The 55875-nt window shown below is 62.4% G+C and carries 58 protein-coding genes and 1 tRNA gene (2 of these 59 running past the window's edge); 34 read left to right on the top strand and 25 right to left on the bottom strand.

The features are described from left to right. Positions 1-708: the start of a magnesium-translocating P-type ATPase gene (gene mgtA / locus FJ957_RS23615; RefSeq protein WP_246685946.1), read on the bottom strand. Its footprint begins 1809 nt before the window's first position; the window shows 708 of its 2517 coding nt (coding positions 1-708); its start codon is at positions 706-708; its stop codon lies off the left edge, out of view. Positions 709-829: 121 nt separating this feature from the next. Next, positions 830-1639: a universal stress protein gene (locus tag FJ957_RS23610; RefSeq protein WP_140835225.1), complete on the bottom strand. Its 810-nt coding sequence runs from the start codon at positions 1637-1639 to the stop codon at positions 830-832. 263 nt (positions 1640-1902) lie between these two features. On the opposite strand from FJ957_RS23610, the gene FJ957_RS23605 reads away from it, so the two are divergent. From FJ957_RS23605 to arcC, 10 genes are all read left to right on the top strand, one after another. Then, on the top strand, positions 1903-3390 hold the full coding sequence (locus FJ957_RS23605) for a PAS domain-containing sensor histidine kinase (protein WP_246685945.1): 1488 nt from the start codon (positions 1903-1905) through the stop codon (positions 3388-3390). Then, positions 3380-3991 carry a response regulator FixJ gene (gene fixJ, locus FJ957_RS23600; RefSeq protein ID WP_140835224.1) on the top strand — a complete coding sequence of 204 codons (612 nt, stop codon included), beginning with the start codon at positions 3380-3382 and terminating at the stop codon, positions 3989-3991. Before FJ957_RS23605 ends, fixJ begins: the two co-directional genes overlap by 11 nt. Positions 3992-4439: 448 nt before the next feature. Next, positions 4440-5717 carry a 5-aminolevulinate synthase gene (gene hemA, locus FJ957_RS23590; protein WP_140835223.1) on the top strand — a complete coding sequence of 426 codons (1278 nt, stop codon included), beginning with the start codon at positions 4440-4442 and terminating at the stop codon, positions 5715-5717. An 86-nt stretch (positions 5718-5803) separates the two neighbouring features. Continuing rightward, complete coding sequence (locus FJ957_RS23585; RefSeq protein WP_140835222.1) at positions 5804-6232, top strand: DUF2267 domain-containing protein; 429 nt, start codon at positions 5804-5806, stop codon at positions 6230-6232. Between the two features lie 3 nt (positions 6233-6235). After that, the gene (locus tag FJ957_RS23580) at positions 6236-6949 is read left to right on the top strand and encodes a phosphoribosyltransferase (protein WP_140835221.1); all 714 of its coding nucleotides are present in this window, start codon (positions 6236-6238) and stop codon (positions 6947-6949) included. Between the two features lie 11 nt (positions 6950-6960). After that, positions 6961-7410, top strand: a complete 450-nt coding sequence (locus tag FJ957_RS23575; RefSeq protein WP_140835220.1) for a pyridoxamine 5'-phosphate oxidase family protein — start codon at positions 6961-6963, stop codon at positions 7408-7410. Between the two features lie 270 nt (positions 7411-7680). Continuing rightward, entirely contained in the window at positions 7681-9147 is a 1467-nt protein-coding gene (arcD, locus tag FJ957_RS23570; protein ID WP_140835219.1) for an arginine-ornithine antiporter, read from the top strand. A 10-nt stretch (positions 9148-9157) separates the two neighbouring features. Continuing rightward, positions 9158-10372 carry an arginine deiminase gene (locus tag FJ957_RS23565; protein ID WP_140835218.1) on the top strand — a complete coding sequence of 405 codons (1215 nt, stop codon included), beginning with the start codon at positions 9158-9160 and terminating at the stop codon, positions 10370-10372. An 11-nt stretch (positions 10373-10383) separates the two neighbouring features. Further along, positions 10384-11385 carry an ornithine carbamoyltransferase gene (gene argF, locus FJ957_RS23560; protein WP_140835217.1) on the top strand — a complete coding sequence of 334 codons (1002 nt, stop codon included), beginning with the start codon at positions 10384-10386 and terminating at the stop codon, positions 11383-11385. A gap of 1 nt (position 11386) precedes the next feature. After that, the gene (gene arcC / locus FJ957_RS23555) at positions 11387-12289 is read left to right on the top strand and encodes a carbamate kinase (RefSeq protein ID WP_140835216.1); all 903 of its coding nucleotides are present in this window, start codon (positions 11387-11389) and stop codon (positions 12287-12289) included. A 12-nt stretch (positions 12290-12301) separates the two neighbouring features. Here the strand turns inward: arcC and FJ957_RS23550 are convergent, their stop codons facing one another. Further along, complete coding sequence (locus tag FJ957_RS23550) at positions 12302-12811, bottom strand: hydrolase (RefSeq protein WP_140835215.1); 510 nt, start codon at positions 12809-12811, stop codon at positions 12302-12304. Positions 12812-13021: 210 nt separating this feature from the next. Here FJ957_RS23550 and FJ957_RS23545 point away from each other — a divergent pair, with 210 nt between their 5' ends. Continuing rightward, positions 13022-13213 carry a hypothetical protein gene (locus FJ957_RS23545; protein WP_140835214.1) on the top strand — a complete coding sequence of 64 codons (192 nt, stop codon included), beginning with the start codon at positions 13022-13024 and terminating at the stop codon, positions 13211-13213. A 70-nt stretch (positions 13214-13283) separates the two neighbouring features. Here FJ957_RS23545 and FJ957_RS23540 read toward each other — a convergent pair whose 3' ends face one another. After that, positions 13284-13664, bottom strand: a complete 381-nt coding sequence (locus FJ957_RS23540) for a cytochrome c (RefSeq protein WP_140835213.1) — start codon at positions 13662-13664, stop codon at positions 13284-13286. 96 nt (positions 13665-13760) lie between these two features. Next, a complete protein-coding gene (locus FJ957_RS23535) occupies positions 13761-14171 on the bottom strand; it encodes a phasin family protein (RefSeq protein WP_140835212.1) in 411 nt (136 codons plus the stop codon). Between the two features lie 384 nt (positions 14172-14555). On the opposite strand from FJ957_RS23535, the gene FJ957_RS23530 reads away from it, so the two are divergent. Continuing rightward, positions 14556-15089 carry a flavin reductase family protein gene (locus FJ957_RS23530; RefSeq protein WP_140835211.1) on the top strand — a complete coding sequence of 178 codons (534 nt, stop codon included), beginning with the start codon at positions 14556-14558 and terminating at the stop codon, positions 15087-15089. Between the two features lie 93 nt (positions 15090-15182). After that, complete coding sequence (locus FJ957_RS23525; protein ID WP_140835210.1) at positions 15183-16010, top strand: universal stress protein; 828 nt, start codon at positions 15183-15185, stop codon at positions 16008-16010. Between the two features lie 361 nt (positions 16011-16371). On the opposite strand, the gene FJ957_RS31915 is transcribed toward FJ957_RS23525, so the two are convergent. Beyond that, positions 16372-16536 carry a hypothetical protein gene (locus FJ957_RS31915; protein WP_181180683.1) on the bottom strand — a complete coding sequence of 55 codons (165 nt, stop codon included), beginning with the start codon at positions 16534-16536 and terminating at the stop codon, positions 16372-16374. A gap of 87 nt (positions 16537-16623) precedes the next feature. On the opposite strand from FJ957_RS31915, the gene FJ957_RS23520 reads away from it, so the two are divergent. Continuing rightward, a protein-coding gene (locus FJ957_RS23520) for an IS5 family transposase (RefSeq protein WP_140835209.1) occupies positions 16624-17375 on the top strand; the annotation gives its coding sequence in 2 pieces (ribosomal slippage) (positions 16624-16954 and positions 16954-17375; 753 coding nt in all). 715 nt (positions 17376-18090) lie between these two features. Here the strand turns inward: FJ957_RS23520 and FJ957_RS31910 are convergent. The 5 genes from FJ957_RS31910 to FJ957_RS23495 all read right to left on the bottom strand — a co-directional run bounded on the left by FJ957_RS31910 (position 18091) and on the right by FJ957_RS23495 (position 22639). Beyond that, positions 18091-18363: a hypothetical protein gene (locus tag FJ957_RS31910; protein WP_181180682.1), complete on the bottom strand. Its 273-nt coding sequence runs from the start codon at positions 18361-18363 to the stop codon at positions 18091-18093. 236 nt (positions 18364-18599) lie between these two features. Further along, complete coding sequence (locus FJ957_RS23510) at positions 18600-20996, bottom strand: primase-helicase family protein (protein ID WP_140835208.1); 2397 nt, start codon at positions 20994-20996, stop codon at positions 18600-18602. Further along, positions 20990-21355: a hypothetical protein gene (locus tag FJ957_RS23505; protein ID WP_140835207.1), complete on the bottom strand. Its 366-nt coding sequence runs from the start codon at positions 21353-21355 to the stop codon at positions 20990-20992. Before FJ957_RS23505 ends, FJ957_RS23510 begins: the two co-directional genes overlap by 7 nt. A 229-nt stretch (positions 21356-21584) precedes the next feature. Beyond that, entirely contained in the window at positions 21585-22085 is a 501-nt protein-coding gene (locus FJ957_RS23500; RefSeq protein ID WP_140835206.1) for a helix-turn-helix domain-containing protein, read from the bottom strand. Between the two features lie 332 nt (positions 22086-22417). Next, positions 22418-22639, bottom strand: coding sequence for a DUF6471 domain-containing protein (locus FJ957_RS23495; protein ID WP_140835205.1), 222 nt, complete (start codon positions 22637-22639; stop codon positions 22418-22420). A 125-nt stretch (positions 22640-22764) separates the two neighbouring features. Here FJ957_RS23495 and FJ957_RS23490 point away from each other — a divergent pair, with 125 nt between their 5' ends. The 3 genes from FJ957_RS23490 (at position 22765) to FJ957_RS23475 (ending at position 25677) form a co-directional block, all read left to right on the top strand. Beyond that, positions 22765-22983: a hypothetical protein gene (locus FJ957_RS23490; RefSeq protein WP_140835204.1), complete on the top strand. Its 219-nt coding sequence runs from the start codon at positions 22765-22767 to the stop codon at positions 22981-22983. Positions 22984-23149: 166 nt separating this feature from the next. Then, positions 23150-23731 (top strand): hypothetical protein, encoded by a 582-nt coding sequence (locus FJ957_RS23485; RefSeq protein ID WP_140835203.1) that lies wholly within the window; start codon positions 23150-23152, stop codon positions 23729-23731. 848 nt (positions 23732-24579) lie between these two features. Next, positions 24580-25677, top strand: coding sequence for a site-specific integrase (locus FJ957_RS23475; RefSeq protein WP_181180681.1), 1098 nt, complete (start codon positions 24580-24582; stop codon positions 25675-25677). Positions 25678-25683: 6 nt separating this feature from the next. Here FJ957_RS23475 and FJ957_RS23470 read toward each other — a convergent pair. Then, positions 25684-25768 (bottom strand) — tRNA-Leu (locus FJ957_RS23470). A 333-nt stretch (positions 25769-26101) separates the two neighbouring features. Here FJ957_RS23470 and FJ957_RS23465 point away from each other — a divergent pair. Together FJ957_RS23465 and FJ957_RS23460 are read left to right on the top strand one after the other, a co-directional pair. Beyond that, the gene (locus FJ957_RS23465; protein WP_140835200.1) at positions 26102-26689 is read left to right on the top strand and encodes a YqaA family protein; all 588 of its coding nucleotides are present in this window, start codon (positions 26102-26104) and stop codon (positions 26687-26689) included. A 24-nt stretch (positions 26690-26713) separates the two neighbouring features. Beyond that, positions 26714-27232: a disulfide bond formation protein B gene (locus FJ957_RS23460; protein ID WP_140835199.1), complete on the top strand. Its 519-nt coding sequence runs from the start codon at positions 26714-26716 to the stop codon at positions 27230-27232. A gap of 162 nt (positions 27233-27394) precedes the next feature. Here FJ957_RS23460 and FJ957_RS23455 read toward each other — a convergent pair whose 3' ends face one another. Continuing rightward, positions 27395-27952 carry an HNH endonuclease gene (locus tag FJ957_RS23455; RefSeq protein WP_027167440.1) on the bottom strand — a complete coding sequence of 186 codons (558 nt, stop codon included), beginning with the start codon at positions 27950-27952 and terminating at the stop codon, positions 27395-27397. A 111-nt stretch (positions 27953-28063) separates the two neighbouring features. After that, positions 28064-28723: a DNA-3-methyladenine glycosylase gene (locus FJ957_RS23450; RefSeq protein ID WP_140835198.1), complete on the bottom strand. Its 660-nt coding sequence runs from the start codon at positions 28721-28723 to the stop codon at positions 28064-28066. 91 nt (positions 28724-28814) lie between these two features. Between FJ957_RS23450 and gluQRS the strand changes: the two genes are divergently transcribed. Next, a complete protein-coding gene (gene gluQRS, locus FJ957_RS23445; RefSeq protein WP_140835197.1) occupies positions 28815-29687 on the top strand; it encodes a tRNA glutamyl-Q(34) synthetase GluQRS in 873 nt (290 codons plus the stop codon). Here the strand turns inward: gluQRS and FJ957_RS23440 are convergent. Beyond that, positions 29684-29971, bottom strand: a complete 288-nt coding sequence (locus tag FJ957_RS23440; RefSeq protein ID WP_140658855.1) for a hypothetical protein — start codon at positions 29969-29971, stop codon at positions 29684-29686. The genes gluQRS and FJ957_RS23440 overlap by 4 nt on opposite strands. A gap of 153 nt (positions 29972-30124) precedes the next feature. Between FJ957_RS23440 and FJ957_RS23435 the strand changes: the two genes are divergently transcribed. Beyond that, complete coding sequence (locus FJ957_RS23435) at positions 30125-31021, top strand: DMT family transporter (RefSeq protein WP_140835196.1); 897 nt, start codon at positions 30125-30127, stop codon at positions 31019-31021. A gap of 97 nt (positions 31022-31118) precedes the next feature. On the opposite strand, the gene FJ957_RS23430 is transcribed toward FJ957_RS23435, so the two are convergent. After that, entirely contained in the window at positions 31119-31970 is an 852-nt protein-coding gene (locus FJ957_RS23430; RefSeq protein WP_140835195.1) for a YihY/virulence factor BrkB family protein, read from the bottom strand. 58 nt (positions 31971-32028) lie between these two features. Between FJ957_RS23430 and FJ957_RS23425 the strand changes: the two genes are divergently transcribed. From FJ957_RS23425 to FJ957_RS23395, 7 genes are all read left to right on the top strand, one after another. Beyond that, positions 32029-32895 (top strand): SDR family oxidoreductase, encoded by an 867-nt coding sequence (locus FJ957_RS23425; RefSeq protein ID WP_140835194.1) that lies wholly within the window; start codon positions 32029-32031, stop codon positions 32893-32895. Between the two features lie 25 nt (positions 32896-32920). Next, positions 32921-33112 (top strand): twin transmembrane helix small protein, encoded by a 192-nt coding sequence (locus FJ957_RS23420; RefSeq protein ID WP_140679842.1) that lies wholly within the window; start codon positions 32921-32923, stop codon positions 33110-33112. Positions 33113-33132: 20 nt separating this feature from the next. Beyond that, a complete protein-coding gene (locus FJ957_RS23415; protein WP_140835193.1) occupies positions 33133-33714 on the top strand; it encodes a cob(I)yrinic acid a,c-diamide adenosyltransferase in 582 nt (193 codons plus the stop codon). Between the two features lie 21 nt (positions 33715-33735). Continuing rightward, the gene (locus tag FJ957_RS23410) at positions 33736-34539 is read left to right on the top strand and encodes a rhomboid family intramembrane serine protease (RefSeq protein WP_140835192.1); all 804 of its coding nucleotides are present in this window, start codon (positions 33736-33738) and stop codon (positions 34537-34539) included. A 162-nt stretch (positions 34540-34701) separates the two neighbouring features. Continuing rightward, complete coding sequence (locus tag FJ957_RS23405; RefSeq protein ID WP_140658799.1) at positions 34702-35451, top strand: electron transfer flavoprotein subunit beta/FixA family protein; 750 nt, start codon at positions 34702-34704, stop codon at positions 35449-35451. Positions 35452-35474: 23 nt separating this feature from the next. Beyond that, on the top strand, positions 35475-36404 hold the full coding sequence (locus FJ957_RS23400) for an electron transfer flavoprotein subunit alpha/FixB family protein (RefSeq protein WP_140835191.1): 930 nt from the start codon (positions 35475-35477) through the stop codon (positions 36402-36404). Between the two features lie 202 nt (positions 36405-36606). Further along, a complete protein-coding gene (locus tag FJ957_RS23395) occupies positions 36607-37485 on the top strand; it encodes a 3-hydroxybutyryl-CoA dehydrogenase (RefSeq protein ID WP_140835190.1) in 879 nt (292 codons plus the stop codon). A gap of 30 nt (positions 37486-37515) precedes the next feature. Here the strand turns inward: FJ957_RS23395 and FJ957_RS23390 are convergent, their stop codons facing one another. From FJ957_RS23390 to FJ957_RS23380, 3 genes are all read right to left on the bottom strand, one after another. Beyond that, positions 37516-39492: a PAS domain S-box protein gene (locus FJ957_RS23390; protein WP_246685941.1), complete on the bottom strand. Its 1977-nt coding sequence runs from the start codon at positions 39490-39492 to the stop codon at positions 37516-37518. 166 nt (positions 39493-39658) lie between these two features. Next, positions 39659-40297 carry an NrsF family protein gene (locus FJ957_RS23385; protein ID WP_140835188.1) on the bottom strand — a complete coding sequence of 213 codons (639 nt, stop codon included), beginning with the start codon at positions 40295-40297 and terminating at the stop codon, positions 39659-39661. 1 nt (position 40298) lies between these two features. After that, complete coding sequence (locus FJ957_RS23380; protein WP_140835187.1) at positions 40299-40835, bottom strand: sigma-70 family RNA polymerase sigma factor; 537 nt, start codon at positions 40833-40835, stop codon at positions 40299-40301. A gap of 204 nt (positions 40836-41039) precedes the next feature. Here FJ957_RS23380 and FJ957_RS23375 point away from each other — a divergent pair, with 204 nt between their 5' ends. The 3 genes from FJ957_RS23375 (at position 41040) to FJ957_RS23365 (ending at position 44869) form a co-directional block, all read left to right on the top strand. Beyond that, positions 41040-42041, top strand: coding sequence for an iron ABC transporter substrate-binding protein (locus FJ957_RS23375; protein WP_140835186.1), 1002 nt, complete (start codon positions 41040-41042; stop codon positions 42039-42041). A 192-nt stretch (positions 42042-42233) separates the two neighbouring features. Beyond that, on the top strand, positions 42234-43790 hold the full coding sequence (locus FJ957_RS23370) for an iron ABC transporter permease (protein ID WP_246685944.1): 1557 nt from the start codon (positions 42234-42236) through the stop codon (positions 43788-43790). Further along, positions 43787-44869, top strand: a complete 1083-nt coding sequence (locus FJ957_RS23365; RefSeq protein ID WP_140835184.1) for an ABC transporter ATP-binding protein — start codon at positions 43787-43789, stop codon at positions 44867-44869. The genes FJ957_RS23370 and FJ957_RS23365 overlap by 4 nt, the downstream gene beginning before the upstream one ends. A 132-nt stretch (positions 44870-45001) precedes the next feature. Here the strand turns inward: FJ957_RS23365 and FJ957_RS23360 are convergent, their stop codons facing one another. The 5 genes from FJ957_RS23360 to FJ957_RS23340 form a co-directional block, all read right to left on the bottom strand. After that, positions 45002-45793 carry a phosphodiesterase gene (locus FJ957_RS23360; protein WP_140835183.1) on the bottom strand — a complete coding sequence of 264 codons (792 nt, stop codon included), beginning with the start codon at positions 45791-45793 and terminating at the stop codon, positions 45002-45004. A gap of 22 nt (positions 45794-45815) precedes the next feature. After that, positions 45816-46919 (bottom strand): sn-glycerol-3-phosphate ABC transporter ATP-binding protein UgpC, encoded by a 1104-nt coding sequence (ugpC, locus tag FJ957_RS23355; RefSeq protein ID WP_140835182.1) that lies wholly within the window; start codon positions 46917-46919, stop codon positions 45816-45818. 10 nt (positions 46920-46929) lie between these two features. Continuing rightward, complete coding sequence (locus FJ957_RS23350) at positions 46930-47844, bottom strand: ABC transporter permease subunit (protein WP_140835181.1); 915 nt, start codon at positions 47842-47844, stop codon at positions 46930-46932. Between the two features lie 7 nt (positions 47845-47851). Further along, a complete protein-coding gene (locus FJ957_RS23345; protein ID WP_140658787.1) occupies positions 47852-48736 on the bottom strand; it encodes an ABC transporter permease subunit in 885 nt (294 codons plus the stop codon). Between the two features lie 167 nt (positions 48737-48903). Next, positions 48904-50256 carry an extracellular solute-binding protein gene (locus FJ957_RS23340; protein WP_140835180.1) on the bottom strand — a complete coding sequence of 451 codons (1353 nt, stop codon included), beginning with the start codon at positions 50254-50256 and terminating at the stop codon, positions 48904-48906. A 252-nt stretch (positions 50257-50508) separates the two neighbouring features. On the opposite strand from FJ957_RS23340, the gene FJ957_RS23335 reads away from it, so the two are divergent. Further along, positions 50509-51549, top strand: coding sequence for an endonuclease/exonuclease/phosphatase family protein (locus tag FJ957_RS23335; protein ID WP_140835179.1), 1041 nt, complete (start codon positions 50509-50511; stop codon positions 51547-51549). A gap of 162 nt (positions 51550-51711) precedes the next feature. After that, on the top strand, positions 51712-54165 hold the full coding sequence (locus tag FJ957_RS23330) for an EAL domain-containing protein (protein WP_140835178.1): 2454 nt from the start codon (positions 51712-51714) through the stop codon (positions 54163-54165). 5 nt (positions 54166-54170) lie between these two features. On the opposite strand, the gene FJ957_RS23325 is transcribed toward FJ957_RS23330, so the two are convergent. Beyond that, a complete protein-coding gene (locus FJ957_RS23325) occupies positions 54171-54854 on the bottom strand; it encodes a TlpA disulfide reductase family protein (protein WP_140835177.1) in 684 nt (227 codons plus the stop codon). A 33-nt stretch (positions 54855-54887) separates the two neighbouring features. Here FJ957_RS23325 and argH point away from each other — a divergent pair, with 33 nt between their 5' ends. Beyond that, positions 54888-55875: the 5' portion of an argininosuccinate lyase gene (argH, locus tag FJ957_RS23320; protein ID WP_140835176.1), read on the top strand. The gene runs 413 nt beyond the window's last position; 988 of the gene's 1401 nt are visible here — the first part of the coding sequence; the start codon lies at positions 54888-54890; its stop codon lies off the right edge, out of view.

Below are 55875 nucleotides of genomic sequence, written 5' to 3'. Positions count from 1 at the left end.
GGTCATCAGATATCCAAACATCCTGATGCCGCGAGCAAACTCGGTCTCGGGTATCCGTCGCTCCAATGCTTCGGCGATCGACGCGAATTCGGTGTGCGCTCCCGTAGCGACGGCCAGCACCTTTGCCGTTCCACTGCGAACCGACGTGCCGGTGAATACGGCATTGCTTCGCTGCGCGATGCCGGCCTCGGGCGGCGAGCGACCGGCGGACTTCACGACGGGAAAAGTCTCGCCGGTCAGAACAGACTCGCTGACGTTGAAATCCCGCGACTCCAGGATGACGCCATCGACTGGGATGAGATTGCCAGCTGACAGGCAGACGACGTCGCCTGGAACGATCTCCTCGACATTGACGGCGCGTTCGAAGCTGTCTCGAAGCACAGTCGCCTTGCGGGAGATTCGGTTCTGCAAAGCCTCCATCGCTCGCGAAGCGCCATACTCCTGAGTGAAGCTGAGAACGCAGCTGGCAAGCACGATCACGCCGATGATTGCAGCTTCATGCCTCTCCCCGACGAATGCAGAAACGGCGGCGGCAAAGACCAGGATGAGGACCAACGGGCTGCGAAACTGGCGCGCGAATACGCTCAGCGCCGATCCGCCGGATCGAGGCGCCAGTGCATTGCGACCGAAACTAGCAAGCCGGATTGCCGCGTCGACACTGAGCAAGCCGGAAGTGGAGGTCTGCAGTTGGTCCACCAACTCCGCCATTTCGAGCGACCAGTATGCTGGTTCGACATCGCCGCAAAAGCGGCTGACCGGTCGCTTCCCGCCTGGAACGCTTTCCAGTCGGTTCGAGCTATCTGCCGTACTGGTCGCCATGGTCGTGCAGTCAGTTCGAAAACAGGCGGCTGATGCTATTCTCGCCAATCAGCGAGCGTGTGATGCCGCCAAATGCCCATTCCCTGAGCCGGCTGTGTCCGTAGGCCCCCGAAACGATCAGATCGGCGTGGGCCGAGCGAGCAAACGCAACGAGCCCTTCGCCGTCCGCAGCGTCGGCGATCACTTCGGTTCGTGCCATGATGCCATGCTGCTCCAGAAACACCGCCACATCGGCGAGGCTGTCTCGAACATCCTCACCCGAGGCAGTCTCCATTGTAGCGACGACAACCTCTTTGGCCTTGGCAAGGAAGGGCAAGGAGTCGGACAGAGCTCTTCGAGCTTCCCGGCTGTCCTTCCAAGCGACCAGGACGGTTTTCCCGACCAGGTGTTCGGCATTGCCCGCGGCAACCAGCACAGGGCGACCGGCCCCCAGCACCAGGCTTCCTATATCGAGTGCACGAAAGACATCGTCGTTGCCATCGCCGGTCACGATGAGATCAGCTGAACGGGCTACCAGTCCCACGGCGCGAGTCGGACCGCAGATATATTGTTTCCATTCGCTGCTGATGGATTGCGGGACAAGCCTCTCGAAACTGTCGCGCAGTTCGGCAAGACGCTTCTCGATCTCCTGCCGTTTGACCTGCATGACCTCGCCCTCATAAACTAGGCCTTCGCTCGTGGCCACCAAAGGCGGAACATCCGCGGCAGCGAAGCCGATGAGATGAGCGTCGAAGCGATGCGCCATTTCTGCTGCAAGCTTCACGATTGGCGCGGGATCCGCATCGACGGCCAAGTTGACGACAATCGTTTTGTAGGACATGCGGCACCTTCAGGAGATGATGATCGATTGATGAGTGCCATTCCGCGAAGTGCACGACCTTGATGCTGATCAAACTCTGGTGGCTCTATGTTTGCGAATGCCTGCGTGAGTGCTAAACCAGTGACCGCCAGTGTTCCTTCAGAAGCAGATTGGATGTGACCCAGAAGAGCCCAGCTTCCGCGGGAGCCATCGCCGAAGCAGCCGCTTCGCTTGACGGCTTGTCGCGAAGTGATGATTTGCCGGAACATGAGTTGCTTGCATTGATGTTCGAGCAAGCACCGGGTTTCATGACATTGCTGAGAGAGCCCGGGCACGTGTTTGAACTGGCGAATGCCGCCTATCAGCGAATGGTCGGCCAGCGAAATGTCATTGGCAGATCGGTGCGTGAAGCCTTTCCCGACCTCGAAGGCCAAGGCTTCTTCGAATTGCTGGACCGCGTTTACGAGACCGGCGAACCCTATGTGGGCCGAAGCGTCAAGGTCGTATACCGCAACGTCGAGACGGGCGGCGCGGAAGAACGCATCCTAGACTTCGTCTATCAGCCCATTAGAGCAAAGGACGGCCAGATCACCGCGATATTCGTTCAAGGCACGGACGTCAGCGAGCTGTCCTTCGCCAACGCCGCGCTGCAACTGCGTGAGGATCACCTGCGTTCGATCCTGGCGACTGTACCCGATGCCATGGTCGTTATCGACGAACAGGGTCTGATGCAGTCCTTCAGCACTGCTGCCGAAATGCTGTTCGGTTATAAATCCAGCGAAGTTATCGGTCGAAATGTCAGTTTGCTGATGCCCAATCCCTATCGAGAGGAACATGACGCTTATCTGCACAGATACCTTTCCACCGGAGAACGCCGCATCATAGGACTTGGACGCACCGTGACCGGGATGCGCAAGGATGGCTCGACCTTTCCCATGGAACTGGCCGTCGGCGAAATGCATCCGGGAACGGGCCGTTTCTTCACGGGCTTCTGTCGCGACCTGACCGAACGCCATAGGACGGAAGCGAGGATGCAAGAGCAGCAGCAGGAGCTGCTCCACATGGCAAGGTTCACCGCGCTCGGCGAAATGGCTTCGACATTGGCGCATGAGATCAACCAACCGCTGACAGCCATCACAAACTATCTTAAAGGCAGCCGTCGTCTGCTCGAGAAAAGCAATGACGAGAACGCGACTATGTTGCGAGAGGCCGTCGAAAAGGCCGCCGAGCAAGCCTTGCGCGCGGGCGACGTCATTCGTCGCCTCAGGGACTTCGTTGCCAGGGGCGAAAGCGAGCGCCAGGTCGAACACCTGCCAACGCTCATCGAGGATGCCTCCTCGCTCGCTCTGGTTGGCGCGAGGGAGGCCGATGTCCGCGTCACATACGATCTCGACCCAGCGGCCGAGCTCGTTCTGACCGACCGAATTCAGATCGAGCAGGTGCTGCTCAATCTTATGAGAAACGCCGTGGAGGCCATGCAGGGCGCGCCGCGCCGGGAGTTGCGGGTCTCTACCGCCTCTCGACATGACGGGATGGCAGAGGTCAGCGTGGTCGATACTGGGCCTGGGCTGGCACCGGAGGTTTCAGCCCAGCTTTTCCAGCCCTTCGTGACAACGAAGAAGCAGGGAATGGGAGTGGGACTGTCTATTTGTCGCACTATCGTCGAGTCGCACGGTGGTCATATCTGGGCGGAGTCGATGCCCGAGGGTGGAACGGCCTTCCGGTTCACTTTGCGCGCGGTAGAAAAAGAAGAGGTCGCCAGTGGCCAGTGATGTCGTCCATGTGGTCGACGATGATGTCGATGTCCGCAAATCGCTGGGCTTTCTCCTCGCGACAGCCGATTTTGCCGTGCGCCTCTACGAGTCGGCGACCGCATTTCTGGCGACAGAGCCGAAGGAGCTCGAGGGTTGCATCGTCACGGATGTGCGTATGCCTGGCATCGACGGCATCGAGTTCTTGCGGCAATTGAGATCCCGCGGTTTGAACGTGCCGGTGATTGTCATGACCGGTCACGCCGATGTCGCGCTGGCCGTCCAAGCGATGAAGGAAGGCGCTGCCGACTTCATCGAAAAGCCGTTCGACGACCAGGTTCTCATTGATTCGCTGCGTTCGGCGCTGGATCACCGCAGCCAGCCTGTCGCGGCCCACCCACAATCAAACGAAATCCGGAAGAACCTTGCCACTCTTTCGGAACGTGAGCGCCAAGTGCTTGACGGGCTCGTCTCTGGTCTGCCGAACAAGACGATTGCCTACGATCTCGGGATCAGCCCGCGCACGGTTGAAATCCATCGTGCGAATGTCATGAGCAAGATGGGAGCGGGCAGTCTCTCACATCTGGTACGCATGGCACTGATCGCCGAGCCCAAACATTAAGCGCCGCTTCTGTTTGCACGCGCGCCCTTGGCCGACGTCAGGACAGGTCTCGCAGCAAGCTCGCCCGCCGCTCCTTTGGATTCCAGTCCCGCCAGTGGGTCGGCCTGATGTCGACACGAACGCGGGTAACGACATCCATCCACCCATCCCGACCCTTTTCGCAAGGAAAAACAAGCGCGTGCAGACCTTCCTCGTCCAGAACGGCTAGTTCGAGGCTACGGCCAAAGGGGGCGCTTGCTATTGGATTCCACATCCGCTTACCGTGGATCGAGATGCCGGCGAACGCTTTGATTTGAATCAGGTTTTCGAAAGGATGGCCAACAAGGCTCGTTTGACTTCGGCACGCGAATTGACCTAGCTCAAAGTCGAGACCGGCAAACTGAGTATGGTGACCCAACAGGACAGGCCTGCCGCGACCGGCGGCGGGTGTCCGGCAAAGGAGCTCACCATGAATTACCAGCGGTTCTTCGAAGATGCGATCGACCAGCTCCACGCCGAGCGTCGCTACCGCGTTTTCGCCGACCTCGAGCGCATGGTGGGCAAGTTCCCGCGCGCCATCTGGCGTTCCAACGGCCGCGCCCAGGAAATCACCGTCTGGTGCTCCAACGACTATCTTGGCATGGGCCAGAACGAGGATGTGATCACCGCCTTCCAGGCCGCGGCCGGCAAGATGGGCTCGGGCGCCGGCGGCACCCGCAACATTTCCGGAACATCCAACCCGCTGGTCGAGCTGGAGCATGAGCTCGCCGACCTGCACGACAAGGAAGCAGCACTCGTCTTCACCTCCGGCTTCGTCTCCAACGAAGCCTCGATCTCGACCATCGCCAGGCTTTTGCCCAACTGCCTGATCATCTCGGATGAGCTGAACCATGCCTCGATGATCGAGGGCGTGCGCCGCTCGGGCGCGGAAAAGAAGATCTTCCGCCATAACGACGTCGCGCATCTGGAAAGCCTGCTGCAGGCCGCGGGGCGCGAACGCGCCAAGCTGATCGTCTTCGAGAGCGTCTATTCGATGGACGGCGACATCGCGCCGATCAGGCAGATCGTCGAGCTCGCCGAACGCTACAACGCCATGACCTATATCGACGAGGTCCATGCGGTGGGCATGTACGGGCCGCGCGGCGGCGGCATCACCGAGCGCGAAGGGCTGGCCGACCGCATCGACATCATCGAGGGCACCTTGGCCAAGGCCTTCGGAACGCTGGGCGGCTACATCACCGGCACAAGTGCCGTCATCGACGCCGTGCGCTCCTATGCGCCGGGCTTCATCTTCACCACCGCGTTGCCGCCGGCGATCGCGGCCGCGGCGACCACCTCGATCCGTCACCTCAAGCGCTCGCAGGCCGAGCGCGACGCGCAGCAGCGCCAGGCTGCCAGGACCAAGCAGGTGCTTGCCGCCGCGGGCCTGCCGGTGATGGAATCGGCCACCCATATCGTGCCGGTGCTGGTCGGCGACCCCGAGCTTTGCAAGATGGCGAGCGACCGCCTGCTCGGCGTGCACGGCATCTACATCCAGCCGATCAACTATCCAACGGTGCCGCGCGGCACCGAGCGGCTGCGCATCACGCCGACGCCGTTCCATTCGGACGCGCTGATCGCCGAATTGCAGGACGCGCTGGTCGAGACCTGGGATGCGCTGGGCATTCCCTATGCCTCAAGCGGTCGTCCCGCCGTCGCCAAGACCGACCGGATCATTCCGCTGCTCACGGCGGCGGCGGGCGGCTGAAATCGAGGACGTCGAACTTTGATCCGACGCAATGCGCGGGGCTTCCAAAGGAGGAAAAAAGGAAACCACGTTCAGGGATACCAGCCATGACACACTCTGTTTCGCACACCTCAATCACGCATGCTGCCGATCAAGCGCAGCAATGGGTAAACGAGCTTGCCAAGGACCTGGATTGGAACGAACAAAGTGCGTTCCGGCTGTTGAAGGCAGTCCTGCACACTTTGCGCGACTGGCTCTCGCCACAGGAAACGGCGGATCTGTCGGCACAATTGCCCACCTTGATCCGAGGAATCTATTTCGAGGGGTGGAACCCACCCGACCCCGTGTGCGAGCGCAAGAAGCGCGACTTCGTCATCAGCGTCAGGAAGAGCTTCGGTTACGAGCCGGAGATCGACGTCGATAAGGCTATTGCAGTTGTGTTCCGACTGCTCGACCGTCACATTTCCCACGGCGAAATCGTCCAGGTCCGGAACTCGATGAAGAACTCGCTGCGTCAACTCTGGCCGGAGGGATGACCGATGTTTCGCGATCGGCAGGAGGCAGGGCAGAAGCTCGGAGCCTCGTTGGAGGCGCTTCAGCTGAAGGATCCAATTGTGCTCGCCTTACCACGCGGTGGTGTTCCTGTCGCAGCCGAGATTGCCAAGACACTGAAGGCGCCTTTAGACCTGGTCATCGTTCGAAAGGTCGGAGCACCTGGCAATCCGGAACTTGCCGTCGCCGCCATCGTGGACGGAAACCCGCCGGACGTCGTTCTTAACCGGGAGATCGTGGAAGTCTACGCTCTCGGTGACAGCGCACTACGAGTTTTGATCGCGCAGGAACGGCCCGAATTGGAGCAGCGTCGCGCAATATATCGCGGGAAGGAGCCGCCCCTCTCGGTGGCTGGCAAAACGGTGATTGTTGTCGACGACGGAGCTGCGACCGGAACGACGATGAAGGTGGCCATCCGGGCGTTGAAGCGACGTTCCCCACAAAGGATCATCGTCGCGCTGCCGGTCGCGCCGCCGGAGACGATGGACGAGCTCGCGCAGGAAGCGGATCTGACGATCTGTCTCAACCAGCCTGCTCGTTTCCGGGCGCTCAGCTATTATTATGGCAGCTTTCCACAGCTCTCCGACAGCGAGGTGCTCGATATGATGGCGCTGGCTCACGAGGATCGCCGCAATGCTGTCGACAAAACACGCTCCGGCACAAACGCCGCAAGCAAATTGCGGCATGGGGCCGGCACCTAGGAGTTTCGGCGATGCAGATCCGCACCCTTTCCACCTTGGAATGCACGAAGCTGTTGATGGCCAATCGAGTCGGCCGCCTGGCATGTGCGAGAGACGGGCAACCTTATGTCGTGCCGCTCTACTATGCCTATGCGGACAATCGCCTCTATGCGTTTTCGATGGTGGGCAAGAAGATCGACTGGATGCGCATAAATCCGCTTGTGTCGGTGCAGGTCGACGAACACAGCACCACCCGAGGTTGGAAAAGCGTGGTCGTCGGCGGCCGTTATGAGGAACTTCCCGATCGAACCGAACACAAGGTGCAGCTTGATCACGCATGGTCGTTGCTGAGCAAGCATGCCGACTGGTGGGAACCAGGCGCGCTCAAGCCGATCGCATCCACAGACGCGGAGCACATTCCTCATGTATTCTTCAGCATCTTCATCGCGGAAGTTTCTGGTCGCGAGTTGTTCGAGAACTAACCCTTAAGTAGAGGGCGTGCGTATGCTGCGCCAAGCCAACTGCCGGTCGAAGTGACTGGCCGCATATGCAGCCGACTTGAGGCTCCGCCATGGCCTCGCACATAGCTGGCGAGAGCGCGATGCGCCGAACCGCAGCCGCACTGCTATAGCCTCGTACGAACTTGTCTGCGCTGAACAGTCACTTGCAACGAACTGGATTTGACCAGGGTCAAGGCCCCCGACCTCTTTTCCTGTTGAATGCCCCCATCACTCCAAAGGTGGGAGGGCCCTATGGCCACAACAGACCTCAATGTCCCTATTCGGGAAGCGGCCACCGCAGCATCGACGAAATTAAGGCTGGGATCGCTTACGGCACTCGTCATCGGCTCGATGGTAGGCTCGGGCGTGTTCAGCCTGCCCCAGAATATGGCGGCCGGCGCTGGTCCACTTGCTGTCCTGATTGGCTGGACGATCACGGCCGTCGGCATGCTCGCACTGGTATTCGTCTACCAATCGCTGGCAGTGCGCCGGCCTGAACTCGATGCCGGCCCCTACGCTTATGCCAAAGCCGGCTTCGGCCCCTTCATCGGCTTCAACAGCGCCTGGGGCTATTGGATCAGCGCATGGGTCGGCAATGTGTCCTACGCCGTAATCGTCTTCAGCGCGTTGTCCTATTTCTTCCCCGCCTTCGGCGATGGGAATACCTGGCAGGCGGTGCTCGGCGCCTCGATCCTTTTGTGGATCATTCATTTCCTCGTTCTTGGTGGCATTCGCCAGGCTGCAATCGTCAACACCATCGTGACCGTGGCCAAGATCGCTCCGGTGGTGCTCTTTGTTGGCGTTGTAGCGATCGCCTTCAAGCTCAAAGTCTGGTCGCTCGACTTCACAGGGCTCGGCAACGCTTCTCTCGGTTCGATCGCCGCTCAGGTGAAGAGCACGATGTTGGTGACGCTGTGGGTCTTCATCGGCATCGAGGGTGCTAGCGTCTTCTCGGCGCGCGCGGAGCGCCGCAAGGACATCGCGACCGCGACGGTACTCGGCTTCTTCACGTGCCTCGCGCTTTATGCGCTGGTATCGCTACTTTCGCTCGGTATTCTGAGCCAACCCGACCTGGCCGCCCTGAAGAACCCATCCATGGCAGGCGTGCTGGAGGCAGTTGTCGGACCTTGGGGCGCGATGCTCATCAATCTTGCGCTCGTCGTCTCGGTGGTCGGCGCCTTCCTGAGTTGGACCCTGCTTGCCGCTGAGATTCCACACGTCGCCGGCAAGGACGGGACCATGCCGAAGTTCTTCGGTCACGAGAGCGAACGCGGCGTCCCCTCGACCTCGCTGCTCATCACCAACCTGCTTGTCCAGACCTTCCTGGTGATCACGCTCTTTGCCCATAGCACCTACCAGGCGCTTTTCTACATCGCCTCGGCGGCAATTCTCGTGCCCTACATCTTCTCAGGAGCTTTCGCCGCCAAGTTAGCACTCACCGGAGAAAGCTATCAGAGCGGCGAAGGCAGAACGGGACCGCTCGTTGCCGGCATCGTAGCGACGATCTACGGACTGTGGCTCGTTTATGCGGCCGGACCTGCGTACCTGTTCATGTGCGCGATCCTTTATGCACCGGGCATCATCTTCTACGTCTGGGCCCGCCGCGAGGCCGATCAACGCGCCTTCCGCCCGGTGGAGGCTGTCATCGCGGTCGCGCTCGTCGCAGTCGCAATCCTCGCCGTCTACGAGATGTGGACCGGCGCCGTCAGCGCACTTTGAGAGCTATCCCATGTCAAATCTGGGGGTTCACTCGGAAGTCGGTCGCCTGCGAGAGGTGATGGTCCACAGGCCGGATCTCAGCCTGCGCAGGTTGACGCCGGACAACTGCAAGTCGATGCTGTTCGACGACGTGTTGTGGGTAAAGCGGGCGCGCCAGGAACACGACGTCTTCGTCGATGCACTACGTGAGCGCGGCGTGGTGGTGCATTCGTTCGGCGAGCTCCTCGCCGAGACCATGGGGATCGGCAAGGCCCGCGACTGGCTCCTCGATCGCCGGGTGCACGCCGGCGTGGTTGGCCTTGACATGGTCGACGAGATGCGAGGCTGGCTGAACGAGATGTCGGCCGGCCTGCTGGCAACCTGTCTCGTTGGCGGCATCGCCCGCGCGGAGCTGCCGTTCGATCCCAAGGGTTTAACTGGAAGGACGCTCGCGCCCCAGGACTTCGTCCTGCCGCCATTGCCCAACCAGCTCTTCACCCGCGACAGCTCCTGCTGGATCTACCGCTCCGTCTCCGTGAATGCCATGTACTGGCCTGCCAGGCGACCGGAAGCGGCCAATGTCGAAGCGGTCTATCGCTTCCACCCGCATTTCCGTGACAGCGGCATTCCGCTCGTGTCGCCGCAGGCAGGAACAGGTATCAGCCTGGAAGGCGGCGATGTCATGCCCGTTGGCGAGGGCGTCGCTCTGGTCGGGATGGGCGAGCGCACCACGCCGCAAGCAGTGGGTGATCTCGCCCGCAGCCTGTTCGCGGCCGGCGAAGCCACGCATGTGATCGCGGCGCTGATGCCGCGCGACCGCTCCTTCATGCATCTCGACACCGTCTTCACCTTCTGCGACCGGGACCTTGCCACCATGTACCCGCCCGTCGTCGACAGGCTGCGCACCTTCTCGATCCGGCCCGGAGACGGCGATGCGGCAGTCGAGGTCAGGGAAGAGAACACCCCCTTCACAAAGGTCGTGGCGGAGGCTCTCGGCTTGAAGTCGCTGCGGATCATCGCCACGGGCGGCGACCGCTACGAGGCCGAGCGCGAGCAATGGGACGACGGCAACAACGTCGTCGCGGTCGAGCCGGGGGTCGTCATCGGCTACGACCGCAACGTCTACACCAACACGCTCCTGCGGCGCGCGGGTATCGAGGTGATCACCGTCGAGGGCGCCGAACTCAGCCGCGGCCGCGGCGGCGGTCATTGCATGACCTGCCCCGTCGCACGCGACCCCATCTGAAAGGACACCCAATGTCGATCAACCTGCATGGCCGTTCAGTGCTTTCACTGGATGACCTTTCGGCCGGAGAAATCCGCTTCCTTCTGAAGTTGGCCGCCGATCTTAAGGCCGGCAAGCAGGCGGGTCATGAGATACCGCGCCTGGTTCGCAAGAACATCGCCCTCATCTTCGAAAAAGATTCGACACGCACACGGACCGGCTTCGAGGTGGCCGCCTATGATCAGGGCGCCCACGTCACCTATTTCGGTCCGTCCGGCAGCCACATCGGGCACAAGGAATCCATGAAGGACACCGCGCGCGTGCTGGGGCGGATGTATGACGCAATCGAGTATCGCGGCTTTGCCCAGCACCAGGCCGAAATGCTGGCGGCGCACGCCGGCGTGCCCGTCTACAACGGCCTGACGGATGAAGCACACCCGACCCAGATCCTCGCCGATTTCATGACGATGCGCGAGTTCACGCACAAGCATCTGTCGGATATGACCGTCGCATTCGTCGGCGAGGGACGCGACAATGTAGCCCAGTCGCTGGCGTTGGGGGCCGCCAAGGTCGGCATGGACATGCGCATCACCTCGCCGAAGGAGTTGTGGCCGGACCAGGAATTCTGCAACCATGTCAAGGGACTCGCGGATCGCAGCGGGGGCCGCTTCCGGCTCGATGAAGACGTGAAGGGCTGCGTCCAGGATGCCGACTTCATCTACACCGACGTCTGGATGTCGATGGGCGAGGACAAGTCCGACTGGCCGGAGCGCATCCGTCTCCTGACGCCCTATCGGGTGACCAAGGAAGTGATGGCGGCCAGCGGCAATCCGCATGTGAAGTTCATGCACTGCCTGCCAGCATTCCACGACACCGACACCGAAGTCGGCGCCTATATCGCGCGCGAATTCGGCATCGACTGCATGGAGGTGACCGACGACGTGTTCGAGTCCGGCGCCTCGATCGTCTTTGACCAGGCGGAGAACCGCATGCACACGATCAAGGCGCTGCTCGTCGCCACGATCGGCAACTGACATGCTGATCGTGACGGCCCTCGGCGGGAACGCGCTGTTGCGGCGCGGCGAACCCATGACCGCCGAAAACCAACGCAACAATGTCAAGCGCGCCGCGTCCGCTCTGGCCGCGCTGATTGGCGAGGGCCATTCGCTCGTAATCACGCATGGCAACGGCCCGCAGGTCGGTCTGCTGGCGCTTCAGGCCGCCGCAATGAATGGCAGCGCATTTCCGCTAGATGTGCTCGGCGCCGAAAGTGCCGGGATGATCGGCTACGTGATCGAGCAGGAGCTTCGCAACCTCATCGGCTCGAGGCTGTTCGCGACATTGCTGACCCAGGTGAAGGTCGACCCGCTCGACCCGGCCTTCGCACAGCCGACGAAACCGATAGGCCCGGTCTATGTTGAAGAGACCGCTCGGCAATTGGCAGCAAAGAGAAATTGGACAATCGCGCCCGACGGTGACAAGTGGCGCCGTGTCGTCGCCTCGCCTCGACCCGTCGAGATACTGGAGGCATCCGTCATTTCACTTCTTGTCGATCGCAACGTGGTCGTTATCTGCGGTGGCGGAGGCGGTGTCCCGGTTGTCGCGCGTGAGGACGGCAGTCTTATTGGCGTCGAAGCCGTCATCGACAAGGACCTCGCGAGCTCGCTGCTGGCGCGCCAGTTGAAAGCCGACATGCTCTTGATGCTCACGGATGTCGACGCAGTCTATGTGGGCTACGGCACGCCGGATGCCCGCGCGCTGCGCAATGTCGGAGCAAGGGAGCTTTCGGGCAAGGATTTCCCCGCCGGCTCGATGGGCCCCAAGATCAGTGCCGCGACCGAATTCGTCCAAGCGACGGGCAATCCCGCTGCGATCGGCCGGCTAGAGGACGCGACGGAGATCGTCGAGCGTCGTAAGGGCACCTGGTTCGAGCCCTAGCCTTGGCCGATTTCAGGAGATTTTCGCCACGCCGACAATGTAGTTCTTGCCATAGGCCGCAGCGCATTTTGGGCAGGTCGTATAAAAGAAATACACATCGCTCGCATCGGGATTGCGCTGGTGCGCGAGCTCAAGCATTTCCTCATGCCAACCTCTTGCCTGCTCGAATGCCCCTTCGAAAACCTTGGTGACGAAGTCGCCCGTCAGTGCAGTCGTTTCCTCTTCGGGCACGGCCTTCGAAACCGAAAAAAGATGCTCGCTCGTCCAAGGCGAGAGATCGCGGCTTAGAACGATGAACTGACCTTCGGCAGAAGCGCCGGCGTCGTCGATATGCTCGCTGACGCGGGCAAAGACGCTGCCCATGTTCACCGGAACATGCATGATGCTGTGGGTTGTCGCCCTGACGAACGGCTTGTCGGTGAAATGCAATTCCTGATTGTCCCAGCCGACCGGGTTGAATTTTGGACAGCAACCCGTGGTGTTCACGCTGGCATCGTAGTGCGGTGTTTCGTTGGTGCGCATAGTGGTCTCCCGATGCGCGACAGCAGATCAGCCGAGCGCCCGAACGTCATTGATCACGATCAACGCCGCCTGATCAGCAATTGATGCGCATCAATGCCAGTCTGCGCCGGCCCGGCTAAATAGATCGACTATGTCGATATGGTCAGCGCGAAAGACGCTGAAGGGGCAGATGGCGATTGGCAGATCGCGCTAGCAGGAGAGGAGTTCAGGATGGCAAAGAGAACCGAAAGGATCGAGATTGGCATGGACCTCGCCGCAAGATGTCGCGTTACCGACACTTGGCAGGATGATTTCGGGGACCAATGGGTCAAGGTGGTCATCGAGGGCCATGACGTTCCGGTGACGTTGAAGGCGGCCCACTTCTATCCCTTTGACGATCACGACGTTGCGCATACATCCTGAGGAATCCTTGAGAACATGCGGCTCGGATTGCCAAGGCTAGTTTTCGGATTCAGTCGACGCGGCAGCTAAATCAACGGTCAAGCGTCCGGATGTAGGCGACAATCGCTCCGATCTGCTGGGGATCGGCGACAAACTCCGGCATGTCCGGGTGGCCAGTCGAGATCCCTTCCGCCAGCGCCTCCTCCAAGTCTTCGATCGGGTAGCGCAGATGCAGTGTTCGAAAAGGAGGTGCGTCCGGATGTGCGCTTTCACCAGTCGAGCCGGTTGCGTGGCAGCGTGCGCAGTTTGCCTCCACAAGCCTTCGGCCATGGGAAACCTGGAGATTGTCGTTTGCCCAGGTTGCCGGCGTGCCTGCGAGCATGGGCGCAACGATAATAATCTTCAACAGCGTTTTGCGTTTCATACTCGTAGCATACGGCATCAAGATCTGCAGCGCCTTGACTTGGCTCAAACGCCAATGAGCTCTTACTCCACGATACGCAGACGACTGATCGCAACCTCAGTTCGTCCAGCTATCGATTTCGCCTTCTTGTTTGATTGGAACACTTCAGGGCGCCAGGGTTGCCGCGGCCATATCATCGACCGCTGTATACGCCTCTTTGCGAACTTGGCCGGCCGTCTCCGTCGCGAGCTTGGCACCGATGCACGCGAACTCGCCCACCTCGTTCGCATAGTCGGACGCGGCATTCTGCCAAAAATTGGCGAACACGTCGAAGCTATCGGCGAATTCACCGCTATCCTTCAGCGTTTCGATCAGCTTCAGATCGTCCCAAAATCGCCGGCCAAGAAAGGACGCAGCTTCAATCTGGCAGCGGAACAGCCCTTGGATGGAATGCAGCTGCAGCGCGGTGGTCGCCTCCAACAGCTTCTGCCCTGCCCTGACAAAGGGGAACAACTCCGGCGCGCGGAATTCTCCTGCATTCCAAAACATGATGGCCTCCTCGATCTCAGCTTTCACTGCCTCATCTCTGGCCGGCGCGGCCTTGAACGGCGGCCGAAGCGATGGCTCACCGCATCGAGCTTGCGTCTCTTGGAAGACGCCGTTTCGAAGTAAATGCCGACCCCGGCGATCCAAGCGAGGCAATGCAGGATGCCCCGAAAGAGAATGCCTCCAGCGGACATGAACTGATCCTCGTGTGGCTCTGATCGAAACATCGCAAGGTCGATTCCGGCACGCATTGATCCCGATCAATCGACCGCCAGGCGCAAACCTGCATCGACCTCCGGATTCCCCTTCTCGCCAGCCGCTTCCCGACTTTGACATTGATCAAGGCGAGGAAGGGCATTGCCGGGCACGACATCGGCGAAGCAATTGTCTTGCAGAAAGCGGAATGAGGACGCGATGAAGGAACTGCCGCTTGCCGAAGTCTATCGGCTGATCGAGCCTGGTCCCGTTGTCCTCCTGACAACAAGGTCAAAGCAGGGTCGCGCGAACGTCATGACCATGTCCTGGCACATGATGATGGGGATCGCGCCGCCGACCATGGCCCGCGTCGTATCGAGCGACGACTTCTCCTTCTTCGCCTTGCGTCACACGAAGGAATGCGTAGTCGCGATCCCTGCCATTGGCCTTGCGGAAAAGGTCGTCAAGATCGGAAACTGCTCCGGGCGCGACACCGACAAGTTCGCGACAGCCTGGTTGACGCCTCTTCCCGCCGAGCGCGTTTCGGCTCCCCTGATCGCCGAGTGCTACGCCAATCTCGAATGCCGGGTCATCGATACACGCCTGGTGAACAGATATAACCTGTTCGTCCTCGAGGTCCTGAAAGCCTGGATCGACCCGGTTCAACCGAAACCGAAGACGATCCATCACATCGGAAATGGCACCTTCGTCGTGGACGGCGAGTCGGTCCATTTCGAATCCCGCATCCCCTGATGCCGCTGTAGCCATTTTGATCGACATCAAGGTGGGAACGTTCCTGCAAATCTAGCTTCGGTGCACCAAACCTCACAAACCGGAAGCACCCCGATGAGCTACAGATCCATTCTTTTGAACCTTGGCATTGACGGTTCAATCGAACCCCTGACACGGATCGGCATCGATCTTGCCAAACGTTTCGATGCAAAGCTGATTGGCTTCTGCGCCGCGGACGCACCGCTGCCGGTGACGATGGCGCCCGAGGGCGCGGCGATCGCGGCCGAGATCTGGGAGCAGTCTAAGGATGAAATTCGGCAGAGGCTTGGAAGCATCAGGAGCGAATTCGAGAGTCTCGTCGCCGGAGCGGTAAAGACGGATTGGCGAGGCACGATCGAGAATCCGGATCACGCCGTAGCCAGGAGTTCTCGTCTCGCCGACCTCGTCGTCACGACAGCCTCGCAGGGGGCATCCACGGGCGACTCTTACCGCACGGCCGATCCAGGCTCCCTGGTGCTGCGTGCCGGCCGGCCGATCCTGGTCGTTGCCCACGGTGCGGCGGATTTGCCAGCTCGCAAGATCGTGGTGGCCTGGAAGGACACTCGTGAAGCGAGACGGGCTGTCGCAGACGCTTTGCCGCTCATGGCGATGGCAAGCGAGGTCACCATCGTGGCGATCGATCATAATCCGGATGATTGGCTCAGTGATAGTGTCAACGACGCCGTAAGCTTCCTGGCAGACCACGATATCAAAGCACGAACGGAAGTCATCAAGACGGAGGATGATGACGGCAACCGCCTCATAGATTTCCTCGCCTCGGTCAGGGCGGAGTTGGTCGTGTCAGGCGCCTACGGACACAGCCGCGTGCGGGAATGGGTGTTCGGCGGCGTGACACGTTCTCTGTTGGATGAGGCCTGGCTCCATCGGCTGATGTCGAGTTGATGCCGAAGCGAGTAACTTCCAGGACGTTGTTAATTTGCTTGCTGTCAAACCGCCACTAACCTAGGCATTTCGATGCCCGGCGCGAATGCACTATTCTCATTGCAGTGGATCTTGAACCAAGCGCTCAATCCACCGGCAGGGCAGCTACCCGCTTCTAGAACCCTCTTACCCCCTGAGCCAACTCCGGGGCCCTAGATCAGATGATGCGCTCGCGCCGAACGCCCTGACTTATCCACGCCTCGCGTTGCCGCCCCATGCAGTTGCGCCTACGCCAAAAGAGGATCGAGGTGGAGGGCCGCCAGTTGGAACCTCAGTTCCAGCCCTGGCGGCTTCAACCTTACCGCTTAGTGAGGTTTGCCCCCTAGTTGACGCGGTTCGGTTGATCCATCTTGTTCAAATACCGGATGTCACGACCGCGCTCCCCCACCGGCTGCTTTGAGATCATCTCCCGCACATCCTTGGTGAATTCTTGGAGGTCCCTTTCGAACCTTCCATCATCATCTTCATCACCCATCTCGTCGTGCATTTTGAATTCACTCCACACCTTGCTGCGGTCTAAGGCTTGTTGAGATTCAGGATTCCCATCTTGGCTTGGTCGTGATTCAAGCTTTTGATGGAACGATTCGTATTGACGGACGCCCAGTGGGCGAGGATGGAACCGCACTGTCTGGGTAAGGCGATAGACCCTGGACGAAGTGGAGGTGACAATCGCCTGTTTGTTGAAGCAGTTCTCTGGATCGTGCGCACTGGAAGCCCATGGCGCGATCTGCCTGCCTTCTTCGGTAAGTGGAACAGCGTCTTCACGCGATACCGCGGTTGGGTCAAAGCCGATGTTTTCATTCGGCTTTTCGAGGCCTGCTCCGATGCCCCGGATATGGAGTACGCCATGGTCGACGCTACCATAGTCAAGGTCCATCGCCACGGCCAGGGCGCAAAAGGGGGACTCAGAGCCAGGCCATTGGTCGCTCCAAAGGCGGCATGACGACCAAGATCTTGGCGCTTACCGACGCGCTTGGCAATCTCGTGCGCTTTGTTCTGCTGCCGGGCCAGCGGTTCGATACGGTCGGTGTCGAACCGCTCATCGCGGGTCTCAGCTTCGACGCTCTGATCGCCGATAAGGCCTTCGACAGCAACGTCATCATCGCCGATCTGAACGAGCGCGGCGCCAAGGTCGTCATTTCTCAGCACTCGCGCCGTGCAAAGCCGCTGCCGCTCGATGCCGAGATGTACAAATGGCGTCATCTGATCGAAAACTTCTTCTGCAAACTCAAGGAATTCAAACGTATCGCCATGCGCGCCGACAAAACCGACCAGAGTTTCAGTGCCATCATCCATCTCGCTGCCGCCGTCATAAACTCACGATGAATCTCAACAAACCCTAGTGTGTGGAAGGGCACCTGAGACTGATATGCCGCTTGAAGCGCATTTGGCTCGCTGACCCACAGCTCATGAAAACCGGTGCACATTGCAGCTCCGGCGCCACGACATCGCTCCAAGGCAACAACACTCACCCAATGGTATTTTTCGTTCAAGTAGCTGACAATAGATTGCGCCGAGGCCGCGTTTCCGTTTTCTGTTTGCAGGAAGAAAAAGAGGAACGCTCTGCGCCTCATCCTTTCTGTTTCCTGCACCACATACCTAATGGCATCCTCATCAATGTCAGAGTTCATGTAGAGGAAATTACAACCCCACCGTCGCGCGAAAAATTTAGCCCCGAGAGACACATATTCACCAATTTCCATAAAGGTCCTTTCAGATCGTTCGCCAACACGTTTGTCGCGCTGGCTCAAAACGTGAAATAGTGAAACCTGCCATGCGGTACGATGGGTAAATTCCACTTACCCTATAATATCGGCCAGAAAGGCTCGGATAAGCCGCTCAGCGCAACCTTGGTGATGTTGCGAATGGGATCCACAGGCAAAGATCCTCGTCTTCGCTGTAGCGAGGCGACAGCGCATTGGTACTCACCATCGCTGACGTGTCTCGGAGGAAACCAGACCAAGCCTCAGCTGCCCGTGCTGCGCGGGGCGCATGCACAAACGTGAGCAATCCTCGCGTTAGTACAATTATTTCATCTAACCTAGGCGACCTCGACCTCGCGGAAATTCCGCCACAGCCGATTCACCGCGGGGAAAAGGTTGTTCACGCCCTCCAGCTGGGCGATACGTTCGCGTACCGCATCCTCGCTGACCACGTCGAGCGGCATGCCCATCTCCCGCAGCCAGAGCGCCGAGAACTGCCAATCGGAACACTTACCACCTGAGAGCCACTCGGCGATCTTGTCCGGGCGATAGTAGATGCGGTTGCCCTGCCCGCGCCGCATCGGTTCGGTTGCGGGGCCCAGATCCCTCATTCGCCAATTCGCCAGGGACTGGAGGGAGGTGCCCAGGGACCGGGCTGCGAGTCGGGAGGGTATCGGCCGCCACGGAGGGAGGCTGGTCGACATGGCGATCGTGTAGAAATGCTTAATGTCGACGTGCCTAGCAATGCCCTTCGGTGTCCAACTGTCCAACTGTCCAACCTCTTTTTCTTCAAGGTGATAATTAGAAGAGGTATAAGTCTGCATAGTACCTTGCTCCGCGCACCTGGTCAGTTGGCCAGCTGGACAGCGGCTGCAACGACAGTCGGCAGTCCCAATGACATGACCTCCGAGTCCCTACCCGTCAGGGCAGCCCGGACCTCATCGCTCGAAGCGTCCATCCACCTTTCGACTTCTTGCCACGCCCACACGTAGCCACGCGGCGACCGCCCAAGGCGCGGAATGGACGTCTTCGTGCTCCGCTTGGAGTCGCCGAGCCTCTTTAGGATCGGCGTGATCTGCTGCACCGTGATTGTCTTCCTCATCCGCTCTTCCACCGCCTCGGCGACGTCCTCGGCCAGGTACACGGGCCGATTGAACGGTCCAGAGCGGGTTTCCCGCAGCTCAACGATAACCTGTTCCAGCACGGGCGCGCTGGCCCGGATCAACTCTTCCTTCGCACCGGTTCGCGGCGGCTCAGCGTTCGCGTCGAAGTCAGTGAGATTGACATGCAGGAGGTAGTGCTTGAAGGCGGCGACGCACTCGTCCGAGAGGCCGACGTCGACGAGCTGACGATAATATGCGTCTTCCCGCTTAGCGGCGTCGACCTTGCACACGAAGAGCCGCCGGTCGTCATGCTCGATGGCCATGGGCTTATCGCTGTTGGTCATGATGATGATGCCGCGAGGCGTCCTCACGTTGAACGCGTCAATCCCCTTGCGCTCGACGGATTGGATCTCTTCCGTGGCCCAACGCTTAAGGCGGTTGTAGGCCACCTTAAGATCATCAATCTGCAGCTCATCCAGGGCCAAAAGACGAACGTTTCCCAGCTCAGCTTGCCAACGCTCGGCCAGGACGCCGCCGTAGACCTCGCGAACGTCATTCTCATGGAACATGCGCTTGACGACCTGCATCAGGAGGTTCTTGCCAACACCCTGCCTGGATTGCAGCACGATCGCCGACTTGATCTTGGCGGCCGGCCGCTGGACAAGATGGGCAAGGTATTGAAGGACCCACCGCTTCTCGGCGTCGCTAGGCAAAAGGTAATGAAGGTGGTCAAGCCAGAGCGAGGCGTCGCCTTCCGCGGAAGCGATGCCTCCGTCCCTCCAGGTGTTGAAGGTCCGGACGCCATTCTCCTCGACGATGAGCTTTTCATTCCCAACCAGGAAGTCGTGCTCGTCGGCCAGACAGGACAGCTTCGAATTGCGGAAGGCCGTGCTGGCCAGCTGTTTCTTGCGCATGTTCCGCGTGAAGGAGCGATCGAAATTGTCCTTCGTCTTGTCTCGCCCGGTCGAGATGTCAAAGAACAGGCCGGTTTTGGCGTCGAGAACATACTTCGCCTGTAGCGGCGCGAGGCCCGGGTCCGTGTAGGCCAGTTCCACCGGAGTCCGAATGACCATCCCCTCGCGGAAGAGGCATCCCTCGCACTCAGCGTTGGTTGCGGCGATCGTCAAGCAAAGCTTCGGGCGGAACTTCGCGGCGTGATCCAGCTTGGCCTGGGCTTCACGATAGTCGTATCGCGAGTCCCGGGCAGACATCAGATGAAAATACCGCTGCCCGTGGGAGATATGCGCCATAATGTCGGCAGCGTCCTTCCACTGCGGCTCGGTCAGCCCCTCGCTTCCCTCGTCACAGGAACGAAGAAAATTGCAGGCGGTGAACATGGCGAGAGCACCGGCCGCACACTTACTCGCATCCTCATCGTCCGAGGCCATTTCCTGACGGAGAGCGTCCGCCAGCTCATGCTCGCCAGAGCATTGCGGACTGTCGGCTATGCGGGCCGCGACCACGCCTTCCAGTTGTTCGAGAGTCCAAGTCCGACCACTTGCCCCGTCCAAGATGTGGACGGGCTTGGCCGGCTTGGTCTTCGGGTTGAACGTTCCCGGCACCCTGAGAACACGCGCGAGCTCTGCGATCGTGTCCAGCTTGAGCCCGTGCTTTTCCCAGACCAACCGAGCCTGCTCGTTCCAGGCCGACCAGAGCCGCTCAACGCGGCTCCGATCTTCTTTCGCCTCCAGAAGCAATGGCTCCTGGAACTGCCAGACCGGGTAGATCCCGCCACCCGAATGGATAGTCAGAGTGGGCTCGGGCAAGCCTGCCTCCGCCAGCAGCTCGAGCGCTTGCTTCTCGTTCTCAGGCAGGTTCTTGGCGGCGTGCACCCCAGTGGCAAGGTCGACGTCGAGTGCCAAGAAGGCCATGGTACAGGCCGTGTCCTGCCGGCGCGTCTGGTGCTCGACGGCCTGCTGATCGTGCAGAGCCACCGCCAAGTACCGGTGAACGCCTTCGGGCTGTGTTGCCAGATAATCGAAGGCGACCTCCCGATTGCTGTAAGGGAAAACCGTATGCCTCCGCCGCGTGCCTGACTGGTGGCGTTCGAACACGACGAGGTTGCCCTCGCTCAGCTGCCCGAACATGCGCTCGATGTAGTCCTTGATCTGCTTCCTGTTGGATTGCACTGCGCCTACCATGCCTTCCTTGAGAACAGTTCGGTGAGAAACGCTCGCGGATCGGCATTGTCAAAGCGCACGAACTCGCGAATGCGCCGAGCGCGATCGTCCTTCAGGATGATCTCGGCGGCCTCCCTGACATCTTCGTCACTTGCTTCGCGAGCAGCCCAGGATTTCCAGCTCGGAACAAACTCCTTCGGAAACCAGTAGTGGTCTGAGGCGTAAGCGGGATGCGGCCTCGGGCCAAGCCCAGCTTGGACAAGCTCTATGAGTGCTGCTTTCGGGATGTGAAGTCGCCGAGCGACGTTGATGTCGACCATTAGGTGTCGGTCCTGTTTGGCCAAGAGTGGGTAGAGGTCGATCGGAAACTGCTCTTTCATGTGGGTCTTCCTTCTGCACAAACTGGCTTCTGCCAGCGTCGAACAGATGTGAACCGGAAAAGAAGGCAACAACCGACGGGTGATGCGCCGCGCAGCAAGAAGATGCACCGCCGGGACCGATATGCGAGGAATAGGGCAATTTGGCCCCCCTCCTCCCATACCTGAGCAGGTGCGACTGCGCCGCGACCTAACTATGGAAACCGCATTTAACGGCCCTGATGATTGTCGGTCAGTGGCTCACGTTTGACGCCGTGGCTGTGCTTTCCAAATCGTATTGACCAACCCAACAGTAGCCCCAAACAATCGAGGAGGGTTTGGGAAGATCTTCCACATGCACCTCCAGAACATTCTCGTCCTCACACGAGAGCAAAATGCATTCGTGGTCGGGAAGATCGTCAACAACATGGGTGAGCCAAGGACGGATGTGCAGGCTCCCATCCCAAAGAGTAAAGGCGGCGAACGGCCAATTTTTGTGCATGACCATGTAGCTGGCTTTCACCACCTTGAAGTAGGAAGTATCTTTCCCTGTCGACAGGTAAACGCCAGCCGAAGGGACGGCGTCATCCTGTTCTTCGCGTAGCCGCAAGATCGGCTCCTCAAGAAAGTGCGGTTCGCCGTCGATCATGATCGGATGCGGCAGGACGCCATGCTCAGCCATCCACCGCACGTGCCGTTCGAGCACGCCGAGCAGTTCGGCGACTTCTGTAACCGTCAAATGTTTGTCGGACATAGGGTTCCTTTCAATAGCTTCGTCCGACCCATTTGGTCACGTCACGACAGACTCGCCAGATCCTACTTGCGCGATACTATAGGATGAGACGGTTTAGTTTTCCCGCTCAGGCAGTTCGGTCAATAGGCATCCCGTTTTTCAAGAAGCACCTGCCTATAACTCTATGATGACGGCGGGAGCCAATGGATGACAATGTCCGAGGTAGTCCCAGACGCCAACGCCAGGGCCGGCTCGCGCACCAGCGCTCAAGGTTGCGACCGGTACATGCCAACTACCCTGGTGGGATGAAGGCGTCGGCTCAGGACAGGCCCAGGCGCAGGCGCCCCACATGGTCAGTCCAGCTTCAGTCTCTTCGACTGAATCGCAGTGAGACACTGAGCAAAGAACACAGCGGTGAACCGTCCGCGCGACAGCTTGTTGCGGATATTGGGCACCTTTTCCTCGACGCCAATGGCAGCCAGCTTCTCGGCCAGGTCGGCATAGCTGAGGCCTTGGAGCTTTAGCTCAGCCTTCAGCACGCCACTTATCAGCCGCTCCCACTCGATCTCGGTCATCCGAATCTTCTCCGCAAGAAAAATCTTTGGCGGCCCATTGAAGCCATATATTCGCCACTTATGTATCGTAAACAGTGCGCATGCACTGAATATGATCAACGCTTCTATCCCGAGGAACTCACTCCATGACCATCGACCAGACCACGGCAAAAGTGCTCACCGACCTCCTGCGCGAACTCTCCTCGGAGCTAGACCTTCATCACGACGATGACGAGTTTCGAGCTCTGGAGCCTACGCTCGAAACGCTGCGACGTGCTGCTACCCTGATGGCGGACGCCGGCCTGAAGGCCCCTGAGGTCTACCATCATGTCATGCGCCGCTTCGAACGGTCGACTCGCTCCTAACATAGCGACCGTCGGCGAAATTTCACGGCGCACAGCCACCCTCCTCCACAGGACTTTCAAAATGACAGAACCATTCGACCCCTCCATCTCGAGCGCTGACTACCTGACCCTGGCCCGTGAACGACACCGGGCCGGAACATCGAGACGGAATGAGGATCTGGCCCAGATGTTCGACGACGACTACGCCTGCGGCCTAAACCAAGAGAACGTCGACGTCCTGATCTATCCTGCCAACTGGAGCATCGCTGTCCGCGACGAGAACAGAAAACCGCGGGTCTTTCTGCATGCCAGGGTCAACCAAAAAGGCAATGCGGAGATCAACTGGGCCCGCGGCGACCACGACATTATTTATGAAGAAGACTTTCTCGCCAGGTACGTGAACGCGGCTCAGTCCGCTTACTCAGTCCCTTGGCGAGGCGTAGGGGAACTGATGTGGTGGAAGGACTACGAACTCCTGGTCAGCAATGCAATCGTCCGCAGATCGCCTGTGGCCACGGCTCTCCTGTACGCCCACGCTGCCAGCCTCAAGGAGCTCGCTTTTGTCCTTGCCCAGCACGTGAACCTGGTCGGTGTAATGGCGCTCAGCTTCACCTATCAGGATGGCGAAATTACCTCGGCGGACTTCATGCCAACCCTTCCGGATGACCAACTGCAGGAAATGATCCAGGAGCGACGCAAGCGGAAGGCGGCAACGCTTCGAGAGGCCGTCGACCGTATGGCGAACTTTGATCCTGAGGATCCTGAATGATCCTCTCACGTTCTGTCTTCCATACTTCCTCAGCGGCCAATGATCTGTCCAATGGCCCTCGTCTCCGCCCCCTTTCGCCCACGGCTCTCGTGTTCGCACTTGCGGGTCGATTGCCGGCCCTCAAGTGCATCTCGCAGGTGTCGCCCTCTCGGCCAGGCTGTCCAGCTGCGGGAAGAGCACGGGATGGCCAGCTGGATCTTCGGTCGGCATTTCGCTCCTGCCGCCCGGCCGCCGGCCCGAACGTTTTGGAACCGGCTCGGCCGCGGATCTTTCGATCACACGCGCGCTCTCGGACCGGCGCGCGGAAGGAGTACACCCTTTTTCGTGGGGAGGGGCCGGGTTGGGGCGGGAATAGACCGACCCTCGGCCCGAAGAAAATTTTGCGTTTTCAGGTAATAGCACTCGCCGCAGCAAGCCCCTCCGGCTGACAAAAGGGACTTCCCCTAGAGTACCATGCGGATGACCCATAGAACCAAGACACGGGCGGAACTAGATCGAGGACGTTCCACATGATTGAGCCCGCACCGCATGAAACGACCGTCAAGCCGACTGCCAGACAATCTCGCACCTGTTGGGGTCAACCTTGACCAAGCTGCCGCGCTCATCGGGATCGGCACGTCGCTGTTCACTCAGCTAGTCACCGCCGGCCAAATGCCAGAACCTCGGCCGATCGCTTCACGCCTTCTTTGGGACGTGGAGGAGGTTGTAGCCGCCTTTCGGGCGATGCCACATCGAGGCGAGACCAGCAGAACAGGGCCATCTTCCCTGCCCAACAACCCCTGGAACTGATGCCGAGAAAACTACCAAAAGGCGTTACCCACGATCGTGACCGGCATGGAAATGTGCGCTTGTATTTTCGCACCCATGGCCGGTCGAAAGTTCGACTTCGGGAACGGCCTGGGACGAAGGAGTTCGAGGCCGAGGTGGCCTGCGCTCGGCTTAACGTCCCGTACTCACCCCTCAAGACCGGCGCCACTGTGGATCGACCTGAAGCGGTGTCCCAGAGGTCCTTCCGCTGGCTGTGTCAGGAGTACAAGCGACGCGTAAGGCTCTCCCCCAAAATTCTGGCCCGGCGGTCATCGGTTCTCGATGAAATCTGCAACAGTGAGCACAAGAGCGGCAACAAGCGGGGTACGCTACCCTTTGACCTCCTAGAGCGAAGGCACGTCCTCGAAATCCGTGACGATCTCCGCTCGACGCCAGGCGCCCAGAACGAGGTCGTCAAGGTCATCTCGGCCATGTACGGGTGGGCCATTGAGAACGATATCCTTCGGAGCAACCCAGCCCTCGGCATCAAGCGCCTGAAGTCTGGCGATGGATTTCACACATGGTCAGTCGAAGAGGTGCGCCAGTTCGAGGCCCGCCACCAGATCGGCAGCAAGGCACGCCTGGCACTCCACCTGGGACTGTTCACAGGGCTGCGTCGCCAGGATCTCGCGATCCTTGGGCGCCAGCACGTCAAGAACGGGTGGCTCCGCATCCGCCCTCAGAAGACCAGCCAATCGTCGGGCGTGGACGTGGAGCTCCCAATCCTTCCCCAGTTGAGGGCGACCATCGACGCCAGTACCTGCGGTGACCTGACCTTCTTGACCTCGGAGTGGGGAAAACCGTTTACCGTTAATTCACTTGGTAACAAAATGCGGGACTGGTGCGACCAGGCCGAATTGCCCCATTGCACCCTCCACGGGCTCCGAAAGGCAGGAGCCACCATCGCCGCCGAGAACGGGGCCACCGACGAGCAGCTCATGGCGATCTTCGGCTGGACCACCAAGCAGCAAACGACGCACTACACCAAGAAGGCGCAACGCCGCCGGATGGCTGAGCATGCCGCCCACCTACTGGTCATCCCAGAACAAAATCAGGACAAAATTGTCCCACCGAAAAAGGCGCGGACCACTGGTGGGACAAAAAACAGAAAAAGCCCTGATAATTCAACACCTGCATAAAGGTGGTGGTGCCCCTAGCCGGGATCGAACCAGCACTCCTTGCGGAACTCGATTTTGAGTCGAGCGCGTCTACCAATTCCGCCATAGGGGCTCAGGCCGGGCGGCCTGGATGGGCGCGGACTATACGGGCGGATGGGTGTTCGTCAACTGGCCTGTTGCGGATTTGCCGGCGCAGCCGGCTGTATTGCTCATCTCCCCGCCTCGTGGCGACGCAGACATTGTGCGGAGCGGAAAATCTTTCTAGACAGACGAAACGTTGAGCGGCTCGCATTCAGAAGCTGGATGCGGCGCTTTGGGTCCTTGTCTTCCTGCCTGTCGTTGCCCAAAACCGCCAAGCGCCTCGGGTGGCATTGATTAGAGCATTCCAGGAAAAGTGCGCTGCGGTTTTCCGTCCGGAATTGCGTCAACTGCATTAGGAGAGCCGATGCTTCGCGGACTTTACGACTGGACCCTGTCGCTGGCGGCGCGGAAATCCGCCGAATGGTGGCTGGCCTTCATCGCCTTCGTCGAAAGCTCCGTGTTCTTCATACCGGCCGACGTGCTCTTCCTGCCCATGGCGTTGGCGCGGCCCGAACGCGCCTATCGCTACGCGTTGACGGCTACGGTTGCCTCCGTGCTGGGCGGCATAGCCGGCTGGCTGATCGGCTACTATGCCTACGACACGATAGCACGCCCGATCCTGGAGCATTTCGGCGGCCTGACCACGTTCGAGAAATGGCAGTCGTCAGGCGCCGGGCTGATGCTGGTGCTGCTCGTCACATCCGGCGCTGCGCACCTGCCGCCGATCAAGGTGGTCACCATTCTGGCCGGGGCGCTTCACGTCAATCTTTTGGTCTTCATCGTCTCGGCGATCGTGGCGCGCGGCGCCCGTTTCCTGCTGCTTGCCTGGCTGCTGCGCCGCTATGGCGAAGAGATCAGGGAGTTCATCGAAAAGCGTTTGGGATTGATTGTCGGCGCCGGCGCCGCTGCCCTGATTTTGCTCTATATCCTCGTCAGATACGCCCACGGATAGCGACGCAACAACGGATCTCCATCGATGACAGCGACCATGATTGCCGACACTGGACGCCAGCGCACGCGCGCGGCGCTCTTTCTTGCCGTCGCCATGGCGGCGACCGTCGGCTCGGCGCTGGCCTTCCAATATATCGGCGGCTACATCCCCTGCCATCTCTGCCTCGAGCAGCGCACCCCGTACTATATCGGCGTGCCGCTGATGGTGCTGGCGACGATCGCCTCGATGCTGCGCGCGCCCGCCTGGGTGACGCGCGGCCTGCTGGCGATCGGCGGCCTTTTGATGCTCTACGGCCTTTATCTTGGCGTCTACCATTCGGGCGTCGAATGGGCCTGGTGGCAAGGTCCGGCCGACTGCACCGCCGGCGCCGGCCCGGTCGACACCGGCGGCAAGGGCGTGCTCGACGCGCTCGACAAATTCGTGCCGCCCTCCTGCGACAAGGCAGCGCTGCGCATCCTCGGCCTGTCCCTCGCTGGCTGGAACGCCATCGCCAGCCTCATCCTCGCCGCCGTCGCCTTCCGCAGCGCGCTCGCGAGGGATTGAGTCAGCACCAAGGCGCCGACGCGAGATCGTTCACAGAATTCGGCAGGATGAGCCGTATGAAGTGAGCGTCGAGAACCGGAGCGGAGCGTACTTACAGTACGTGAGCACCGGAAGCGCAGACGCTTGCTTCAGGCGGCCAGCCTCCCGAATTCTCGAACGATCTCAAGGTTCGAGTTCGACATCCCAGTACAGATAATCCATCCAGCTTTCGTGCAGATGATTGGGCGGGAACAGGCGGCCGTTGTTGTGCAGGTCGTGCACCGTCGGCTGATAGGGTTTTTGCAGCGGCCACATCTTGGCCTGCGCCGGCATCATGCCGCCCTTTCGAAGATTGCAGGGCGAGCAGGCGGCGACGACATTCTCCCAGGTCGTCGCCCCGCCGCGATGGCGCGGGATGACATGATCGAACGTCAAATCCTCGGGTGTGCCGCAATATTGGCACTGGAAGCGGTCGCGCAGGAAGACGTTGAAGCGGGTGAAGGCCGGATGCCGGGACGGCTTCACATAGGCTTTCAGGCTCACCACGCTCGGCAGCTTCATGGAGAAGGTCGGCGAGGAGACGGCGTGCTCGTATTCGGCGACGATGTTGACCCGGTCGAGGAAGACGGCCTTGATGGCGTCCTGCCACGACCAGAGCGACAGGGGGTAATAGCTGAGCGGACGGTAGTCCGCATTCAGCACCAGCGCGGGAAGCCCATCCGGAGATACGGCAACCGTCACGTCCTTCGCCTCCTTGCTTCTAGAACCGAACGGCGCGGATACTGTAAGCCCGACATGACAGGGATGTGAAGCGGATTGTCTCTCGCCGAAGCCGCCAAAAACGCATGATTTTCATGCTTTTTTGGCCATTTCGACAGGCGGCGCCGCATCCCTGCCCTTCAATTCCCGGTAATAGGCCCAAAAAAGCCGCGACGCGACACCCCGCCACGGACTCCATGATTCGGCCAGCCGGATAAGCATTTTCTCCGGCGGACGCGGGTCGATGCCGAGCGCATGGCCGACCGCCGTCTGCAAAGCGACGTCGCGCGCGGGGAACACGTCGGGATGGCCGGCTGCAAACAGCAGATAGCATTCGGCCGTCCATGGGCCGATGCCGGGCACGGCCGTCATCGCCGCGATCGCCTCGCCGGCGTCCAGCGTGCACAGGTGATCGAGATCGAGCCCGCCGGCCACGGCTTGCGCGACGGCGAGCAGCCCGCGCTGCTTCGGCCGCGACAGCCCGGCCTCGCGAAAAATCCCTTCGCCGGCGGCAAGAATCCCCTGTGGCGTCAGCGGATCGACCAGCTTCACCAGCCGCCCCAAGATGGCGTCGGCGCTCGCGCGGGAAACTTGCTGCGAAACGATGATCGAGGCGAGGCTTTCAAAGCCTGGCTCCGACAGCCGAAGCGGCACTTCACCCGCTTTGCCGCGTATGGTCTCCAGCCGCGGATCGATCCGGCAGAGCGCGTCGAGCCCTGTCGCAATGTCGTCGAGCGAGGCGATGCGTTGCACGTTGCTTGTTCCCAGGGCGCCCGCGAAGTGGCAATGGAGGGCTAAATACCAATTGGCAAAAGCGCCTTTCAACCCGAATGCCGCCTGAAAGATGACGCTCCTGACATTCCGTTTCGCGCCGAGCCCCAATGGCGAACTGCATCTCGGCCACGCCTACTCAGCTCTGCTCAACCAGCGGATGGCGGCGCAAGCGGGCGGACGCCTGCTGCTGCGCATCGAGGATATCGACGTCACCCGCTGCACGCCCGAGTTCGAGGCCGGCATTTTCCGCGACCTCGAATGGCTGGGATTGAACTGGGAGCGGCCGGTGCGCCGTCAGTCCGAGCATTTCGCCGAATACCGGGCGGTGCTCGACCGGCTGATCGCCGAGGAGCTCGTCTATCCCGCTTTCATGAGCCGCGGCGAGATCCGCGCCTTCATCGCCGAAACCGGCGGCCGCGACTGGCCGCGCGATCCCGACGGAGTGCCGCTCTACCCGCCGCTCGACAAGGCCTTGCCGGCCAGGGAACGCAAGCGGCGGATTGCCGAGAACATGCCCTTCGCCTGGCGGCTCGATGTCGAGGCGGCGATGGCGCGCGCCTCAGGCGCCCTGTCATGGACAGAGTTCACCGACGAGACGATGTCCGCGACGCGAGCAATCGAAGCACAACCGCGGGCTTGGGGCGACGTCATCGTCGCCCGCCGCGACATCCCGACCAGCTACCATCTCGCCGTCGTCATCGACGACGCGCTGCAGGATGTCAGCCACGTCGTGCGCGGCCAGGACCTTTATTCGGCGACCGGGGTGCAGCGCCTGCTGCAAGAACTGCTCGGCCTGCCTCAGCCACGCTATTTCCACCACCTCCTGATCCTTGGCCCGGACGGCCGTAAACTGTCCAAGAGCTTCAAGGACACCGGTCTTGCCGCGCTTCGAGACGCGGGCGTGCCGGCACGGGACGTCAGGCGTCTTATCGAACTTGATTAAAGTCGGGCCATCCCAGCCTTGATCAGCGCCAGCACGCTGATGAAGACAAAGGCGCCGCCCAGCCCGCAGGCAACCGCCAGCTTGAGATCGCTCAGGCTGATGCCATGCTTGTTGGCGACCGCCACGGCGACGAAAAAGCCGAAGATGAACAGCAGCGTATTGCCTGTCGGGCCGAAGCCGCTCTCCTTCATGATCGCGTCGAGCGCCGTGCCGAAGAAGAAGCCGAAGCCGGCGATGATCGCGAAGGCGAACAGAAGCCAGGTCGTGTCGAGATGCAAAAACATGCCTCACCATGGCGCGGCCACGCGCCATGCCCCTCTTGGCACGGTTTGATGAATTCGACTTAGCTTATGGATCAACCGTTTCGTTTTGCTTGCGGGATTGAACGGCTTTAGAGCAATTGCCGTCATCAACCGTTCATCCAGGCAGCCTCCCCCATGCAGAGCATCAAGCGGTTCATCCCCGCCTCCTTCGTCGTTCTGTGGGCGACCGGCTTTATCGGCGCGCGCTATGCCATGCCCTGGGCGGAACCCTTTACCTTCCTTGCCATCCGCTTCGTGATAGCGGCGATCCTGTTTGCGGGGCTGACCGTGCTGCTCGGTTCGCGCAAGGCGACGCGCGAGGAGGCGCTGCACGCAACGGTGGCCGGCGTCCTCATGCATGGCGTCTATCTCGGCGCCGTCTTCTGGGCGATCCACAGGGGCATGCCGGCGGGTCTATCGGCACTGATCGTCGGCCTGCAGCCGCTGATCACCGCCGTGCTCGCCGGAAAGTTCCTCGGCGAGGCGATCCTGCCGCGCCATTGGGCCGGCCTTGCGGTCGGGCTGCTTGGCGTCGTCATCGTGCTCTGGCCAAAGCTCGGCGCACTGGGCGGCGGCGTCACGCCGGCGACGCTGACGGCTTCGCTCGTCTCCGTGCTCGGCATGAGCGCCGGCACCATCTGGCAGAAGCGCTATGCCTCCGGCGGCGATCTGGTGTCGGCGACGATGTGGCAGTATGTCGGCGGTTCCGCCGTGATGATCCTGGGTTCGCTCGCCTTCGAGACCCGCGCCGTCACCGTCAATGGCGAGCTGATCTTCGCCATGGCCTGGCTGGTCCTGGTGCTGTCGATCGGCGCCATATTCCTGTTGATGGTGATGATCAGGGACGGCGAGATGTCGAAGGTCGCCTCGCTGTTCTACCTCGTGCCGGCCGTAACCGCGGTCATCGCCTGGGTGCTTTTCAACGAGCGGCTCAACCTTCTGCAGATCGCCGGCATGGCGATCGCCACGCTCGGCGTCGCCCTGGCGACGGCAAAGCCCAGGAAAAAGGGAATTGGAGAACTGAAGAACTGAAGAGGAAGCGCGGAGCCAAGCGTCGGCGCCTTTTCCCCCAGTTCCTCAATTCTTCAGTTCTCCAATTCCTCATTTCCTCCATTCGGCCGGTATCGACTCAGCCAACGCGCGCGCGGGCTTCCAGATAGCGGCTAATCGCGGCGTTGAGCTCGCCGCCCAGGATGAATATCGCCGAGATGATGTAGAGGAAGACGACCGCGATCATGATCGAGGCGAGCCCGGCATAGGTCGTCACATAGGACGAGAAATGGTCGAGATAGGTGGCGAAGATCGTCGACCCGACCAGCCAGGCGACCAGCGTGAAGACGATGCCGGGTATGATCGAGATGAAGCGGCGCTTGCCGGCCGGTAGCCAGATATGCACCGAGAACAGCCCGATGACGATGACCGTCGAGGCGATCACGTAGCGCCAGATGGTGATCGTTCCCATATAGGGCTTGATCCATTCCAGATGCGCTTCCGCCAGCCGCGCGAGCAGCGGCGCGAACACCAGAAGCACGCTGATGGCGAGGAAGCAGGCGGTAGCGATCAGGACGAAGATGATGCTCTGCACCCTGCGGTGGACGATGCCGCGCGTCTCGGTGACGCGATAGGCGCGGTTGAGCGACGTGCGCAGCGCCTCGATGCCGTTCGAGGCGAAATAGGCCGCAAGCAGCACGCCGTAGGTCAGAAGGTCGGTGCGCCGCACGGTGAGCACGTTTTGCACCTCATGCGCGATCGGCTTGGCGATCTGCTCCGGCCAGGTGTCGAAGACCAGATGCACGGCCGTGTCGGCGAAGGCGCGCGCGCCGAGGAAGCTGCCGAGCGTCGTGGCGAAGATCAGGAACGGAAACAGCGCCATCAGCGAGGTGATCGCCAGATGGCTGGCCATTGCCCAGCCGTCATCGGTGTTGAAATGGCCAATCGCATCGTAGAGCACGCGCTTGAGGGCAACGATATTCCGCAGCAAGGACCCGCGCTCCGCTCGATTGTGTCGACGCCGCGAATATGGGAAGGGATTGCGGCAAATGGCAACCCCAGCTCCCACAACGCGCCCCGCCGCCAAAGAGTTGCGCACCGTCATCGTCACCGGCGCCTCCTCCGGCATCGGCGCCTACTGCGCGCGGGCGCTGAAGGCGGAAGGCTGGCGGGTGTTCGCCACGGCGCGCAAGCCGGCCGATATCGCCGCGCTCGAGGCCGACGGCTTGGAGGCCCTCTATCTCGACTATCGCGAGCCCGAATCCATCGCCGCCTTGGTCGATGCGGTGCTGGAGCGTACGGGCGGTACGCTTGACGCGCTGTTCAACAACGGCGCCTACGCCCAGCCCGGCGCCGTCGAGGACCTGCCGGTCGCGGCACTTCGCGAACAGTTCGAAGCCAATTTCTTCGGCTGGCATGATCTCACCCGGCGCATCGTGCCCGTCATGCGCCGACAGGGGCACGGTCGCCTCGTCCATTGCTCCTCGATCCTTGGCCTGGCTCCGGTCCGCTTCCGAGGCGCCTATTCGGCCTCCAAGCACGCCATCGAAGGCCTGATGCTGTGCATGCGCCAGGAGCTCGAAGGCAGCGGCATCCACCTTTCCCTCATCGAGCCGGGACCGGTGACGTCGAAGATCGCCAGCAATGGCCTGCCCTGGTTCCTGAAAAACATCGATGTCGAGAATTCCGTCCACCGCGCCGACTATCAGGCGCAGCTCGCCCGGCTTCAGGCGGGCGGCAGCGTGTCGAAGCTGAAACCAGGACCGGAGATCGTGCACGCAGCGCTGCGCCACGCGCTTCTGTCACAGCGCCCGCGCCCGCACTATGTGGTAACGGTGCCGGCCAGGATCGGTGTGGCGCTGAAACGCGTCTTGCCGGCGTCCTTGCTTTATCGCGTGCTCGCCAGGCGCGCCTGACCGAACCTGAACCGGAGCCAGCCAGATGCTCATCACCTTGAAGATCCTCGCCGTCATCGCCATGGCCGCCGTGGTGATCGTGCTGGTCCGCGGTCTGATCAACATGATGCGCGGCGGCTCCGGCATCACCTCGAACAAGCTGATGCAGGCGCGCATCATGCTGCAGGCCGTGGCCTTGGCGCTGCTGTTGCTGGTGGTCTATTTCACGCGCAAATAGCGCGGCTGACGAGGGATCGCGTGGTCAAGCTCAACAAGATCTACACCCGCACCGGCGACGACGGCACGACGGGGCTCGGCACCGGCGAGCGGCGGCTGAAATCCGACCTGCGCGTCGACGCCTACGGCACCGTCGACGAGGCCAATGCCTGCATCGGCATGGCCCGCCTTCACACCGGCGCGGCGCATCCCGCGATCGACGCCATGCTGTCGCGCATCCAGAACGATCTTTTCGATCTGGGAGCCGACCTCGCCGTGCCGTACGACGGCAAGCCCTTGGAATACGAGCCGCTGCGCATCGTCGCCGCCCAGACCGACCGCGTCGAACAGGACATTGACGCGCTCAACAAAAGCCTGCAGCCGCTGAAATCCTTCGTGCTGAACGGCGGCACGCCGGCGGCCGCCGCGCTCCATCTGGCCCGCACCGTGGCGCGCCGCGCCGAGCGCCTGATGGTGGCGCTGGCGCAGGATCCGGCCGAGCATGTCAACCGCGAGGCGCTCAAATACATCAACCGTGTCTCTGATTTCCTGTTCGTCGCCGCCCGCGCCGTCAATGACAATGGCAAGGCCGACGTGCTATGGGTGCCCGGCAAGAACCGCTGATTTTGGGGGCGGGAGGGTCCGATGTTCATCCCGCTTTACGACACCAACAGGCTGCGCCACATCCGCCTGCAATATGTGACGATCGGCCTGATCGTGGCGAACGTGCTCGTCTATCTGGCGACCACGCTTGGCGGTGAAAATTTCACCAATGCCGCGGTTCTCGGTCTCGGCTTCATCCCGTCGGTGGTTCACGACAAGGTCGAGCTCTCGCCCGAATTCGTCGTCATCCCCGAGAGCCTGAGCTACCTCACCTATCCCTTCCTGCATGCCGACATCTTCCATCTTGGCGGCAACATGCTGTTTCTCTGGGTGTTCGGCGACAATGTCGAGGACGCGCTCGGCCACATACGCTACCTGATCTTCTATCTCGCCTGCGCCGTCGCCGGCGCCTTCTTCCAGGGGTTGGTGGCCTGGGATTCGCAGGTACCGCTCATCGGCGCCTCCGGCGCCATCGCCGGCGTCGTCGCCGCCTATCTGATCCTCTACCCCCGGGTGAAAGTCTGGGTGCTGGCCTTTGCCCGCATTCCGCTGCGCATCCCGGCCTTCATTCCGCTGATCCTGTGGATCCTGTTCCAGATCGTGATGTTTGCCGCGGGCGGCGAGGACCAGATCTCCTGGGCCTGCCATATCGGCGGCATCATCGCCGGATCGATCCTGGTGCTGGTGCTGCGCAGCCGTGGCGTGCCGCTGTTGGCCGGCGCCGACGGCGAGCCGGATCCGACGCCCAACGTCCAGCAGCCGCCTGTTCCCGTCGAGCCGGCCACCGGCGACCCGGCCCAGCCGGCGTCGCAATGGGGCCGTGGCGCAGCGACGTCCCGCGACTGAACCGATTTGGGTGCGTCGTGGGATATTGACGCGCCGATTTGCCGCCACTACGGAAACGGCACCGTTGGGCGGATATTCCGCCCGTAATGTCGGCTTTCGACAACTCTGACAGGGCGCACGCTGGTATAGCGCCCCGACTATCTCAGGAGAGGTGACAGGAAAATGAAGATCCTTGTGCCCGTGAAGCGGGTTGTGGACGCCAACGTCAAGGTCCGGGTGAAAGCCGATGGACTGGGCGTTGAGCTTGCCAACGTCAAGATGGCGATGAACCCGTTCGACGAGATCGCGGTCGAGGAAGCCATCCGCATCAAGGAAGCCGGCAAGGCGGAAGAGATCATCGTCGTCTCGGTCGGCCCGCAGCAGGCGCAGGAGACGCTGCGCACCGCGCTCGCCATGGGCGCCGATCGCGCCATCCTGGTGAAGACCGACGAGCAGACCGAGCCGCTGGGCGTCGCCAAGGTACTGAAGGGCGTGGTCGAGGCGGAGGCGCCCGGCCTTGTCATCCTCGGCAAGCAGGCGATCGACGACGATTCGAACCAGACCGGCCAGATGCTGGCGGCGCTGCTTGGTTGGTCGCAGGGCACCTTCGCGTCCAAGATCGTGCTCGAAGGCGATCATGCCAAGGTTACGCGCGAAGTCGACGGCGGCCTGCAGACGGTGGAGCTGAAGATGCCGGCGATCGTGACCGCCGACCTGCGCCTCAACCAGCCGCGCTATGCCTCGCTGCCCAACATCATGAAGGCCAAGAAGAAGCCGCTCGACGAGAAGAGCCCGGCCGACTACGGCGCCGACGTCAAGCCGCGCCTCAAGGTGGTCAAGACCGAGGAACCGAGCGGCCGCAAGGCGGGCGTCAAGGTCAAGAGCGTGGCCGAGCTGGTCGAGAAGCTGAAGAACGAAGCCGGCGTGCTCTGAGCGGTCAGGAAAGGACAAAGAAAATGGCAATTCTCCTCATCGCCGAACACGACAACGCAAGTCTTTCCGACCAGACCGCCAAGGCGCTGTCGGCGGCCCTTCAGATCGGCTCCGATGTCGACGTGCTGGTGGCCGGCAAGGGCGCCAAGCGCGCGGCTGACGCCGCCGCCAAGCTGAAAGGTGTTCGGAAAGTGCTGCTCGCCGAGGCCGACGAGCTTTCGGAGCGCCTCGCCGAGCCGACCGCGGCTCTCGTCGTCTCGCTTGCTGGCGGCTACGACACGATCGTGGCGCCCGCCACCTCGTCGGGCAAGAACGTCGCGCCGCGCGTGGCCGCCCTTCTCGACGTCGCCCAGGTGTCCGAGATCATCGAGGTCGTCTCACCCGACACCTTCAAGCGGCCGATCTATGCCGGCAACGCCATCCAGACCGTGCAGTCGACCGACGCCAAGAAGGTCATCACGGTGCGCACCGCATCCTTCTCGGCGGCGCCGGAAGGCGGCTCGGCCCCGGTCGAAACGGCCAACGCCGCCGCCAATCCGGGACTCTCCTCCTTCGTCGAGAACAAGCTCTCCGAGAACGATCGGCCGGAACTGACTTCGGCCAAGATCATCATCTCGGGTGGCCGCGCGCTCGGCTCCTCGGAGAAGTTCCAGGAAGTCATCCTGCCGGTCGCCGACAAGCTCGGCGCCGCGGTCGGCGCCTCCCGCGCCGCGGTCGACGCCGGCTACGCGCCGAACGACTGGCAGGTCGGCCAGACCGGCAAGGTGGTCGCGCCCGACCTCTACATCGCCGTCGGCATCTCCGGCGCGATCCAGCACCTGGCCGGCATGAAGGATTCGAAGGTCATCGTCGCCATCAACAAGGACGAGGAAGCCCCGATCTTCCAGGTTGCCGACTACGGCCTGGTCGGCGATCTCTTCGTCATCCTGCCGGAGTTGCAAAAGGCGCTTTGACGCAGCCGGTTCCGGCATATTAAAATCCGAAGGGTGGGGTAGACGAAGTCGCCCCGCCCTTTTAGTTTGCACTGCACAAAAAGCGGGCCATCAAGGCCTGAAGCTAATCCGGCGGTTTTGCGTCCGGATTGCGGGAAATAAACAAATAGGAGCGTTTCCGCGCTTCAAAGAAGCGGAAAATGCTCCGGACGGGATCGGGGTAATGAGCAAGATCGAGACGATCGGCATTGTCGGCGCGGGACAGATGGGTGGCGGTATCGCCCACGTCTCGGCGCTGGGGGGCTACAAGGTCCTGATCCACGACGTGTCGCCCGACCGTATCGAAAAGGGCATCGCCACCATCAGCGGCAACATGGCGCGTCAGGTCGGCTCCGGCAAGCTCGAGGAAAATGCGCGCAACGAAGCAATGGCGCGCATCTCCGCCGCCCCGACCATGGCCGACCTCGCCGCCGCCGACCTGGTGATCGAAGCGGCGACCGAGGACGAGACGGTCAAGCGCAAGATCTACGCGCAGCTCTGCCCGCAGCTCAATCCGGAAGCGATCCTGGCGACCAACACCTCCTCGATCTCGATCACCCGGCTCGCCGCGCAGACCGACCGGCCGGAACGCTTCATCGGCATTCATTTCATGAACCCGGTGCCGGTGATGAAGCTGGTCGAACTGGTGCGCGGTATCGCCACCGAGGACCATACGTTCGAGACGGCCAAGACCTATGTGAAGCACCTCGACAAGACGATCACCGTTTCCGAGGATTTCCCGGCCTTCATCGTCAACCGCATCCTGCTGCCGATGATCAACGAGGCGATCTACACGCTCTACGAAGGCGTGGGCACGGTCGATGCCATCGACACCGCCATGCGGCTCGGCGCCAACCATCCGATGGGACCGCTGCAGCTTGCCGACTTCATCGGCCTCGACACCTGCCTGTCGATCATGCAGGTGCTGCATGACGGCCTGTCGGATTCGAAATATCGCCCCTGCCCGCTGCTGGTGAAATATGTCGAGGCCGGCTGGCTCGGCCGCAAGACCGGCCGCGGCTTCTACGACTATCGCGGCGAACATCCGGTGCCGACGCGCTGATCTTCCCAGGCTGAACCCTTTCGGCGCGGCTCAGGAGGCCGCGGCAAGCGGCGGAAGCCGCACGCCGCCTTTCGAAACATCCTCGGACGAAGCTTCGTCGGGGGCCGCCGAAACGCAGCCGCGTCCTGCCGCCTTGGCGGCATAGCAGGCGGCGTCGGCGCGGGCGATGATCTCGTCCACTTCGCCGCAACCGGCGCGGATCGGCGCGAGCCCGATGCTGGCGCCGATCGAATGCGGGCGCCCGTCCCAGCTGAAATTGAGGTTGCGGATGGCGTCGATGATCGAGCGCGCCGCGATCGGCCCGCGTGCCGCGGCGGCCGATTTGAGGATGACGGCGAACTCGTCGCCGCCGAGCCGCGCGACGATGTCTTCCGGGCCAAGCACGTTGCGCAAGGTATCCGCCACGCGCTTGAGCAGCGCATCGCCCGCGGCATGGCCGCCAGTGTCGTTGACCGCCTTGAAGTGGTCGAGGTCGACGAACATGAACTGATGCTCGCCGCCATTGAGGCGGCACTGGTCGACCAGTTCCTCCATAGTGCGGATGAAGATCGAGCGGTTGGCGAGCCCGGTCAGCGCGTCATGGGCGGCAGCGAAGGCCAGCTGGCGCTGCAGGGCGCGCGCATCGGTGAAATCCTGGAAGACGATGACGAGGCCGCAGAACTCGTCGCGGTCGTTCATGATCGGCGACACCACCTGGCGGATGCTGCAGCGCGTGTCGTCGCGCCGGACAAGGACAGCGCGCGTGTTCTGGTCGCAGTGCGACCGCTCGCTCGTCGAAGGGCGCGTCAGCCCGATCCTCTGCCCGCTTTCCTCGTCGACCGCCCAATAAACATGGCCGAGCACCTTGCCCATGGCCTCGCCAACGTCAACGCCGGTGAGCTTTTCGGCAACCGGGTTCATGAAGGTGACGCGATTGGCGGCATCGGTGCAGATCACCGCGTCGCCGATCGACTGCAGCGTCACCCTGAGACGCTCCTTCTCGTCGGCCAGCATCGCCGCCGAGACCACCAGCCGCGCCTCGGCCTCCTTGCGCTCCGTGATATCGGTCAGGCTGCCGATGGCCCGGACCAGCCGGCCCTCGCCGTCGCGCTCGATCGCCTTGCCGCGGTCGAGGATCCAGACCCAGCGGCCATCCTTGTGCCGCATCCGGAACTCAGCCTCGAAAAAGGCCGTCTCGCCGGCAAGATGCGCGCGATCCGCCTCGGCGACGCGTTCGCGATCGTCGGGATGGATCATCGCCAGCCAGCGATCGGAATCGCCGTCGAGCTCGCCGCCGGTATAGCCCAGCATCTTCACCCAGGTTTCGGAATAGGTCGTGCCGCCCTTGCGCATATCGAGGCTCCAGATGCCCTGCCCGGCACTGGTGAGCGCGAAATTCCATCGGGTCTCGGCCTCGGCGATGCGCGCCTCGGCCTGCTTGCGGGCGTCGATGTCCTCGATCTGCGACACCAGATAAAGCGGCTTGCCTGTGTCCTCGTCGCGGATGACCGAGCCGGCAAGCTGCGCCCAGACCGGGGTCCCGTCTTTCCTGAGGTAGCGCTTTTCGAAATGGTAGGAGCTGATCCGGCCTTCCCGCACGTTCATCATCGTCTCGCGACCGATCGAAAGATCGTCCGGATGCGTGATCTGCGGGAAGGTCAGCGCCTCGATCTCCGCGCGGCTGTAGCCCAGCATGGCGGCGAAGGCGGGGTTGGCCTGCTGGATGCGCCCGTCGAGGCCGACAATGGCGACGCCGATCGCCGAATCCTCCATGGCGCGGCGGAAGCGCTGCCCGTTCTCGGCTATCTGCCGGCGATCACCGACGATGCGGTGAATGAACAGCGCCGACAGAAACAGCGTCACGGCGGTGATGGCGACGGATATCTGCAGGCAGAGCCTCAGCGCGTCGGTGCCCAGTTCAAGGCGCGGCAGCAGGATCGACACGGCGGTGGCAACCAGGCCGACCGCCAGCAGACCCAGCGCAGCGTGCCTATCGGCACGGAGCCCTTTCCGGTTCAACCACGCCACGATGCGATTCCACCCAATACGCAACTGCACGTTGCCACAACCCTGGCGGATCGGTTTTAAGGAATGGTTGCGTGGACGCTGGCGATCACCCCACTAACCGGCAAACAATTGCCGGCATGCTTAAGCTACTGTTTCCAAACTGTACCGAAGAACCGGTGTGCGGCGGCTACCAGCGCACGAAGAGCCGGCCGCCGATGGCTCCGAGCAGCGTGAGGAAGGCGATCGCGACCGTATACCAGGTGGCGACGAAGAGCGGTGAATCGTCGAAGCAATGCGCGGCATAGAAGGTTGCCGCGAGCCCGCCCGCGAGCAAACCGGCAACGGCGCCTGCAAGCACCGGCCGCGTCGGCGCGCCATAACGCAGCATGCCGAGGAAGATCGCCAATGGGCCGATGCCGATCAGCGGGATGAAGCTCATGCAGATCATCATGTTCGAGCCGACGAGCCGCTTGCCCCAATCGGCCTCGGGCACGACAAAAAGCTCGAGGACCACCGCCAGCACGACCAGGAGCGGCGCGGCAATCATCCAGGCCGTCGCCCGCCTGGTCGAAGCGCCCGGCATCGACAGCGCGCGGATCAGCGCGAAGGCGCTGGCGGCGAGCGCCAGCGTGAACAGGAATTTGGACATGAAACGCATCGTGTGCATGGCCGGCATGATGTCGGGACGCGGCCCGATGGTCGCAAAGAAAACCGTCGCCGCGATCGCCACGGCCACGCCGACGGCCAGCCACCAGGCCTTGCCCATCGGCATCGCCTTGTCGCTGGCATCGGCGTCGAGCGCCTTGATGAGATCCTCGGTCCTCATGTCACTGTCGTCCAAATCTTTTGGCGATCGCTGCGAGGCCGCGATGCAGCGACACCCGCACCGCCGTCTCGCTGATGCCGAGCTTGGCCGCCGTCTCGCCGATCGACTGCCCGTCGACCGAGATCGAGGAGACCACCGAGCGTTGGGCGGGCGGCAACCCGTCGAGCGCCCTGTTGATATCGCGCTCGCTTACCGTCTCCGTCTCCGGCTCGGCGAAGGTTTCGGCGATCTCGTCGATCTCGACCTCGATGCGCCGCCCGCGCCTGCGGAACGCGTCGATCAGCTTGAAGCGGGCGATCGCATAGACCCAGGGCAACACCGGCGCATCCGGCCGCCAAGTGTGGCGTTTCACATGAATGGCCAGCAAGGTTTCCTGCACGACATCCTCGGGGTCGACCCCGCCCTGAACGATTTTGCGCCGGACAAAGCCGCGAACGAGGGTGGCGACCCGGTGCAGAAAGTCGGCATAAGCCCTTTCGTCTCCACCGATCGCGACCCTGAGCAGCCGGGAAAGCTCGGCCTCGTCCTTGCCGGTCACAAGAGTTTACCCCCAGATGTTCGCGTCTCGGCCTTGGTTTGTTACGTGGCCGGCGAAATAATGTCCAAGCCAAACTACCGCCAAATCACGAAAGTTTGCGGCACGGCGACCGATTGAAGCAGGGTCACAATGTTGACTATAATGATCAGGTATTGGTAGGTGCAGCGTGCCCGAACCCTGTCTCCAGATTTGAGGATGATGCCCATGAAGATTGCCCTTTCCACGCTCGCTACCGCGCTGGCGCTCGGCCTGATCGCCGCCCCGGCCATGGCCGAGGGTCAAGGCATCATCGTCTACAATGCCCAGCATGAAAGCCTCGCCAAGGAATGGGCGAAGGGCTTCACCAAGGAAACCGGCATCAAGGTCACGCTGCGCAACGGCGGCGACAGCGATTTCTCCAACCAGATTGTCGCCGAGGGCGCGGCCTCGCCGGCCGATGTGTTCCTGACCGAGAATTCGCCGGCCATGGCGCTGGTCGAGGCGGCCGGCCTGTTCGCGCCGGTCGATGCCGACACGCTGGCGCAGGTTCCGCAGGAATACCGGCCGTCGAGCGGCAAGTGGGTCGGCGTCGCCGCCCGCAGCACCGTCTTTGCCTACAACAAGGACAAGCTCAAGGAAGACCAGTTGCCGAAGTCGCTGCTCGATCTTGCCGATCCGAGTTGGAAGGGTCGCTGGGCCGCTTCGCCGTCCGGCGCCGACTTCCAGGCCATCGTCAGCGCGCTGTTGCAGATCAAGGGCGAAGCCGCCACCGCCGACTGGCTGAAGGCGATGAAGGCGAACTTCACTGCCTACAAGGGCAACTCGACGGTGATGAAGGCGGTCAATGCCGGCGAGATCGAAAGCGGCGTGATCTACCATTATTACTACATCGGCGATCAGGCCAAGACCGGCGAGAATAGCGGGAATGTCGGCCTGCACTATTTCAAGAACCAGGACCCGGGCGCGTTCGTTTCGGTGTCGGGCGGCGGCGTGCTGGCTTCCAGCAAGCATCAGAAGGAAGCCCAGGCGTTCCTCAAATGGGTGACCGGCAAAGGCGGCCAGGACGTGCTGAAGACCGGCACGTCGTATGAATATGCGGTCGGAAAGGGTGCCGAATCCAACCCGAAGCTGGTGCCGCTCCCCGACCTGCAGGCGCCGAAAGTCGATCCGGCGACGCTGAATTCCAAGAAGGTTATCGACCTGATGACGCAAGCCGGCTTGCTTTAGTTCGCGTTCGTCCTAAAAGGGCGAACGACCGTGCTCCCGCGGCAATTCGCTTCCGCGGGAGCGTTTTTGTTTGGAGATCGCCTCGTCGATGACAGTCGACTGCGCTTCGACCCGCCTGAGTGGCAAATCGCACCGCTTCCGCCGGCAGGCGGAGGCGACCCAGCGGCCTGCCTGATGCAGTCGGCGATCGACATGACGCCGGCGAGACTGCCGGCGGCCGGGATGAAGAAGCGCCGGTCCACCTCTTGGATCACGCTCGCCGCCGCCCTGATCGCGCTTATCGCGCTGCTGCCGCTCGCCTTCATCGTCTGGGTGGCGATCCAGACCGGCTGGGATACCGTGGTAGCGCTGATCTTGCGGCCGCGCGTCGGCGAATTGCTGATCAACACCGTGCTCCTCGTCGCTGTCGCCGTGCCGATCGCCATCGTGCTCTCGGTGTCGCTGGCCTGGCTGACCGAGCGCAGCGACCTGCCGGGCAGCCGCTGGTGGTCCTGGCTTTCGGTCGCCCCGCTCGCCATCCCTGCTTTCGTGCACAGCTACGCCTGGATCAGCTTCGTCCCGGGATTGCATGGGCTGTGGGCCGGGGTGCTGGTCTCCGTCATCGCCTATTTCCCTTTCCTCTACTTGCCGATCGCCGCCGCGCTGCGCCGGCTCGATCCGGCGCTGGAGGACGCGGCCGCGGCACTTGGTCTTGATCCTTGGCGGGTTTTCGCGCGCGTCGTGCTGCCGCAGCTCAGGCTCGCCATCTGCGGCGGCTCGCTGCTGGTCGGCCTGCATCTTCTGGCCGAATACGGCCTCTATGTCTTCATCCGCTTCGACACCTTCACCACCGCGATCGTCGACCAGTTCCAGTCGACCTTCAACGGTCCGGCGGCCAACATGCTGGCCGCCGTGCTGGTGGTCTGTTGCCTTTTCCTGCTCGCTCTCGAGGTGATGATGCGCGGCGAGGAACGCTATGCCCGCGTCGGTTCCGGCGCCGCGCGCCAGCAGCAGCGCACTCGCCTCGGCCGCGCCACCTTGCCCTGCCTGCTTTTGCCGGCGGTCGTCGCGCTGCTGTCGCTCGGCGTGCCCTTCGTCACGGTCAGCCGCTGGCTGCTCGCCGGCGGCACGGAAGTCTGGCGTTGGGACGAGATCGGCCTGGCGCTCGGCCAGACGCTGTTCCTCGCCATCGCCGGCGCGGTGCTTGCAACGCTGGCCGCCATGCCGATGGCCTGGATCTCGATCCGCGCGCCGGGACGGCTGCAGCGCCTGCTCGAGAGCTGCAATTATATCGTCGGCGCGTTGCCGGGCGTGGTCATCGCGCTGGCGCTGGTGACTATCACCGTGCGCGTCGCGCTGCCGCTCTACCAGACGCTGTTCACCATCCTGTTCGGTTATGCGCTGATGTTCCTGCCGCGCGCCCTGATAAGCCTGCGCGCCTCGATCGCGCAGGCGCCGGTGGAGCTGGAGCGCGCCGCGTCCAGCCTCGGCCGGCCGCCGGTCAAGGCGCTGTGGTCGACGACCATCCGTCTGTCGGCGCCGGGTGCGGCGGCCGGCATGGCGATGGTGGCGCTCGGCATCACCAACGAGCTCACCGCCACCCAGATGCTGGCGCCCAACGGCACCCGCACGCTGGCGATGGCCTTTTGGTCCTACAGCGGCGAGATCGACTACGCCGCCGCCGCCCCTTACGCGCTGATCATGGTGGCGATGTCGTTGCCGATGACCTGGTGGCTCTACGTCCAATCGAAGCGGATGGCCGGACGATGAGCTTTCTCGAACTCAATGGCGTCGCGAAGAATTATGGCCCGGTGGCGGCGCTCGCCGGCGTCGACCTGACTGTCGAGAGCGGCAGCCGCACCGCGATCGTCGGGCCGTCCGGCTGCGGCAAGACAACCTTGCTCAGGCTGATCGCCGGCTTCGAGGCGCCGGATCGCGGCCGCATCGCGCTCGATGGCAAGGTGGTCGCCAGTGACGGCGCGGCCGTGCCGGCGCATCGCCGCGGCATAGGCGTCGTCGCGCAGGACGGCGCCCTGTTCCCACATCTCACCATCGCCGACAATATTGGTTTCGGCATCGCGCGGAATGCCGATAGACGAGGCGAGCATATCGTCGAGCTCGCCTACATCGTCGGACTGGACAAGGCGATCCTGAAACGGCGCCCGCACGAGCTTTCCGGCGGCCAGCAGCAGCGCGTGGCGCTTGCGCGCGCCATGGCCATGAAGCCCAGGCTGATGCTGCTCGACGAGCCGTTCTCGGCGCTCGACACCGGGCTTCGCACGTCAATGCGCAAGGCGGTGGCCGAGCTTCTGGAAGAGGCAGGCATCACCACCATACTGGTCACGCACGACCAGGCCGAGGCGCTCTCCTTCGCCAGCCAGGTGGCGGTGATGCGCGAAGGCCTGTTCTCGCAGGTCGGGACCCCGCGCGAGCTCTATTTCCAGCCCAGGGACCGGATGGTCGCCGAGTTTCTTGGCGACGCCATCATCGTGCCGGCCAGGATCGCGGACGGTTTTGCCGTGTCGCGGCTTGGCCGCATCGCGGTCGACACAAAGGAACGGCGCGATGTCGCGCGCATCATGCTGCGGCCCGAGCAGGTCCTGCTCAAGCGGACCTCGCGCGAAGGCATGTCCGGCACGCCGGACATGCTGTTCGGCGAAGTGACGGACTGCGAGTTCGCCGGCTCGGTCTGCACCGTCGCGGTGCGGCTGCTCAATAGCCCGGATCCGCCCGACGCGGCCGCCATCGGCAACACGCCGCTCGTCCTGCGCAGGACAGGCATGGACGCGCCGGAGATCGGCGAGATCGTGCGCTTGACCGTCACTGGCAAGGCGCATGTCTTTGCTTAGGTCCGGGGCGAGGCGTCGAGATTCAGGTCGGGCCGAGCCGAAAGCGGCGGGTTCCGAGAACTGCAGCGGAGCGTATTTGACGCGCAGGAAGCGGCCGTTTGCAGGCCGGCCTCATCTGAATATCGGCATGCCTCAGCGCACGCACGTCGCCGGCGACCATAGCGGCCATTGCTCGAGGAAATCGCAGCTGTGGATGACGACGCGCTGGCTATCGATCAGGATGATCGAATAGGCGGGCGGCGCCTGCTCGACAACCTCGTCGCCGACGAGATCGAGCATGAAGCGGGCATGCAGGCCGCGCTGCACCGAGAAGGGAATGCCGGCGACGGTGCCGGCGATGTCGCGGTGGACATGGCCGAAGAAGATGTAGCGGACATTGCCGTGGCGGGTCAGCACATCGAGTAGCCGCTGCGGCTGTTCGAGGCCGAGCGGGTCGAGCAGCGTGAGCCCGAGTTCTACCGGCGGATGATGCAGGAAGATATAGGCCGCCTTGCCTGCCGCCTCGCCAAGCCGTGCATCGAGCCAGGCAAGCCGGTTGTCGCACAACTCGCCGGTGACACGGCCTTCCGCCAGGCTGTCGAGAAAAACCAGCCGCCCTTCCGGCGTGTCGAAAACCGACTGCGCGAAGCCGTTGCCGTCGGTTCCATTCTCGGGAAAGGCGGCGATGAGATTGGCGCGCCGGTCGTGGTTTCCGGGCAATAGACGGTAAGGCAGGGTCAGCCGGCTCAGCGCCGCCTTCAGGTCGGCATAGCTCTCGGCCTCCCCGTCACCGGTCAGGTCGCCGGTGAAGATGCAGAGCGTCGCATCGCCGTGACGTTGATTGATATGATCGATGCATCGATCGAGTCGTTCATTCAGGTTCGCGCCGTAGCGTATCTCGCGCCGACGACCGAGATGGACGTCGGTGACCTGGATGATTTTCATTGCATGAACCCTCAAATCAAATTCACAACGTCGCCGGAGCCGGTTCCGGCACCGAGGCCTTGAACACGTCGAGCCTGCCACCCGTCTCCGAGGAGAAGAAGTGCAGGTCCGATTCGGCGAACTGCAGGCCGATCGTGCTGCCCGGTTCGGGGTGGACGGTCTCCGACGTCACGATGGAGAAAGGCGCGCCGTCGAGATCGACATAGACGACGCGGCCGGCGCCCAACTCTTCGATGAGATCGACAGTCGCCGCGAGCGCTCCCGGCGTGCCCGGCGCCACCATGCGCACCGCCTCCGGCCGGACGCCGACCGCGACTTTCGCGCCCACGGGAACGCCCGTGCGCGACACATTGAGCTCGCGGCTGAGCAATGACAGCCCGTCGAGCGTGACGGTGCCTTCGAGCATGTTCATCGCCGGCGCGCCGACGAAGGTGGCGACGAAGCGGCTTGCCGGGCGGCTGTAGACTTCCGCCGGCGTGCCGACCTGCTCGACGCGGCCGCCATTCATCACCACCAGCCGGTCGGCCAGCGTCATCGCCTCGACCTGGTCGTGCGTGACGAAGACCGAGGTGGCGCTGAGGCGCCGGTGCAGCTTGCGGATCTCGGAGCGCATCTGCACGCGCAACTTGGCGTCGAGGTTGGAGAGCGGCTCGTCGAAGAGGAACACCTTCGGCTCGCGGATCATGGCGCGGCCCATGGCGACGCGCTGGCGCTGGCCGCCGGAGAGCGCCATCGGCTTGCGGTCGAGCAGGTGCTCCAGCTCCAGGACGCGCGCCACCGCCTGGACGCGCTGGGCGCGCTCGGCCGACGCAACGCCGGCTACCTTCAGCGAATAGCCGATATTCTGTGCCACGCTCATATGCGGGTAGAGCGCGTAATTCTGGAACACCATGGCGCAGCCGCGCTCGCGCGGCTCGAGCCTGTTGACCACCGTGCCGTCGATCGCGATCGTGCCGTCGGAAATCTCTTCCAGCCCGGCGATCATCCTGAGCAGCGTGGACTTGCCGCAGCCCGACGGCCCCAGGATCACGACGAATTCGCCCGAGGCGAAGTCGAGGTCGACGCCGTGCACGACCTGCGTCTTGGCATAGTTCTTCTTGACGCCGCGAATGGTGATGGAGGCCATTTTTGTCTCCCTATTTTTCGGTGGCGATCAGGCCGCGCACGAACCAACGCTGCATCAAGACCACGACGATCAGCGGCGGCAGCATGACGATCAGCGTGCCGGCCATTGCGATATGCCATTCCGGCGCGCCGCCGACATTGGGTATGAGCTGCTTCAGCTCGGTCACCGCCATCGCATGCGACTGGTCGGTGGTGATGAGCAACGGCCACAGATACTGGTTCCAGGCCCACAGGAACATGATGGTGCCGAGTGCCGCCATGTTGTTGCGCGACAGCGGCAGAAGGATATCGACGAAGAAGCGCAGCGCGCCGGCGCCATCCATGCGCGCCGCCTCGGTCAACTCGTCCGGCACGGTCAGGAAGAACTGGCGGTAGAGGAACGTGCCGGTGGCGGTGGCGACCAGCGGCAGGATCAGGCCGCTATAGGAGTTGAGCAGTCCCAGACTGAGCGAAACCTGCACGCCCGAGACCTTTTCGATCAGCCAGGAGAGGCCGGTCAGGTCCATGATCGCCTGATAGGGCTCGAGCACGTTGGCGACCACCGCGTAGGTCGGCACGATGCGCACCTCGAGCGGCAGCATCAGCGTGATGAAGATCAGCCAGAACATCAGCATGCGGCCGGGATAGCGGAAATAGACGATCGAGAACGCGGTCAGCGCCGAGATGATCACTTTGCCGGCGGCGACGCCAAACGCCATGATGAAGGAGTTGAGCAGCTTCGGACCGAGATCGGCGGTCGTCCACGCCGTCTTGATGTTGAGCCAGAAATCGCTGCCGGGCAGCAGCGACATCGGCACGTCGTTGACGTCCTTCAGATTGTGCGAGGCGGCGATCGCGACGATAGCAAACGGCGCTACGCAGAATACGAAGCCGGCGAACAGGATCAGATGCGTGAAGAAATTAAGGATCGGGGTGCGCTCGACCATGGCCGCCTCACCGGTAATGCACGCGCCGCTCGATGAAGCGGAACTGGACGATGGTAAGGGCGATGATCAGCAGCATCAGGATGATGCTTTGCGCGGCGGCGCCTGAATAATCCAGACCTTTGAAGCCGTCGGAATAGATCTTGTAGACCATCAGATTGGTGGCGTTGGCCGGGCCGCCGGCGGTCATGATGTCGACGATGCCGAAGGAGTCCTGGAAGCTCTCGGTGATGTTGATGACCAGCAGGAAGAAGATGGTCGGCGTGATCAGCGGGAACTGGATATCCCAGAAACGCCGGATGACGCCGGAGCCGTCCATCGCCGCCGCCTCGATCAGCGAGCGCGGAATCGCTTGGAAAGCGGCGAGGAAGAAGATGAAGTTGTAGCCGACATATTTCCACGAGAAGGCGATGATGATCGAGGCCATGGCGTCGGCGCCGTCGAGGCCCGGGTCCCAGAAGCCGGGCCAGGCTCGGTTGACCACGGCCATGAAGCCGGCTTCCGGCGCCAGGATGAAGCGAAACGCCAGCGCAAGCGCCGGCGCGGCGATGCCGTAGGGCCAGATCAGCACCACACGATACAGCCATGAGCCGGCAAGTTGCCGGTCGGTCAAGGCGGCGAGCACCAGCGCGATTGTCATCGCCAGACCCGTGCTGATGCCGGCGAAGATCATGCTGGCGGTGATCGAGTCCCAGTAGCTGGCGTTGGACAGGATCGAGCGGAAATTGTCGAGCCCGACCCAGATATTGCCGCCACCCCAAGGCTGCTGCAGCGTCAGCGACCAGTACACGGCCTGCCCGGCCGGCCAGTAGAAGAAGGTGAAGATCAGGAAAAGCTGCGGCACCGCGAACAGGATGCCGATCGTCCATTTGCTGAAAGTGACGCGTTTTTCCATCGATCCGCCGATGTCGTTGAACCGCCAACCCGCTGGCGCGGCAACAAGACTAAGGCATGTCTCCCGAAAGTGGGAACCGGTTTCGGGACAAAGACATGCGTAAATCAAAACCCATAGGAAATGGCCGCCCGTCGATGCTCGGCGGGCGGCCGTTCCAGTATCCGGGATCAGGGCAGGGTCTTACCCGGATAGGTCTGCTGGAAGCGATCGAGGATCGCGTCGCCATTCTTGACCAGCGCGTCGAGGCCCTCCTGCACGCTGACCTTGTTGGCGAAGATCGCCTGCATCTGCGTGCCGAACTCGGCGCGGATCTGGGTGAAGTTGCCGAGGCGAACGCCGCGGGTGATGTCGGTCGGCTCCGACGCGGTCAGGCTGGCGATCGCCACTTCGCGGCCCTTATAGGGCGCCTTGTCGTAGAAGCCGTTGGACTTCATGAAATCGAAGCCCGACTTCGTCACCGGAATGTAGCCGGTGTTGGTCGACCAGAACAAAGCGGTCTTGGGGTCGTGGATGAAGTTGAGGAACGCGGCCGCGCCCTTGTATTCGGCGTCCGACTTGCCCGACAGCACCCACAGCGAAGCGCCGCCGACCAGCGAATTCTTGCGCTCGGTGCCGGCATAGACCGGCAACTCGGCGACGTCCCAGTTCATGCCTTCCTTCTGCGTGCGGCCGACCGTGCCGTGATCGCCGACCGAGGTCAGGATAAGCTGGCAGGTGCCGGTGGCGAAGGCCTGAACCATATCCTGGCCGAGGTCCTTCGACTTGATCTTGACCAGACCGGCGTCATACCACTTCTTGAGATCGGTGACGTACTGGACCAACTTGGTCTTGTTGACTTCGAGGCGGGCGTCGAGGCCGTCATAGCCGTTGTTCTTGGTGGCGACCGGCTGGTTGTGCAGCGCCGAGAACTGCTCCATTAGCTGCCAGCTTTCATTGGCAGAGATGTTGATCGCCATCGGGCAATCATAACCGGCGTCCTTCAAAGCCTTGAGGTCGGCGGCGACGTCTTCCCAGGTCTTCGGCGCTTCGGTCTTGCCGATCTTGGCGAAGGCGTCCTTGTTCCAGTACATCAGCGCCGTCGACGAGTTGAACGGAAAGGACAGCATCTCGCCCTTCGACGTCGCGTAATAGCGCGCGATGCCTGGGAAATAGTCGCTGTAGTCGATCTTGTAGCCGTTCTCTTCCATCAGCTTGTCGGCGGGCTTGTAGGCGCCCGACAGCATCATGGTGGCGGTACCGACGTCATAGACCTGGACGACGGTGGGCTGCTTGCCGGCGCGGAAGGCAGCGATCGTGTTTTGCAGCGTGGCGTCGTAATTGCCCTGGCTGGTGCAGACGACCTCGTAGTCCTTCTGGGAATCGTTGAAGTTCTTGCACAGCGTATCGACGACGCGGGCGAGATCGCCCGAAAGACCGAACCAGAAATCGAATTTGACCGGCTCCGCAAAAGCAGGAACCGCGAGCGCGGTGCTGAGCGCGCCGGCGGCAAGGGCAGCGAAGCCCCGCTTGATGATCGTCATGGTTTTCCCTCTTGAATGGCAGTGTGACAAGGGTTTTGCGCAAGTCCTTGCCCGCTCTCATAGAGAAGGTATGTGACAGTTCTGTTGTGGCCCCTGGACCGGTAAGCGGTTCTTGTGGACAGCCAGCCTCTCCTTCCCTGGCAGCGGTCGCCCCGGCATGAAAACGTCACATCGGCGCTCTAGGAAGCTAGGGCGCCTCGAAGCGGTGAAAGACCTTTCCGTGATTAACCGGCTAACTGGATGAGAAGAGACATGCTGGTCCCGCGGCTCACGCACGTGCCTGTCGCCGCCCGCAACGCGATGCGGGACGGACCGCGCGACAGCGCCACCCATCTGCGCCACGCCGCCGCCGTTCCCGCCTTGGGCGAGATCGAGATCGGCGGCCAGGCGTCGCGTGAGAGCGTCGGCGGGAGCCTGACCGTCATGGCCTGGAACGTCGAGCGGCTGCGTTATCTCGACGCCATCGCCGCAACGATCGCCGGCCGGGCGACGGACGTCGTGCTGCTGTCCGAGGTCGACAAGGGCATGGCCCGCTCCGGCAACGGCCATCTGTTGAGCCGGCTTGCCGATCGTCTGGGCCATTCCTACGCCTACGCCGTCGAGTTTCTGGAACTCGGCACCGGCAATGAGACGGAGCAGGCGGCAAATGGCGGCGCCGAGAACACGGAGGGCTTCCATGGCAATGCCATAACCAGTGCCGTTCCGCTGCTGCGGCCTTTTCTCATTCGCCTGGACGCGGCCGGCGCCTGGTTCCTGCCGGAGCACGGCCAGCCGCGCATTGGCGGCCGCATGGCGCTTGGCGGGCAGGTGATGGTCGGCGACCATCGGGTCACCGTCGTTTCGGTGCATCTCGAAAACCGCACCACGCCTGCCGGCCGCGCCGACCAGACGCGCCATCTCCTCGACGCCATCGACAGATATGACGCGGAGGCGCCGGTCCTGATCGGCGGCGACTTCAACACGCTGACCGCCACATACCCGGAACGCAATGACGATCCTGCGGCGTGGCTAAGGCGCGTTGCCTCCGAACCGGACAGGCTGATGTATCCGGAGCGCCATGAGCCTTTGTTCGCGGTGTTTGCCGAGCATGGCTACGACTGGAAGACGGCCAATGCTTTCGACAAGCCCACCCAGCGGCGCGCGGTCGGCGACTTGACGCCAGCCGGCCATATCGACTGGTTCTTCACCCGCGGCCTCACGGCAAGCGCGCCGGCGACGCTGCCGGCGGTGTTGCCGGACGGCAGCCCGAGCGCCGATCACGAGGCGCTGGTGGTCACGGTGCGAGTGAAGTAACGGCCTCCCGGATCGACGCATTCGATCCCGAGATCGTTCCGGCGCAATCAATACAACCTGCAAAGCACGCGACGGTTGCGGGCAGCATAATCGATTCTTCAGCCGTCCAGCCCTAATCAATCACGTTGGCTTGATTGATGCGGGAAGATCAGGTGAAGCAAGATGCTGGCCGTCTATAATTGCATCGTGAACGAGCACGACCTGAGACTGGTGGCACTGGCCGCGCTCATTTGCGGAATCTCCTGTTTCTCGGCCGTCAACCTGCTTGGCCATGTCGGCCAATCGACGAGCCGAAACCGTCATGCGTGGCTGCTGATTGCAGCCGCGTCGACCGGCTTCGGCATATGGGCGACGCACTTCATCGCCATGATCGCCTTCACGCCGGGAATACCCAACGCCTACAACGCCGAGCTTTCGGTGGCTTCGCTGGCGATGTCCGTCATCCTGACCGCGGCCGGTATGTGGATCGCAACGGTGCGCCGTAGCATCGACCACTACCTCGTCGGCGGCGCCGTGCTCGGCATCGGCATTGCGGCGATGCATTATACCGGCATGGCGGCTTTCGAAGTCGAAGGCCGGATCGTCTGGAATCAGTTGCTGGTCGCCGCTTCGTTGGCCTCGGGCGTAACGCTTGCCGCGCTCTCCATGCTTGTCGTGCTACGCCGGCCGTCTACACAGGCGACGGTCGCCGGCGCTTTGCTGCTCACGCTGGCGATCTGCACGTTGCATTTCATCGCCATGGCCGCCGTCTCGATCCACCCGGACTCCTCGATCGAGATCTCGAAATTCACGATTGCGCCCATGTCGCAGGCCTTTACCGCCGCGGCGGCAAGCCTCGTCATCCTGGTGCTGTCGGCCACGGCGCTGTGGATCGACCTGCGCTTCCGCCGTCACAGGATCGAGGCGGAGCGTATGCACGGCCTCGCCAATGCCGCCGTCGAAGGCCTCATCGTCTGCGACGGCAGCCGCATCGTCAGCGCCAATGACAGCATCGCTGCGCTGAGCGGCATCGGCGCCGGCACGCTGAACGCGATGACGCTGGCCGACCTGTTCGGCGAGCGGATTGCTTCCGCCGTCGCCGCCGGCAACGGGCAGGCGCAGGAAGTCGACCTGCGCGGCCAGGATGAAAGCCGGATTCCGGTGGAACTGATCGCCAGGAGCATCGACTATTGCGGCAAGCCGCACCTGGTCGTTGCCGTCCGCGATATTCGCGAGCGCAGGAAGGCCGAGCAGGAGATCATGCGCCTCGCGCATTACGACCCGCTCACCGGGCTTGCCAATCGCCGTAGTTTCACCGGCCGCCTGGAAGCCGAGATCGCCGCGTCCGCGCCCGGCGGCAAAGACAGCGGCAAGGGTGGCCAGTTGGCGCTCATGCTTCTCGATCTCGACCGGTTCAAGGAAGTGAACGACCTCTTCGGCCACGCCGCCGGCGACGTCGTGTTGCAAAAGGTGGCTCACTGCGCCTCCGGCGTGCTGCGCCACGGCCAGATGCTGGCCCGGCTCGGCGGCGACGAATTCGCCATCATAGCCCCCAACCTTCCCGACCCGCAGGCGGCCGGCCGCATTGCCGAAGCGGTGCTTTCGGCGCTGCGTCAGGAAAACCGGCTGTCGCCCGGCGGCATGGTTTCGGCCAGCATCGGCATCGCGCTCTACCCGCTCGACGCCGACGAACAGGCGGCGCTGATCAGCCATGCCGACACCGCGCTCTATCGCGCCAAGGCCGAGGGCAAGGATACCTTCCGCTATTTCGAGGCCTCGATGGGCGCCGAGGCGCGAGACCGGCGCATCATGGAGCAGGAGCTGCGCCAAGCCGTGGCGCGCGGCGAATTCCGGCTCGTCTATCAGCCGCAGAAGGAAATCAGCAGCGGCAGGATGATCGGGTTCGAGGCCTTGCTCCGCTGGCAGCATCCCGAACGCGGAGAGGTTTCGCCTTCGGTCTTCATCCCGGTGGCCGAGGATAGCGGTTCGATCGCCCAGATCGGCGAGTGGGTGCTGGCGACGGCCTGCAAGGAGGCGGCGACATGGAAGAACCCGTTGACGGTCGCGGTCAACGTCTCGGCGGTGCAGCTTCACAACCTCGATTTCAGCCGCCGGGTGCATGAGGTGCTGCTCCGCTCAGGCCTGGCGGCGGGCAGGCTCGAGCTCGAGATCACCGAGACGGCGCTGGTGAAGGACATGCCGCGGGCGCTGGCCACCTTGCGCCAGATCAAGGCGCTCGGCGTGCGGGTGGCGATGGACGATTTCGGCACCGGCTATTCGTCGCTGTCCAACCTGCGCGCCTTCCCTTTCGACAAGATCAAGATCGACGGATCCTTCATCAAGTCGGTCGACCGCAACGACCAGGTCGCGACCATCGTGCGCGCCGTGCTGGGTTTGGGGCGCGGCCTCGGCCTGCCGGTCCTGGCCGAAGGCGTCGAGACGCTGGACGAGCTGCGCTTTCTCGATGCCGAGGATTGCGACATCGGCCAGGGATATTATCTCGGCAGGCCTGGCCCGATCGAGGCGTTCGGCGAGCTGACCGGCGTTCCGGCCGCCGATGACGGCGTCAAGCCTGCCGGCAGGAGCGGCGGCAGCATCCTGATGCTCGAGCCTGCCGCGGCGGCGCGCTCGGCCTGATACGATCAAGGTTCCAGCGCCGCTTCCACCAGCCGCTTGGCGTCGGGGCTCGACCACTCGGCCGGGCCGTTCATATGCGCGATCAGGCAACCGTCCGCGTCGATGAGCATGGTCACCGGCAGCCCGAGCGCCAGCCCGCGCGTCTTGACTTCATTGAACAGGGCGATCGTCGGGTCCCGGTAGAAACCGAGCGTTTGAACACCGATCTCGTTGAGGAACTTCTTCGGCTTCGTGTCGTCGCCGGTGTCGACATTGACCGCGACCACCTCGAAGGCATTGCCGCCTTTTTCCTTCTGCAGCGCATCGAGCGCCGGCATCTCGGCGCGGCACGGCGCGCACCATGTCGCCCATAGATTGAGCAGCACCGTCTTGCCGGCATGGTCGGCCAGCGTCATCGGCTTGCCGTCGGGACCGTTGAAGGCCAGGCTCTTCAGCGATTGCGGCGGATCGGCCGGCCGCAGGGCCGCGACCTGGCCGACGGCCTTGGCGGCGACCTGCTTGGCGCGACCGGCCTTGGCCGCACAGGCGGCTTCATCATTGCCGGCAACCGCGGCGACCTTCTCGGGAGCGTTGTTGCCAGAACCGCTCTCGCTGACATATACCGCGACCGCGCCGGCCAGCACGCCCGCCACCAAAGCGACGAGGATGAGGCGCGTGGCGGGAAAAAAGTATCTCTTGCCGTCTGCCATTTTCAAAACTGCTCCGGAGCACGGGTTATAGCGATGAGCGACAAGAAGGCCAGCAACCAGATGTGGGGCGGACGTTTTGCCTCGGGTCCGGCCGCAATCATGGAAGCGATCAATGCGTCGATCGGTTTCGACCGCAAGCTCTATGCGCAGGACATAAGCGGATCGATCGCCCATAGCGAGATGTTGGCCGAAACAGGCATTATTTCGGCGGCCGATCAAGAAAAAATCGCTCACGGGCTGAACACGATCCTGAAAGAGATCGAGGCCGGCACGTTCGAATTCTCGACCAAGCTGGAAGACATCCACATGAATGTCGAGGCCCGCCTTGCCGACCTGATCGGCCCGGCGGCGGGACGCCTGCACACCGCCCGCTCGCGAAACGACCAGGTGGCGGTCGACCTCAGGCTCTGGGTCAAGCAGGAATGTCAGCGCGTCGCCCGGGCATTGAAGGACCTGATCGCCGCGTTCCTCGAACGCGCCGAGGAACATGCGGCGACCGTCATGCCCGGCTTCACCCATATGCAGGCGGCGCAGCCGGTGACTTTCGGCCACCATTGCATGGCCTATGTCGAGATGTTCGGCCGCGACCTCGCGCGCGTCCGCGACGCCATCGAGCGCATGGACGAAAGCCCGCTCGGCGCGGCGGCCCTTGCTGGCACAAGTTTCGGCATCGACCGCCACATGACCGCGAAGGCGCTGGGCTTCCGCGAGCCGACGCGCAATTCGCTGGACAGCGTTTCGGATCGCGATTTCGCGCTCGAATTCCTGAGCCTCGCCGCGATTTGCGCGACGCATTTGTCCAGGCTCGCCGAAGAGATCATCATCTGGTCGACGCCGCAATTCGGCTTCGTCCGGCTGTCGGATTCCTTCTCCACCGGCTCCTCGATCATGCCGCAGAAGAAGAACCCCGACGCCGCCGAGCTGGTGCGCGGCAAGACCGGCCGCGTCAACGGCCATCTCGTCGGCCTGCTGACCGTGATGAAGGGCATGCCGCTGACCTACGGCAAGGACATGCAGGAAG

The sequence above is a fragment of the Mesorhizobium sp. B2-4-6 genome (assembly GCF_006442775.1).
In the GTDB taxonomy this organism is placed as follows: domain Bacteria; phylum Pseudomonadota; class Alphaproteobacteria; order Rhizobiales; family Rhizobiaceae; genus Mesorhizobium.
This window is presented reverse-complemented; position numbering and strand designations above follow the sequence as displayed.

Excerpts from the sequence above, each read along its gene's own strand:
- FJ957_RS23465 (WP_140835200.1), top strand. The coding sequence starts at position 26,102 with ATGCTTCGCGGACTTTACGACTGGACCCTGTCGCTGGCGGCGCGGAAA.
- FJ957_RS23575 (WP_140835220.1), top strand. The coding sequence starts at position 6,961 with ATGCAGATCCGCACCCTTTCCACCTTGGAATGCACGAAGCTGTTGATG.
- FJ957_RS23395 (WP_140835190.1), top strand. The coding sequence starts at position 36,607 with ATGAGCAAGATCGAGACGATCGGCATTGTCGGCGCGGGACAGATGGGT.
- gluQRS (WP_140835197.1), top strand. The coding sequence starts at position 28,815 with ATGACGCTCCTGACATTCCGTTTCGCGCCGAGCCCCAATGGCGAACTG.
- FJ957_RS23425 (WP_140835194.1), top strand. The coding sequence starts at position 32,029 with ATGGCAACCCCAGCTCCCACAACGCGCCCCGCCGCCAAAGAGTTGCGC.
- FJ957_RS23585 (WP_140835222.1), top strand. The coding sequence starts at position 5,804 with ATGACACACTCTGTTTCGCACACCTCAATCACGCATGCTGCCGATCAA.
- argF (WP_140835217.1), top strand. The coding sequence starts at position 10,384 with ATGTCGATCAACCTGCATGGCCGTTCAGTGCTTTCACTGGATGACCTT.
- ugpC (WP_140835182.1), bottom strand. The coding sequence starts at position 46,919 with ATGGCCTCCATCACCATTCGCGGCGTCAAGAAGAACTATGCCAAGACG.
- FJ957_RS31915 (WP_181180683.1), bottom strand. The coding sequence starts at position 16,536 with ATGCACGACGAGATGGGTGATGAAGATGATGATGGAAGGTTCGAAAGG.
- FJ957_RS23365 (WP_140835184.1), top strand. The coding sequence starts at position 43,787 with ATGAGCTTTCTCGAACTCAATGGCGTCGCGAAGAATTATGGCCCGGTG.
- FJ957_RS23460 (WP_140835199.1), top strand. The coding sequence starts at position 26,714 with ATGACAGCGACCATGATTGCCGACACTGGACGCCAGCGCACGCGCGCG.
- arcD (WP_140835219.1), top strand. The coding sequence starts at position 7,681 with ATGGCCACAACAGACCTCAATGTCCCTATTCGGGAAGCGGCCACCGCA.
- FJ957_RS23410 (WP_140835192.1), top strand. The coding sequence starts at position 33,736 with ATGTTCATCCCGCTTTACGACACCAACAGGCTGCGCCACATCCGCCTG.
- FJ957_RS23350 (WP_140835181.1), bottom strand. The coding sequence starts at position 47,844 with ATGGTCGAGCGCACCCCGATCCTTAATTTCTTCACGCATCTGATCCTG.
- FJ957_RS23605 (WP_246685945.1), top strand. The coding sequence starts at position 1,903 with ATGTTCGAGCAAGCACCGGGTTTCATGACATTGCTGAGAGAGCCCGGG.
- FJ957_RS23420 (WP_140679842.1), top strand. The coding sequence starts at position 32,921 with ATGCTCATCACCTTGAAGATCCTCGCCGTCATCGCCATGGCCGCCGTG.
- FJ957_RS23360 (WP_140835183.1), bottom strand. The coding sequence starts at position 45,793 with ATGAAAATCATCCAGGTCACCGACGTCCATCTCGGTCGTCGGCGCGAG.
- FJ957_RS23550 (WP_140835215.1), bottom strand. The coding sequence starts at position 12,811 with ATGCGCACCAACGAAACACCGCACTACGATGCCAGCGTGAACACCACG.
- FJ957_RS23505 (WP_140835207.1), bottom strand. The coding sequence starts at position 21,355 with ATGAAAGAGCAGTTTCCGATCGACCTCTACCCACTCTTGGCCAAACAG.
- FJ957_RS23510 (WP_140835208.1), bottom strand. The coding sequence starts at position 20,996 with ATGGTAGGCGCAGTGCAATCCAACAGGAAGCAGATCAAGGACTACATC.
- FJ957_RS23435 (WP_140835196.1), top strand. The coding sequence starts at position 30,125 with ATGCAGAGCATCAAGCGGTTCATCCCCGCCTCCTTCGTCGTTCTGTGG.
- FJ957_RS23500 (WP_140835206.1), bottom strand. The coding sequence starts at position 22,085 with ATGTCCGACAAACATTTGACGGTTACAGAAGTCGCCGAACTGCTCGGC.
- FJ957_RS23530 (WP_140835211.1), top strand. The coding sequence starts at position 14,556 with ATGAAGGAACTGCCGCTTGCCGAAGTCTATCGGCTGATCGAGCCTGGT.
- FJ957_RS23440 (WP_140658855.1), bottom strand. The coding sequence starts at position 29,971 with ATGTTTTTGCATCTCGACACGACCTGGCTTCTGTTCGCCTTCGCGATC.
- FJ957_RS23485 (WP_140835203.1), top strand. The coding sequence starts at position 23,150 with ATGTTCGACGACGACTACGCCTGCGGCCTAAACCAAGAGAACGTCGAC.
- FJ957_RS23325 (WP_140835177.1), bottom strand. The coding sequence starts at position 54,854 with ATGGCAGACGGCAAGAGATACTTTTTTCCCGCCACGCGCCTCATCCTC.
- FJ957_RS23610 (WP_140835225.1), bottom strand. The coding sequence starts at position 1,639 with ATGTCCTACAAAACGATTGTCGTCAACTTGGCCGTCGATGCGGATCCC.
- FJ957_RS23405 (WP_140658799.1), top strand. The coding sequence starts at position 34,702 with ATGAAGATCCTTGTGCCCGTGAAGCGGGTTGTGGACGCCAACGTCAAG.
- FJ957_RS23490 (WP_140835204.1), top strand. The coding sequence starts at position 22,765 with ATGACCATCGACCAGACCACGGCAAAAGTGCTCACCGACCTCCTGCGC.
- FJ957_RS23580 (WP_140835221.1), top strand. The coding sequence starts at position 6,236 with ATGTTTCGCGATCGGCAGGAGGCAGGGCAGAAGCTCGGAGCCTCGTTG.
- FJ957_RS23525 (WP_140835210.1), top strand. The coding sequence starts at position 15,183 with ATGAGCTACAGATCCATTCTTTTGAACCTTGGCATTGACGGTTCAATC.
- FJ957_RS31910 (WP_181180682.1), bottom strand. The coding sequence starts at position 18,363 with ATGAGGGATCTGGGCCCCGCAACCGAACCGATGCGGCGCGGGCAGGGC.
- FJ957_RS23345 (WP_140658787.1), bottom strand. The coding sequence starts at position 48,736 with ATGGAAAAACGCGTCACTTTCAGCAAATGGACGATCGGCATCCTGTTC.
- FJ957_RS23375 (WP_140835186.1), top strand. The coding sequence starts at position 41,040 with ATGAAGATTGCCCTTTCCACGCTCGCTACCGCGCTGGCGCTCGGCCTG.
- FJ957_RS23400 (WP_140835191.1), top strand. The coding sequence starts at position 35,475 with ATGGCAATTCTCCTCATCGCCGAACACGACAACGCAAGTCTTTCCGAC.
- FJ957_RS23340 (WP_140835180.1), bottom strand. The coding sequence starts at position 50,256 with ATGACGATCATCAAGCGGGGCTTCGCTGCCCTTGCCGCCGGCGCGCTC.
- FJ957_RS23330 (WP_140835178.1), top strand. The coding sequence starts at position 51,712 with ATGCTGGCCGTCTATAATTGCATCGTGAACGAGCACGACCTGAGACTG.
- hemA (WP_140835223.1), top strand. The coding sequence starts at position 4,440 with ATGAATTACCAGCGGTTCTTCGAAGATGCGATCGACCAGCTCCACGCC.
- FJ957_RS23545 (WP_140835214.1), top strand. The coding sequence starts at position 13,022 with ATGGCAAAGAGAACCGAAAGGATCGAGATTGGCATGGACCTCGCCGCA.
- FJ957_RS23495 (WP_140835205.1), bottom strand. The coding sequence starts at position 22,639 with ATGACCGAGATCGAGTGGGAGCGGCTGATAAGTGGCGTGCTGAAGGCT.
- FJ957_RS23335 (WP_140835179.1), top strand. The coding sequence starts at position 50,509 with ATGCTGGTCCCGCGGCTCACGCACGTGCCTGTCGCCGCCCGCAACGCG.
- FJ957_RS23565 (WP_140835218.1), top strand. The coding sequence starts at position 9,158 with ATGTCAAATCTGGGGGTTCACTCGGAAGTCGGTCGCCTGCGAGAGGTG.
- FJ957_RS23370 (WP_246685944.1), top strand. The coding sequence starts at position 42,234 with ATGACGCCGGCGAGACTGCCGGCGGCCGGGATGAAGAAGCGCCGGTCC.
- FJ957_RS23385 (WP_140835188.1), bottom strand. The coding sequence starts at position 40,297 with ATGAGGACCGAGGATCTCATCAAGGCGCTCGACGCCGATGCCAGCGAC.
- arcC (WP_140835216.1), top strand. The coding sequence starts at position 11,387 with ATGCTGATCGTGACGGCCCTCGGCGGGAACGCGCTGTTGCGGCGCGGC.